The sequence below is a fragment of the Enterobacter cloacae complex sp. 2024EL-00214 genome (assembly GCF_043945575.1).
Lineage (GTDB): Bacteria > Pseudomonadota > Gammaproteobacteria > Enterobacterales > Enterobacteriaceae > Enterobacter > Enterobacter cloacae_P.
This window is the reverse complement of record NZ_JBIMRC010000004.1, coordinates 228,885-285,276: the sequence shown is the minus strand read 5'-3', so window position 1 is coordinate 285,276 and position 56,392 is coordinate 228,885. Positions and strand designations below refer to the sequence as shown.

Sequence of the window (56,392 nt, the reverse complement as noted above, 5' to 3'; positions counted from 1 at the left end):
CGGCCTGTTCATGGAAAAAATGGTCGGCTTCGTTAAGCTCTACTTCCCGGTGTTCTTGCTGGGCGCGGTCTTTGGCAAGCTGATTGAACTCTCCGGCTTTTCCCGTTCGATTGTCGCTGCGGCCATTCAGATACTGGGACGTCGCCACGCGATCCCGGTGATCGTGGTCGTGTGCGCGCTGCTCACCTATGGCGGTGTGTCGCTGTTCGTCGTTGCCTTTGCGGTTTACCCTTTCGCCGCAGAGTTGTTCCGCCAGAGTGGCATACCGAAACGACTGATCCCCGCCACCGTCGCGCTGGGCGCTTTCTCGTTTACGATGGACGCCCTGCCTGGCACACCGCAGATCCAGAATATTATTCCCACCAGCTTTTTCGGCACCAACGCCTGGGCCGCTCCGTGGCTTGGCGTTATCGGCTCGCTGTTTATTATCTGCTTTGGTCTGCTATGGCTGGAGCGCCAGCGTCGTAAGGCACTCAATAACAATGAGGGCTATGGTTCAGATCTGAAAAACGAACCTGAAACACCCGATAATATTAACCTTCCCCACCCACTTATTGCGATTGCCCCACTGCTGGTCGTCGGGATACTGAACCTGCTGTTTACCCGTTGGATCCCCGGCTGGTACGGCACGAGCCATGAACTGACGCTGCCGGGTCTGGCGAAGCCGATTGTGACCGAAGTCAGCAAAATCACCGCCATCTGGGCGGTGGAGGCCGCGCTGCTCTCCGGCATCCTGCTGGTGCTGATCTTCGGCTTTCGTAATATTCACGGACGCCTGGCCGAAGGCAGTCGGACGGCGGTCAGTGGCGCGATTCTGGCGGCCATGAATACGGCGTCTGAATATGGTTTCGGGGCCGTTATTGCCGCGCTGCCTGGTTTTCTGGTTCTGTCCAAAGGGCTGGCCGCGATCCCAAACCCGCTGTTAAACGAAGCGATCAGTGTAACCGTCCTCGCCGGGATCACCGGTTCCGCCTCCGGGGGGATGAGTATTGCGCTCGCGGCAATGTCTGACGCCTTTATTGCCGCCGCGCACGCCGCCAATATACCTCTTGAGGTGCTACACCGCGTGGCTTCGATGGCCAGCGGCGGTATGGATACACTGCCCCATAATGGTGCCGTGATTACGCTGCTCGCAATTACAGGTCTTAGCCATCGCCAGGCCTATGGCGGTATTTTTGCCATTACGATCATTAAAAGTCTGGCGGTGCTTTTTGTCATTGCCGTGTTCTATCTGACCGGCATTGTGTAAGGAGAATAAAATGAATTTGAACGGTAAAACGGCGCTTGTGACGGGTTCCACCAGCGGGATTGGTCTGGGGATCGCCCGCGTGCTGGCAAAGGCGGGCGCACAACTCATACTCAATGGCTTTGGTGACAGTGAGCATGCAAGAGCTGAAATCGCAACGTCAGGGGTCACACCAGGCTATCACGATGCGGATTTACGGGACGTGTTACAAATCGAGGCCATGATGCGCTATGCCGACGCTCACTTTGGCGGTGTGGATATTCTGATTAATAACGCCGGGATACAGCACGTCGCCCCTGTCGATGCCTTCCCGGTGGACAAATGGAATGACATTATTGCCATTAACCTCTCGTCCGTGTTTCACACCAGCCGGCTCGCGCTGCCCAGCATGCGCGAAAAAAACTGGGGGCGAATTATCAATATCGCCTCCGTTCACGGACTGGTCGCGTCAAAAGAGAAATCTGCCTACGTTGCCGCCAAGCATGGCGTAATTGGATTCACCAAATCCCTCGCGCTGGAAACCGCCCGCACCGGCATTACCTGCAATGCTATCTGCCCTGGCTGGGTTTTAACACCGCTGGTGCAACAGCAAATTGACCGCCGTATCGCGGACGGCATAGCTCCGGAAAACGCACGCGAGCAGTTGCTGGCGGAAAAACAGCCCTCAGGTGAGTTTGTTACGCCTGAACAGCTGGGTGAACTGGCGCTGTTTTTATGCAGCGAGAATGCCATTCACGTGCGCGGTGCAGCCTGGAATATGGATGGCGGCTGGGTCGCTCAGTAAAACATGCCCACCTGGCGGTTAGCAGGTGGAGCTGGTTTTATCGGATGCCAGATTCTTCGACACCGGAACGTACTCACCAATGGGGCGTTGCATTGCCCCAATAATGTCTTGACAGGATGTTGATTTTACCGTGAAAAATCATAGGCAGGAGTAAGTGCATATTTTGAAAGATGCTCAATCGCTGGCACACAAACGGCATCTCCCATTGCGAAATATCCCTTGTTAGCATTATCTGGTAACACAAAGCTATCACGTACCCCCTGTAGACGAGCATATTCTCTGGGAGTAAGCAATCGCCCGTTCCATCCGCCGTTCCCGGCTCGTATCAATATCTGTTTGCTGGAGCCCCCTCGGGGAGTTCTTAAACATCCAGCGATACCGTCAGTTCGCAGTTCAGCCATAGAGGCTCCTGCTCTCATTCTTCTGAATACAGTACCGTATGAGAAGAATTTGTTATCCATCATTGCCTGTAACTTTGTCTGATGAGCAGGGCTCATCTGAGCAAACAAATGATGTTTACGATCATCTGACCACCATAAGGAAGAATCATCCGGGATATCATGTTCAATGATATCACCCAGTGTTGTTGTCCTTGGCTCAGGAAGAGGAATATCAAATAATCCCCAATGTAAATCTTCATGAGAAGCGATGATCTTTTTCAGTCTGGCTGAGCGGAGCTTTGGCTGTTCATCAAACTTCTGCCACCAGGAATTGAAAAGGCCCCCAGCATTTTTTACATGCATAAATTTCGTTGCAATAGTGTCTATTACTGCAATCAAAAAAACACGAGGCCGACTCTGCGGAGTGAAAAGAACAGCGTCCAGTTCAATGATATCAACGACGAACCCAAGCTCTGACAATGCCTTGACTGTCTCAACAACATCTTTCCCGCCATGCGACGTCAAGAAGCCTGATACATTCTCTAGCATGACCATTTTGGGTAAATCGTTCGCAAGCTTTTTTTGCTCAAGAATCTTTAAAACAGCGTGAAGCGTTCCTGACTCTTCCCCTGCAAGCCCGGCTCTGGCTCCAGCCACGGATAAGTCGGTACAAGGGAATGAAACCGTATAAAGGAAAACGTCTTCTGGAAGAAGTTTTTCAGGTTCAGCCGCTACCTTCCAGATGTCTTCCAGATGGAAATGATCATCACCATAGTTTTCCACATAAGTGCTCATTTTATCGGCAGAAATATCGTTGGCCCATACACATTGCCAACCAGAGCCCTCAAGCCCTTCCCGCACTAATCCCACCCCAGCAAAAAACTCCGCAAATCTCATTTTTCAGCTAGCCACCAATCTGTTGAATTCGTCTAAAAGACTATCATTTCTACTGTATATTTCACCAGATCTAACTTCAAGGATTGTACGTCCATGCTCTTGCACGAAGCCATATGATATCGATTTTCTGAAACGTTGACGTCTGGAAGCACTACCTACAGTTCGGTCATAGTTCGCCCGATAATCTGGCAGCCAGGCGTCAAAAAAGGGTTCTTTAAGTGCGCTACCAGGAATAGCTTTGACGACAAGATCGCGATAATCGGTTGAATAGGAGCAAAAGAGATGATTGACTTCGCAATCCTCCAAAAGCTTGGCTTCACCCGTATTCAGGTGATACTGATATTCGTAAGCGCTCCTCAACGCGGACGACTTTACTTCCCAGCCCTGAAGGTCAGCTCCCGTAACACCATTACCACGTCGCCCTGTAAGAATTGAACCAAACAACTCCCATAAAACCGAGGGAACATGCCCTGCAACTTTTAGGTTATGTGACTTCAACAGATTGATTTTTTCTTCGTCATAGATATGACGAGAATAGAAAACAAAGGCATTATCCAACGTATTACTCATCGCATTCTCCCAGATTAGCCAGGAGACTTTCTGGTGAAACTTCCAGCGCAGCAGCCAGTTTGCATATGTTCAGAAGGCTGATGTTTCTCTGTCCGCGCTCAACAGAACTAACATATGTCCGATCAAGTTGAGCTCGCTCAGCCACCTGTTCCTGGCTTAACTGTAGCTCAATCCTTAACCTGTACATTTTCTTACCAAAGGCTTTTAAAATTAGCTCTTCTGACATTTACGTCTCCCATTTAACAGAGAGACATGATCAATATCCTGATGACTATGAGTCCACGGACTATAAGTCACATCACGCATAAATTATGGCGGAGGAAGGTCACTTTCCCATAAAAAAATCCGCAAGGGCCGCTTGCGGATCTCGGTTTAAAAACCGTGACGGTTATTCATCCTTCACCACTATCAGCGGTTCAATATCGCTCTCTTTCTTCACCACCAGCGTATCATCCCCGCGCAGGCAGGTGCCGCCGTAGTTACCGCCAACGGTAAAGGTACAGACCTGAATGTACTTACCGTCAACGTTCGGCAGGCACCACAGCTGCTGGTAGATGTTTTTGCGATCGACAAACTTGCCGCTGGATTTATCCAGCAGTTCATCCTGTGAGCTGATCAAATCAATATTGCTGCCGCAGCGTCCGGCAATCGGTTTGACGGCATAACCGGTCTGCTTCAGCAGGTCGTTAACGTCAAAATCAGTATCGAGCAGATAACGGTGGTTCGGGAAGAGTTGCCACAACACCGGCAAAATCGCCTTGTTGCCCGGGATCACCGTCCACAGCGGTTCGAATACCAGCACTTCCGGGCGCAGCAACACATCAATCAGACGAACGTCACCTTCGGGGTGTCCGGTGCGGATCGGTACGGCAGCGTACTCCGTTTCGCTTACCTCGCGGATCTGCTCGATCGCCGTCTCCCACGCCCAGGTTTTCCACACGCAGTTGACGTGGCGACCTTCATCATCGATCAACTGCCCGGCTGTATCCCAGCTTAGCGCGCTAAGCCCATGCAGAATTTTGGTTTCAAATCCGGCCTGCATCAGTGAACGCTGAATGAAGAGCGCGTGATAATCCTCTTCAACATCGTTGTCCTGCATGATGTGCACAAACGGACGCGCATGGCTGTGTTTCCACGCACCGGTAAGTTCTTCCAGCAAACCTTCCGCCGGGTTGTGCCCGGTACCGCGATAGCCGTGTTTCACCCACTCCTCAAGGATCAACCCACCCTCCGTATGGCAGGACGCGGAATCAGCGTTGTACTCATAGACCTTAATACCGCGCTCATCCATACAGAAATCCATACGACCGGTGATCATATGGTGGCGACGCCATTGCCAGGAGAGGCGCAGGCGAGGCCAGAGGATTTTGGGGATGTCGAAAAGTGCCAGTAAGTTATCGTCTTTCAGCACCTTATCGGTCGCGTGCAGGTACATCAGGTGCAGTTCGTTGGTCGCTTTGATCAGCTCCTGCTCAGCGCTTTCCGTAATGGTGAAATACTGGCACGGATCTTTATTGATAACATGACCGTTCGCGCGCACGTAAGCCTGCTGCAGTGCATCAGCTTCGTTGAGCCATTTCCCGTCGAACTGGCGTCTGTTTTTGAGCCGCGCACCGCTAATTTTCAGCAATTCACCGTCGATTTCCGGCTGCGGAATGCTGTGCTCAACGTCATCGGTCTGAAGCATCCAGCCAAGAATTTCGGTGTCGTTAAAGGTGTCATGGATTGTGTAACAGCCGTTCTCAACGCTCAGTTTCAGCTCACGCGTCCACTGCTGCCCCAGCGGGAGCGGTGAGTGAATAACGTTCTGCTCCGCAATACGTACTTTATCGCCCAACAGCTGGGTGATCACCGCCACGTGGCCGGTTTCGTGGAACTCGCCGCCCTTTTGCCAGATAAGCAGTGCTCCGGCGCGCGGTGCGCGTTTTGAGCCATTGGCAAATGCCTGTAACGGCAGGATGTTATCGTTCACCACTTCACGCAAAAAGCGCAGCGAGAAGATTTCCCACGCCATGCCGACGTCGGTAAAGACAAAACCATAGTTGAGGAACAGGAAACGGCGCGCAAACTCAACACACTGCCATTTATGGCCCATGTATTCGTTGCCGATATAGCTTCGGAAATCTGCATCTTCCGGGTAGCTACGCGGATCAAGGCTGCCGTAATCTGAAGAGTAAATCGCCACGCCACCCGGCGCATAGCCTAACAACGTCCCGAACGGTGCGTCACTGCTTAACTTTCCTTTACGCATGTATCCAACCTAAAAAGGCAGGCGGCAATTTTTTGAAAGGTTGTTGTCGTCTGCACGTTGCAATTAACCAGACAGAGGTGGCGTTATCATACACCGCCCCCTTCCATTACGCTCGCATCGTTAAACGGTTCATCTATCTCCTGCTACACTGCCTCAACACATCACTAAAAAGGCAGGCCAACATGTCAGACAACACTTACCAGCCACCGAAAGTGTGGGAGTGGAAAAAGAACAACGGCGGCGCATTCGCCAATATCAACCGTCCAGTCTCCGGCGCGACACACGAGAAAGTCCTGCCAGTCGGCACGCACCCGCTGCAGCTCTATTCACTGGGTACACCGAACGGCCAGAAAGTGACCATCATGCTTGAAGAGCTCCTGGCGCTGGGCGTGACGGGAGCGGAGTACGATGCATGGTTGATCCGCATCGGCGAGGGCGATCAGTTCTCCAGCGGTTTTGTGGACGTGAACCCGAACTCGAAAATACCGGCACTGCGTGACCACTCCACAACCCCGCCAACGCGCGTGTTTGAATCCGGCAGTATTCTGCTTTACCTGGCAGAAAAATTTGGTCATTTCCTGCCCAAAGATCCGGCTGGCCGTACTGAAACCCTGAACTGGCTGTTCTGGTTGCAGGGCGCTGCGCCTTTCCTCGGCGGCGGATTCGGCCACTTCTATAACTATGCGCCGGTGAAGATTGAGTACGCAATTGACCGCTTTACGATGGAAGCCAAACGCCTGTTCGACGTGCTGGATAAGCAACTGGCACGCAGTCGTTACGTGGCAGGTGAGGAATATACCATCGCCGATATGGCTATCTGGCCGTGGTTTGGCTGCGTGGCGCTTGGCAGTGTCTATAACGCCGCCGAGTTTCTGGATGCAGAGAAGTACACCAACGTACAGCGCTGGGCCAAAGACGTAGCGCACCGCCCTGCGGTGAAGCGCGGGCGCATCGTTAACCGCACCAACGGTGAGCTAAGCGAGCAGCTACATGAACGCCATGCGGCGAGCGACTTCGATACCCATACCGAAGACAAACGTCAGGCGTAATCCCCCACCGGGCGGTTCTCCGCCCGGTTAACCACCGAGCGTCGCAGAACGCTTTTGCGGCATAGCGATGGACGTTGAGGGCATGTTTGGCCTAATGGTCAGAACAGTAATGCTGGCAGTATCCTGAAGGCTTATCTCGACCTGAGTGAAGCCGGATATAACCCTTACAGCAGTTACAAAGGAACTGTCATGAAATTGATTAAAACTACGCTGATCATCAGCACATTAATTTTTTCTGCCTCAGGCATGGCGATTGATAAAACCGCAGGTGGCGCAATTGCAGGTGCGGCCATTGGCGCGGCAGTGGGCAAAGACGTGAAATCCACCGTTGGCGGTGCCGTCGTGGGTGCCGGTACTGGCGCAATGTTCAAGAGCGGCGACAAAGGTAAAGCGGCGCGTAAAGGTGGTGCCGTGGGTGCTGCCGTGGGTGCGGGTGCGGCAGCAATTACCGGTAAAAGCGTGCTGAAAGGCGCAGCTGTCGGAGCAGGTTCCGGTGCGCTGATTGGCGAAGCAACGCACTAATACATAGTGCCGGGCGGCACCGCGTTCGCCCGGCCTGTAAGCCGTATTTCACCTTCCCTCTATATTCCGCCCTTTCAGAACAGAAAATTAATGGTGATCGTCATACTGATGTTCAATCACCATACCTTCCGCCACGCTGGCAACATGACGCGCACGTGGGTGATAAACCGGTGCAGGTGCGACATAGGTGGTCTGCGACGGTGCAGGCGCAACGCTCACCGCCTGTGGAACCGTGGTGGATGACGGCACAATCACCACTTTATAACCGCTCGGAACATCCACGGTAACGCTCTGAGCCAGCGCAGAATTTGCCATAGCCAACCCTGCCAGGGCAGCAAGTAAAATAAAGAGACTTTTCATAAAATGTATTATTCCTGGGATAACTAAGAAATATCAGCATGCCAAAGAAATCTTAAGCCCAGATTAATATTCATTATTTGTAATGTGCAGAAAATGCCAAATTTATTGTTACATTATAATAAGGAAATAATCATTCAGACCGGATAAGGCACAATACAAAATTTCCTGTGTAAATCGGGCAATACAGTATAATTCTCAGTACAGGTTATTCAGTGCAAACGTCGGCCAATATTGGATCTCCCTGCCGATATTTCCCTTAACGCAAATTAGCCTATTTTTTCAACACAATATTTACAAGCTCGGGTAAACTGGCAAAAATCATTCTTTTTTCCGAAGAATCCTTACATGTCAGAACAGGCGCTAAAACAACAGATCCAGAATCTGAAAAAGCATAACGCCCGGCTTGTCAGGCTGGCGCGTGACGCCCGCAGTAAACTCAATGCCGCGCTTGACGGCACAGGTCTGTGTTTGTGGCAGCTCGATGTGCCGACGGGAAAACTGATTATTTATAACCGTCGCTGGGGATCAATGCTCGGCTATCAGCCAAAAGAGCTGAGCGCACAGTTTGAGGTCTGGCGCGAACATCTCCACCAGGACGATAAACAGCAGGTACTGGAAGCGTTCTATGACCACCTGCAGGGGAAAACCCCTTTCTACGAAGCGCTGCACCGCATGCAGAATAAAAACGGCACTATCACCTGGGTGCTGGATCGCGGGCGCGTCAGCGAATGGGACGCGCACGGCAACCCGCTTAAAGTCACTGGCACACACATCGACATGACTAAAGAGAAGCAGTACGAGGAACAGCTCGCGCAGCTTGCCAACCACGATCCGCTCACCGGCCTTGCCAACCGCCATGCCTTAGTCAAACATTTCGCAACGCTCAAAGAACACGGCCCGCTCTGCGTCGCGTTTATCGACCTGGATGATTTTAAAGCGGTTAATGATGCGTTCGGCCACCGCAGCGGCGATGAGCTGCTCATTCAGCTCAGCCAGCGCCTGCGCGCAGGCTGCCCGGAAGGGACGATTGTAGGACGCCTGGGCGGAGATGAATTTGTCTTACTGCTCCCCTTTCCCCTCGCCAGTTTGCTGATCAACAGCACGGCGCATAACTGCCTGCGCGCAGCACTGCAACTCTTCGAGCTGGATAACGGTCAGGCACAGGTCGGGGCATCAATTGGGATCGACGAAGTGCAGCCGCAGGATGATTTTGTGAACGCACTGCGGCGTGCGGATCAGTCGATGTACCAGATTAAACACACCGGTAAAAACGGTGTGGCGATTGGGACAACGCTGATTTCGGTTTCCCGTACGGGAACGGACAGGTGAAAAAAGGCCGCACAAGGCGGCCTTACGGGGAACAGAAAATCAGAAGGAAACCCAGTCGTCAGGGGTGCTTGCACGGGTATCGGCTGCGCGCGCAGGCGTTTTAAGCGGTGCGGCAGTGACCACGTTCTGGGGTTCCTGAGCCGAGAGGCGGAATTTTTGCACGGAGCGTTGCAGCTCTTCCGTCTGGCGTTCCAGCGCAGAAGCCGCAGCGGAAACTTGCTCCACCAGCGAGGCGTTTTGCTGGGTGACACCGTCCATCTGGCTGATGGCCACGCCGACCTGCGAAATGCCTTTGCTTTGCTCTTCCGACGCAGATGCAATCTGCTTCATGATAGTGGTGACTTCGGTCACAGCACGCAGAATGGCCTCCATCGTGGTACCCGTGTCGTTCACCAGCTTCGCCCCCTGCTCGACGCGGGAAACGGAATCAGCAATCAGCCCTTCGATCTCTTTTGCCGCGTTTGCACTGCGGCTTGCCAGGTTACGCACCTCGCCTGCCACTACGGCGAAACCACGCCCCTGTTCACCCGCTCGCGCTGCTTCTACCGCGGCGTTGAGGGCCAGAATATTGGTCTGGAAGGCGATGCTGTTAATCACGTTGGTAATTTCAGCAATTTTCCTGGAGCTATCGGAAATACCGCTCATGGTGGTCACCACATCATCCACCAGCGAGCCGCCACGGCTGGCCGTCGTGGAGGCGACATCCGCCAGCTGGCTGGCCTGACGCGCACTTTCCGCATTCAGCTTCACCGTGGCCGTCAGTTGCTCCATGCTGGCGGCGGTCTCTTCCAGCGCGGCGGCCTGCTCTTCGGTACGGGAGGAAAGATCGTTGTTACCGCTGGAGATCTCCGTCGCACCGCGCCAGATATTTTCACTGCCGGAACGGATGGTGCTGACCGCTTCACGCAGGCTGTCCTGCATGGCGCTGAGCAGAGGAACCAATTGTCCCACGCAGTTGCGGCCAAACGATTCAATCGGATGGCTGAGATCGCCCTGTGCAATCTGGCTGAACTGATGGCGGATGCGATTCAGCGGTTTCACCAGCATCGCAACCAGGTAGCGGTCGGTGAAGAGCAGGATCAACAGACCGATGATGGTGGCGGTGATGATAACCGTGCGGGTCACGTTGGTCAGGCTGTCCACCACCACGCGGGTGCTGTCGAGTCTGTCACCTGCGGCTTTGTTAAAGCTCTCTGCTGCTGCTCCGAATGCACGGCTCAGCGGCGGCGTGACGTTATTGGCCTGCTGACGATAGCCATCCAGCGACGCCTGCTGTGCCTGCTGCATCTGCGGTGTAATGCCCTGATCGAGCAACGCCTGCCAGGTACTGATCACCTGCGCGGAAACCTGTTCATCCATCGGGCCTGGTGAGATAGCCTTCATCTCTTCAAGCTTTTTACTCATGTTGTTCAGCGCCTGCTGAGCAGAAGCCAGGTCTGGCGTACCGCCAGCGGCTTTGGTTTCCATCGCACGGCTCAGGCGTGTGACGAAACGGAAGTACTGATCGTTACCCTGGCTGAGCACCGTCATCTGCTGAACCAACTGACGATCAACCTCATTGCCATCGGAAACCCGGGACAGAGACCAGGAGCTATACAGGCCGACGCCCGCCCACATTAAACAAAAGATCCCCAGTATCGTCAGCATGACGAAGCGGATCGTGAAATTACGAAGCATCTGCATAAGAACATTCCTTGCCGTGAGGGTTAATTCGCCCAGAGGCGAGTCTTACCCTCGTTATCGGCAGGAAGCGAAGAAAATATAACCTTTTGTGATAATTTTTGGCTTTGCGGAAAATCGTGGCAGCCAGGCACGCCATCGCTTATCGCCATGAAATGTGATTTGATAAGAACAGAATGAAAACGCTGTTTCGAAAATTCATCGACAAGAAAGGAGACATCATGTCCTGGCACCCTTACACCGGCCGCTATGAGAATATGCAATACCGCCACTGTGGAAAAAGTGGCCTGCGCCTGCCTGCGCTGTCGCTTGGTTTGTGGCATAGCTTTGGTCACGTCCAGCCTCTCGACGCCCAGCGTGCGCTGCTGCGTAAGGCCTTCGATCTCGGCATTACCCATTTCGACCTCGCCAATAACTACGGCCCACCGGCGGGTAGCGCAGAAGAGAATTTTGGCCGTCTGCTGCGGGAAGATTTTGCCGCATATCGCGACGAGCTGATTATCTCCACCAAAGCGGGCTACGATATGTGGCCAGGGCCGTACGGTTCAGGTGGTTCACGCAAATACCTGCTCGCCAGTCTCGACCAGAGCCTGAAGCGCATGGGCGTGGAGTATGTTGATATTTTCTATTCCCACCGCGTGGATGAAAACACGCCGATGGAAGAGACTGCCGCTGCGCTGGCGCACGCCGTGCAGAGCGGAAAAGCGCTGTATGTGGGTATTTCCTCCTACTCCACGGAACGCACGCAAACAATGGCTGAGCTGCTGCGGGAGTGGAAGATTCCGCTGCTTATCCACCAACCGTCCTACAACCTGCTAAACCGCTGGGTAGACAAAACCGGACTGCTGGATGCGCTGGAAGCAAACGGTACGGGCTGCATTGCGTTTACCCCACTGGCTCAGGGATTGCTTACCGGAAAATATCTGAACGGTATTCCTGAAGGTTCGCGTATGCAGCGCGAAGGTAAGAAGGTACGCGGCCTGACGGAAAAAATGCTGACTGAAGATAACCTCACTAGCCTGCGTCTGCTGAATGAGATGGCGCATGCCCGTGGGCAGACAATGGCGCAGATGGCGCTGAGCTGGCTGCTGAAAGATGAGCGCGTGACGTCAGTGCTGATTGGTGCGAGTCGGCCGGAACAGCTGGAAGAGAATGTTCAGGCGCTGGATAACCTGCGCTTTACCGAAGATGAGCTGGAACGGATTGATCGGCATGTTGCGGATGGCGAATTGAATTTGTGGCAGGCGTCGTCGGATAAATAAGGTGCGGCCTTTCACCCTCTCCCCTGTGGGGAGAGGAATAAGGTGTGTGTATTTACTTCTTACTGATCTTATCCAGATACCCCATCGCAAACGCCGACAGCACAAATGTCAGATGGATAATCACATACCACATCAGCTTATTATCCGGGACATTCTTCGCATCCATAAACACGCGCAACAAGTGGATAGAAGAGATTGCCACAATCGAAGCCGCCACTTTATTTTTCAGTGACGAAGCATCCATTTTACCCAGCCAGCTGAGCTTCTCTTTGTGCTCAGAGATATCGAGCTGGGAGACGAAGTTCTCATAGCCAGAGAACATCACCATTACCAGTAATCCCCCCACCAGCGTCATGTCCACCAGCGACAACAGCACCAGGATCAAATCCGCTTCGGCAATGGAAAAGATGTCAGGCAAGACGTGAAAAATTTCCTGGAAGAACTTAATGCACAGTGCGACCAGTGCCAGGGAAAGGCCAAAATAGACGGGAGCCAATAGCCAGCGTGAGGCGTACATTGCATTTTCAAAAAAGCGTTCCATAGTGTCCTGTCTGCAAACGAAACCAGCGCGCAGTATATCTCAACGACGCTCACTGTTTGCAACAACTAACCAACAAAACACCTACACATCGTCAGGGTTTACCTCTGGACGTGCGTACTCCGGCCAGACCAGCACCACCAGCTCCGGGTAGGCTTCCAGACTGAACTCACGAAAACATTGACGCAGGTTTAATACGTCTAAATCAGAATACGAAACTTTCTCACCATTCAGACAGCGCTTCTTGATATTGTCATAATATTTATAGACAGCAGAATTCAGGTCGCTGCAGCGGCGTTGCGCCTCAAACAGACCCGGCGTGTCATTAATTTCCGACATCTTCATTCGCTTTATTGTCGCGTGCAGAAAATCGATATATTCATGGTTCACCCGCCAGTACCAAACCGGCGTCACCGAGTTCATCAAAACGGAGAAATGGTCTTCACCTTCCTCTTTTGTCATCAGTTCAGGTTGCGGGGGCTCACTGGCGTCTTTCGACACTTTTGTTTTATTGAACTCTTGCATCAATAAAAGAACGCCAGCGGTCAATAATAGTAATGTAATGACCGTAAAAAAAATACTGTTCATGGGTAGGCTCCATTTTTTTTGATTTTAAAATTGCCTCATGTTATTGTCAACGAATCTCACGCCTTTACCAACCCCACCCCGTTGAAATTAAAGGAAATTAAAAAATGCTTCCCGACAATCTCGTTCCGGCTAAGTACCGCATTGCGCCTGTGGAACAGCAACCGACGGAAGCAGAAAAAGAGGTTAATTTCACTAAGGGAAAAAGAAAGCTCTCTGATTTTGAGCCCGACATATTAATTGGTGTCTCCCGTACCGGGAAATCCCGTAATATGTTGCTGGAAGAGCATGATCGCCATATAAAAGACCGTTTATTTCGCGCTGTAAAAATTGAAGCCTTTGTACACCTGCTGGATGACCTGCAGGCCGAAGGTGAAATAGATGCCCAGAAACTAAGTCAAATAATGGCTGAAAAAACCAAAGAAATAAATGAAGCGGGCAATGAAATTTGGCTTAATCTAATTACTCGCGAAAAAAACAGCCCCATTTTTTATGACCTCGGGGAAGATTAACGTGAAAGAAGTTAACGATAACAACGTATATTTGACTTTAGATGACAAAAAAAGTGATGAGTTTATCTTAGAGCAAAATCTCGATGCGTTGAGAAACACAAAAAACGCCGAGATGACGCGTATTACGCAAGACCTGATATCCATTCCTGCGACGCTGGTACGCCTGAAGTGGCAGAACCGCCGTGAAATTTATTCTTTACAGGTTAAGGAAGAGATTTACGGTGCAGTGATTAATGCCATTATCGAACAACGTCCGGAGCTGAAGGAGAAGCTCCTGGGGCGGCTGGAGGCCAATTATCAGTATCTGCTCGCCAGAGAAACCGCCACCCTGCGCCTGACGCGCAAACTGTCCGACGGCGAGTATCGTACGTCAAATGTCACCTGTGTCGCGCTCAATGAAGATGCGCATGCCGGGGAAGAAACAAAAAACTAATTCAGTACGTGCAAAAAAAAAGCTGACTTTCGCCAGCTCTTCATTTTATTTCGCGGCCGCTCTCTCTTCACCGACCAGACCAATCTTCAGATACCCCGCCTGATGCAGCGTGTCCATTACCTTCATCATGGTTTCGTAATCGACGGTTTTATCCGCGCGGAAGAAAACGGTGGTGTCTTTCTTACCACCGGTAAGCTGCTCCAGTGCCGGAATGACCGATTCATCCGTCACCGGGTCGTTACCCAGGAACATGGATTTATCCGCTTTCACCGACAGATAGACAGGCTTTTCCGGGCGCGGCTGCGGCTGGCTGGAGGAGGCGGGAAGATTCACCTTCACATCCACCGTCGCCAGCGGCGCAGCAACCATGAAGATAATCAACAGAACCAGCATGACGTCGATAAACGGCGTCACGTTGATTTCATGCATTTCACCGTTATCGTCCAGATCTTCATTAAGACGCATTGCCATAGTGGATTAACCTGCGCGCAGTTTGGACGCAGCGTGTACCGGTTTAGCAGCGCTGGCATTCAGGTCAAGATCACGGCTTTGCAGCAGCAAAACCTGCGCGGCGACGTCACCGAGAGTCGCCTTGTAGCTACCAATCATACGCGCGAAGATGTTATAGATAACCACTGCCGGAATTGCCGCAACCAGACCGATAGCCGTCGCCAGTAGCGCTTCGGCGATACCCGGTGCCACCACGGCCAGGTTTGTCGTTTGAGTCTGCGCAATGCCGATAAAGCTGTTCATGATGCCCCAGACCGTACCAAACAAGCCGATAAACGGAGAAATCGCACCGATAGTTGCCAGATAACCATTACCACGGCCCATGTGACGACCCACGGCTGCAACGCGACGTTCCAGACGGAAACCAGTACGATCTTTAATACCTTCGTTATCTTCACTGCCTGCGGAAAGTTCCAGCTCGTTCTGCGCTTCGTTAACTAACAGAGTGGTCAGGCTTTTCGGGTGGAAGGATGAGGTTATATCAGAAGCCTGATCCAGAGAGCGGGCTTCGGCCAGCTGCTGTTGCTCGCGCTTGAGGCGACGCTTCTGCGCGAGAAGCTCGGCACTCTTGCTGAAGAAAATAGCCCAGGTGACAACGGACGCCAGAATCAGGCCGATCATCACAATCTTAACCACGATGTCAGCATGCTGATACATGCCCCAGACGGAGAGATCCGCCTGCATCAAATTATTACCCACTCTGTATCTCCAGGACGCAAATCACAAAATCTGAGCGTAATGATATCAAAACACCATCGAATTGATAGTGGTTCTCATTAGTATTTACATGCTGCCGCCATTTACGCTCACTTTCATTGCGCTTACGCAGTAAAAATTGCTTATGCGTATTATTCATAAAATTTTCTGCTTATTCGATAAGCATCCGGGTGCACAATGTTACAATCGTGGTAATCTGGACGTCCAGACGTATAAAAACAGGGTTAGCGAACATGACAAAGAAGCATCTTGATACCACGCTGGTACAGGCCGGGCGCAGTAAAAAATACACACTGGGATCGGTCAACAGCGTGATTCAACGCGCCTCCTCGCTGGTGTTTGATACCGTTGAGGACAAGAAAATTGCCACGCGTAACCGCGCCAGCGGTGGGCTGTTTTATGGCCGTCGTGGCACGCTAACCCATTTTTCATTGCAGGAAGCCATGTGCGAGCTGGAAGGTGGCGCGGGCTGCGCCTTGTTCCCGTGCGGTGCAGCAGCGGTGGCCAATACCATTCTGGCGTTTGTCGAACAGGGTGACCATATCCTGATGACCAACACCGCCTATGAGCCAAGTCAGGATTTCTGTACCAAAATCCTCAGCAAGCTCGGCGTGACGACCAGCTGGTTTGATCCGCTGATTGGTGAGGGTATCGCAGAACTTATTCAGCCAAACACGCGCATCGTATTCCTGGAATCCCCGGGTTCTATCACGATGGAAGTGCATGACGTTCCTGCCATCGTGAAAGCCGTGCGCAGCAAGGCACCGGAAGCAATCATCATGATCGACAACACCTGGGCGGCGGGCGTGCTGTTTAAAGCGCTGGAATTCGACATTGATATCTCTATTCAGGCGGCAACGAAATACCTGATTGGTCACTCCGACGGCATGATTGGCACGGCAGTGTCCAACGCCCGCTGCTGGGATCAACTGCGCGAAAATGCCTATCTGATGGGTCAGATGGTCGATGCCGATACCGCCTACATGACCAGCCGCGGTATTCGTACTTTGGGTGTGCGTTTGCGTCAGCACCATGAAAGCAGCCTGAAGGTGGCCGAGTGGCTGGCACAGCATCCTCAGGTTGAACGGGTCAACCATCCGGCGCTCCCGGGCAGCAAAGGCCATGAATTCTGGCAACGTGACTTTACAGGTAGCAGCGGGCTGTTCTCATTTGTTCTTAAAAAAAGGCTGAATAATGACGAGCTGGCCCAGTATCTGGATAATTTTACCCTCTTCAGCATGGCCTACTCGTGGGGCGGGTTTGAATCCCTGATCTTGCCTAACCAGCCAGAACAGATCGCAGCCCTGCGTCCGGGTGGCGAAGTGGATTTCAGCGGAACACTGATCCGTCTGCATATTGGTTTAGAAAATGTGGACGATTTAATTGCGGATTTGTCGGCAGGATTTGAGCGTATCGTGTAAAGTGCTGGCTGAAAATGTACTCCTGGACGCTTTTGTGGACACTGCAAGCAGAAAAGTCTGCATGAGTTGCGCCCACGATCAAACCCAGCGAGTATAATTGGGAGTACAATCACGTCATATCTGCTGTCCCACAGGAAAGTCCATGGCTGTTATTCAAGATATTATCGCAGCGCTCTGGCAACACGATTTTGCCGCGCTGGCAGACCCTCACGTCATAGGTATCGTCTATTTCGTGATGTTTGCGACCCTGTTCCTGGAAAATGGATTGCTGCCAGCCTCGTTTTTACCCGGCGATAGCCTGCTTTTGCTCGCCGGAGCGTTAATCGGCAAAGGTGTCATGGACTTCACGTCGACGATGGTGATCCTTACCTCTGCAGCCAGTCTGGGCTGCTGGCTGAGCTATTTGCAGGGCCGCTGGCTCGGAAACACGCGCGTCGTGAAAAGCTGGCTGGCGCAGTTGCCGCATAAATATCATCAACGTGCGACCTGCATGTTTGACCGGCATGGCCTGCTGGCACTGCTGGTCGGGCGTTTTCTGGCATTTGTTCGCACCCTGCTGCCAACAATGGCGGGCATCTCCGGCCTGTCTAATCGCCGCTTCCAGTTCTTCAACTGGCTGAGCGCCCTGCTGTGGGTTGGCGTCGTGACCTCACTCGGCTTCGCGCTGAATATGATCCCGTTTGTGAAACATCATGAAGACCAGGTCATGACCTTCCTGATGATTCTGCCGATGTTCCTGCTGGTTGCAGGGCTGGTCGGAACGCTGATTGTGGTGATTAAGAAGAAATACTGCAGCGCCTGATGTAAAAAAGCCGGGGGGTGCTGCACTTACCCGGCCTACACTCTCCCCTTAAGCCCCCTGTATGGTTCTGATGCGCGTGGCATCTTCCCCCGGCGTAACGCCGAAGTAGCGCTTAAACTCCCGACTAAACTGCGACGCACTTTCATAGCCCACCCGCATTGCCGCGGCACTGGCCTTCATGCCATCGTGGATCATCAGCATGCGTGCCTTATGCAGCCGGTAGGTTTTGAGATATTGCAGCGGCGAGGTGCTGGTCACTGATTTAAAATTATGGTGAAACGCCGAAACGCTCATGTTGGCCTCTGCCGCCAGCTGGTCAACGCTCAGGTTTTCCGTGTACTGGCTTTCAATGCGCTTGAGGACGCGGCTGATCAGGCTGAAATGCGTCTGGCGGCTCACCAGCGCCAGTAACGCACCGCCCCCCGGCCCCAGCAGTACATGGTAGAGAATTTCGCGAACGATCTGCTTGCCAAGAATGCGGGCATCCAGCGGCCTGTCCATCACGTCCAGCAGACGCTCAATGGCGCAGAGGATCTCTTCCGATAACGTTGCCGAGTTAATCCCGCTCGCCGCCATCGATGGCTGGAAAAGCTCATCTTCGCCAATCTCCATCAGCAGTTCCTGCAGCTGGAGAATATCAACATTAACGCGAATACCCGCCAGTGGAACCGCCTCTGTCGCGAAAGTTTCACATTCAAAGGGTAAAGGTACTGTCAGCAGCAGGTATTCGTTGGTGTCATAACGGAATACACGCTCATTGATATAGCCAATTTTATGGCCCGAAAAGAGAAAAACGATGCCCGGCTGGTACATCACCGGCGTGCGTGTCCCGGGCTTCGTCCCGTAGAGCAGGCGAATATCTGGCAGCAGATTATCTGGCATCTTTTCTTTATCTATCAGCCTCTTAATCTGAGAAGTTAGCTGAAGACAGATCGCTTCACGGTTCATGTTGAGTTACTCCGGGTACGGTTTCCGACCCTGACAGTGTGCGCAGTTTTCCCCATTTTCTCCAGTGCTCTGTAGAAATGGGCAAGACATCGGCAGGAATGTGCATTGAGAGGATAGCCCCGGCCAGCCACAATGTGCAGCATCAGGTAGCCATCTCGCCACCACGGTTTTTCACCCACTATAGGGAACGAACAATGAACAACTTTATTCTCCACACCCCAACCCGCATCCTGTTTGGTAAAGGCGCTATCGCCGACCTGCGTGCGCAGATCCCGGCTGACGCCCGCGTGCTGATCACCTACGGTGGCGGCAGCGTGAAAAAAACCGGTGTGCTGGATCAGGTGTACAGCGCCCTGCAAGGTCTGGACGTCCGTGAGTTCGGTGGTATTGAGCCGAACCCGTCTTATGAAACGCTGATGAACGCAGTAAAAATCGCCCGCGAAGAGAAAATCACCTTCCTGCTGGCAGTTGGTGGCGGTTCTGTTCTGGACGGGACGAAATTCATCGCCGCTGCGGCACATTATGCCGACGGTATCGACCCGTGGCATATCCTCGAAACCCGCGGCAGCGACATCAAAAGCGCAATCCCGATGGGCTCTGTTCTGACCCTGCCAGCCACTGGCTCAGAATCCAACAAAGGTGCGGTTATCTCCCGTAAAACCACGGGTGACAAACAGGCCTTCATGAACGAACACGTTCAGCCAGTGTTCGCTATTCTGGATCCGGTTTACACCTATACCCTGCCTGCACGCCAGGTGGCTAACGGTGTGGTCGACGCCTTTGTTCACACCGTTGAGCAGTACGTGACCTGGCCGGTAAATGCCAAAATTCAGGATCGTTTCGCAGAAGGTATTCTGCTGACGCTGGTCGAAGAAGGCCCGAAAGCGCTGAAAGAGCCAGAAAACTATGACGTGCGTGCCAACGTAATGTGGGCGGCAACTCAGGCCCTTAACGGCCTGATCGGTTCAGGTGTGCCACAGGACTGGGCAACCCATATGCTGGGCCATGAACTGACGGCCATGCACGGTCTGGATCACGCCCAGACGCTGGCGGTGGTTCTGCCTGCATTGTGGAATGAAAAACGTGACACCAAACGCGCCAAACTGCTGCAGTACGCTGAGCGTGTGTGGAATATCACCGAAGGTTCTGACGATGCGCGCATTGATGCTGCTATCGAAGCAACCCGTAACTTCTTTGAAGCGCTGGGCGTCCCAACGCGCCTCTCCGGTTATGGCCTGGATGGCAGTTCCATCCCTGCTCTGCTGGCAAAACTCGAAGAACACGGCATGACTCATCTGGGCGAGCACGGCGACATTACACTGGACGTGAGCCGTCGCATCTACGAAGCGGCACGCTAAGCGTTTTTGTCATCCCGCCTTTCGTTTTTTGACATTTCGTCCAGACTTAATGCACATACACCATCGGGGGTTCGCCCCCCGATGGATGGCAAATGAAGGAGGAATAATGGCAAACCAAACCGTAATCAGGCTTCAGGATGGCAACGTAATGCCCCAACTGGGGCTCGGCGTATGGAAAGCCGGTAACGACGAGGTCGTCTCCGCCATTCATAAAGCACTGGAAGTCGGCTATCGGTCAATTGATACCGCCGCCGCGTACAAAAATGAGGACGGCGTGGGTAAAGCACTGGCCAGTGCTGGCATGCCCCGCGATGACCTTTTCATTACCACCAAACTGTGGAATGACGATCAGAAACGCCCCCGCGAAGCCTTGCAGGAGAGCCTGGATAAGCTTCAGCTCGATTTCATCGATCTCTACCTCATACATTGGCCGGTTCCGGCCATCGATCATTATGTGGAAGCCTGGGAAGGGATGATTGAGCTACAGCGGCTTGGGCTGGTGAAAAGCATCGGCGTCTGCAATTTCCAGATCCACCACCTGCAACGTCTGATTGACGAAACAGGTGTTGCGCCGGTTATCAACCAGATAGAGCTACACCCGCTGATGCAGCAGCGTCAGTTGCATGCCTGGAATGCGACCCACAAGATCCAGACCGAATCCTGGAGTCCTCTTGCACAGGGTGGCGAAGGCGTTTTCGATCAGAAAATTATTCGCGAGCTGGCGGATAAGTACGGCAAAAGTCCGGCGCAGATTGTCATTCGCTGGCATCTGGACAACGGCCTGGTGGTGATCCCGAAATCGGTCACGCCCGCGCGCATCGCCGAGAACTTCGACGTCTGGGATTTCCGCCTGGACAAAGACGAGCTGGGCGAAATTGCGAAGCTGGATCAGGGTAAGCGGCTAGGACCCGATCCGGATCAGTTTGGTGGGTAAATAGAAAACCCCGGCTTGCCGGGGTTTTCTATTACGCTTTACGCTTCACTGGCTTCTTCGCACTGGAATTGCCGTTCGAACGCTGATGCACAATCGGCGTGTGCTTGGTCAGCGCCGGACGCGTATTGCGGTTCTGACGGCGCGCTTCGCGCATTTCGTCCAGCGTCGGAGCTGGCACCAGACAGTCGCGACGCGAACCAATCAGGTGTTTTTTACCCATCTCTTCCAGTGCCTGGCGGATCATCGGCCAGTTAGCCGGATCGTGGTAACGCAGCAGCGCTTTATGCAGACGACGCTGCTTATCCCCTTTCGGCACCACCACGTCTTCACTCTTGTAACCAATCTTACTCAGCGGGTTCTTGCCGGTGTAATACATGGTCGTCGAGTTTGCCAGCGGTGACGGATAGAAGTTCTGCACCTGATCCAGACGGAAGCGACGCTGTTTCAGCCACAGCGCCAGGTTCACCATATCTTCATCACGCGTACCCGGGTGCGCAGAGATGAAGTACGGGATCAGATACTGCTCTTTACCCGCCTGCTTCGAGTAGGTATCGAACAGCTCTTTAAAGCGATCGTAACTCCCCATGCCCGGCTTCATCATTTTGGACAGTGGGCCTTCCTCGGTGTGCTCCGGGGCAATCTTCAGATAACCACCGACGTGGTGCGTTGCCAGCTCTTTGATGTAGCGCGGATCTTCCACGGCAATATCGTAACGCACGCCAGAGGCAATCAGGATCTTCTTGATGCCCTTCAGGTCACGTGCGCGGCGATAGAGGTTGATCGTTGGCTCGTGGTTGGTGTCCATATGCTCACAAATGCTCGGATAGACACAGGAGAGACGACGACAGGTTTGCTCCGCACGCGGCGACTTACAGCGCAGCATGTACATGTTGGCGGTTGGACCGCCAAGATCGGAGATCACGCCGGTAAAGCCAGGGACCGTGTCGCGAATCGCTTCGATCTCGTTGACGATAGAATCTTCAGAGCGGCTCTGAATAATACGGCCTTCGTGCTCGGTAATAGAGCAGAACGAGCAACCGCCGAAGCAGCCGCGCATAATATTGATAGAGAAGCGGATCATCTCATAGGCCGGAATACGGCTTTTACCGTATGCCGGATGGGGTACACGCTTATACGGCAGCGCAAAGACGCTGTCCATCTCTTCGGTTGAGAGTGGGATCGCCGGCGGGTTAACCCAGATATAACGTTCACCGTGTTTTTGCATCAGCGCGCGTGCGCATCCCGGGTTGGTTTCGTGATGCAGAATACGGGAGGCATGAGCGTAAAGTACCTTGTCGCTTTTGACCTTCTCGAAGGACGGCAGCAGCACATAGGTTTTTTCCCACGGTTTAGGACGCGGAGGCTGAACGACAATAGTTTTCGCTTCGGTTTTCTTCGGCTCAACCGGTTTGTTATCTGCACACGGCAGATCTTCGCCGTATGGATGCGGGATCGGGTCAATTTTGCCCGGCATATCAATGATGCGGGAATCCACCCCGCTCCAGCCCGGCAGTGCCTCTTTGACCATAATCGCGGTGTTACGCACGTCGCGGATGTTGCCTACAGGCTCACCCTGCGCCAGACGGTGCGCAACTTCCACCAGCGGACGTTCGCCGTTGCCAAAGATCAGCATGTCGGCTTTGGAATCTACCAGCACCGAACGGCGCACGGTGTCAGACCAGTAATCATAGTGTGCGGTACGGCGCAGGCTCGCCTCAATGCCCCCGAGAATGACGGGCACATCTTTCCAGGCTTCTTTACAGCGCTGAGTGTAGACCAGCGTGGCACGGTCAGGACGTTTACCCGCCACGTTATCGGCGGTGTAGGCGTCGTCATGGCGCAGCTTACGGTCAGCGGTGTAACGGTTGATCATCGAGTCCATGTTGCCAGCGGTGACACCGAAGAACAGGTTTGGCTTACCCAGACGCATAAAGTCGTCTTTGCTGTTCCAGTCAGGCTGAGAAATGATCCCGACACGGAAGCCCTGTGCTTCGAGCATACGGCCACAAATCGCCATGCCAAAGCTTGGGTGGTCAACGTAGGCATCGCCCGTGACCAGAATGATATCGCAGCTATCCCAGCCCAGTAGGTCCATCTCTTCACGGGACATCGGCAGGAACGGAGCCGGCCCAAAACAAGCAGCCCAGTACTGGGGCCAGGAGAAGAGGTCACGATCCGGCTGGATCAGGGAAATTGCGCTCATAATGCTTCCGAAGAAAAAATAAACAAAAGGAGCGGGATTATACGCTGTTACTCCGCCATAAATGAAGAAAAGGATGCACACATAAAACATAAAATCATGGAAGTTGTTAAAATACCGCGCATTGGCAATTTTGGATCATAATATCCACTATATTCTTCCGGTAACCAGCCACCGGAATGTGTTCTGGCACGGAGTTTATTTGTGAAGTTCAATGACTCGTTAAATGTTTCCCAACTGCGGGTGGTGCTCCATCTTTGCGGTTTTTTGGTGCTTCTCTACAGCCTTTCCATGCTGCCTCCAATGGTTATCGCCCTGATAAACAAAGAGCGTAACTTTTTCACGTTTTTAAGCACCTTTTTAACGTTCTTCACTCTCGGCGGCATCGCATGGCGGGCCACACGACACGCCGGAATACAGCTGCGCACCCGCGATGGCTTTGTGATTATTGTTCTGTTCTGGCTCCTGTTTTCATTTATCAGCGCCATGCCAATGTGGCTGGATGATGGGCTGCATCTCTCGTTTGCCGACGCTCTTTTTGAAGGGGTTTCAGGTATCACCACCACGGGCGCAACGGTGATTGGTGACGTCAGTGCCCTGCCGAAATCGTATCTTTACTACCGCGCGCAGCTTAATTTTATTGGTGGCTTAGGGGTTATCGTTCTGGCCGTGGCGGTACTGCCCTTACTGGGGATCGGTGGCATGAAACTGTATCAGTCAGAAATGCCAGGCCCGTTTAAAGAGGAGCGACTCACACCGAGGCTTGCCGATACCGCCCGTACGCTGTGGGTCACCTATCTCATTCTTGGCATTGCCTGTACGCTGGCCTACTGGCTGGCAGGCATGCCCTTCTTCGATGCGCTCTGTCACGGGCTTTCAACCGTCTCTCTGGGCGGTTTTTCGACCCGCAGCGAGAGCATCGGTTTTTATGACAGCAATGCGATTGAAGTTGTCGCTGGCCTGTTTTCACTGCTCTCCGCATTCAACTTTACCCTGTGGTATGTCGTGATTACCAGGCGCACATTCAAACCGATTCGCCGCAGCCCTGAGGTTAAATTCTTTCTGGCTGCCGCTACGGTTATCATCGCGATCACGGCCTGGCAGGTCTGGCATGCGGGGATGTACAACGCCACCGATAGCCTGGTTCACGCCTTCTTTCTGGCCAGCTCAATGATGACGGATAACGGCCTGTCCACGGCCGATTATGCAAAATGGCCCGCTCACACCATCTTCCTGTTGTTGAGTGCCAGCTTTTTTGGCGGCTGCGTTGGTTCAACCTGCGGCGGGATCAAAGCCCTGCGCTTCCTCATCATGTTCAAACAGAGTGTTCAGGAGCTGAACCAGCTGGCACATCCCAGAGCATTGTTGAGCATCAAAGTGGGCAAAAGCGTGGTGAATGAACGCGTTCTGCGCTCGGTGTGGAGCTTCTTCTTTCTCTACGTGATGATCACGGGTCTTTTCGTCTGGATGCTGAACCTGATGGGGTACGATCTGTTTACCTCATTTGCAACCGTGGCGGCCTGCATCAACAATATGGGGCTGGGATTCGGGGAAACGGCATCGACGTTCGGCACGCTAAAAGAAGAGGCCAAGTTGCTGATGTGCGCGGCAATGATTCTGGGTCGACTGGAAATTTACCCGGTACTGATCCTTTGCTCACGTTTCTTCTGGCGGGCATAAGCCATTCCCGGCAAGCCGGGAATGTCACAGGTTACGGCGCGGGGTTCACCAGCATTTGTCCTACGGACCCCCTGTCCATCATCTCCAGCGTCTGGCTGTGGAACAGGAACGGGAAGTGCGGCCACGAAGGCTGGCCATAGTAGACGAGCAGCTCGACCTGTCCATCCACCCAGACGGTATCTTTCCAGCCACGGTCTTCCGGGAAGGGCATCGCACCGTTAACGTTGCGAATAAGGAAGCTTACCCCTTCAATGTGGAACGACTGCGGCATGTCCGAGCGTACCGTCCAGCGCTCCCAGGTTCCCTGCTGTGCGGTGATATCAATGCGCTTGACGTCCCACAACGCACCGTTAATGCCCGGATCATCACCCAGGTGGATCTCACGGCTACGTACCGGCGAACCGCTCATGATCTCCTGCGGCAGCAAGCGCATTGGCAGGCTATCGGTCACCAGTGGCAACAGGCCCGTTGGTCGCAGGGTCAGCACCAGCGTGGAGACCAGAATGCTCGACGGCTCAAAGAAACCACGAATACGGTCAACGATGCTCGCCGCTTCACCGCAGGTGATCGACACTTCATCCCCGTTGGTCATATCAATGAGAATTTCACGGCGTTCACCTGGCGCGAGCGCAAGCTGTTTGACGGAAACCGGCGCAGGTAAAAAGCCCTGATCACCTGCAACCACGTGCAGTGCCCGGCCATCGCTCATCTGCAGCTGATAGCGACGCGAGTTAGAGGCGTTAAGCAGACGCAGGCGCACCCAGCCGCGCGAGACGTCGACATACGGGCTTTGCGCGCCGTTAACCAGCAGCGTGTCGCCGACAAAGCCACCGCTGCCCGGCTCACTGTATTCCGGCGTACCGAAGTTATCCAGACGTTTGTCCTGGATAATGACCGGGAAGTCATCCACACCATAGTGGTTCGGGAGCGGCAGGGATTTGCTGACGTCGTCTTCCACCAGCCACATCCCGGCCAGGCCGTTGTAAACCTGCTGAGCGGTGCGGTTAGGCGTGTTGGCGTGGTACCACAGGGTGGACGCGCCCTGACGAATAGGCAGCACGGGGGCCCAGTCGGCGTTTGGCGACATCATGCGAGCAGCACCACCAATCAACGGCCCTGGTACCTGCAACCCGCTGATGGTCATGGCGACATTTTCGGACGTACGGTTACTGTAGATCAGCTTAACGTCATCGCCATTCCACACGCGAATGGTTGGCCCAAGATAGCGCCCGTTAATCCCCCAGACAGACGCTCGCGTTCCCTGAGTAAACGACCAGTGGCCGCGCTGTAGCGTCAGGAAAAGCGGCTGCCCGCGACGGGATTCAATTAACGGCGGAATGGGCAGCGGCTGTTGCTGCCCGGCGGCGTTGGCTGTCAGCGGTATTGCGCCTGCACAAAGGGCGATCCCCGAAGCCTGAATAAACTGACGCCGACTGAGTGACATATAAGCTCCATCTGAAACGACTAACAACGCGGGAATTCGTTTTCCCTTTTAACGCCGGTTTATACCTTACCGGCGGCTTCTCTCTCTGCGACTTCTTTGTCGAGCAATGCAATATGTTGAGCCATCAGTTCACGGCAGTGTGCTGCCAGCTCGCGTACCTGATCTTTACCGTATTTACTGGTATCCACCGGCGGCAGCATTTCGACAATCACCAGCCCGTTATTCAGGCGGTTAAGATTAATCTTATTAGAAGTATTAGAAACACACACTGGAATAATTGGAACGCCTGCCGCAATTGCTGCATGAAACGCACCCGTTTTGAATGGCAGCAAGCCACGGCCACGGCTACGCGTCCCTTCCGGGAACATCCAGATAGAGATTTTGCGCTTTTTAAAGTGATTCACCACTTCCGCAATGGTGCTGTGTGCTTTTGCACGGTTGTTGCGGTCGATAAGCAGGTTACCGGTAAGCCAGTACAGCTGGCCAAAAAACGGGATCCACAGCAGGCTCTTTTTCCCCACGGTCACCGTCGGTGGCAGAACGATGTTTGCGGCTGTCACCATATCGTAGTTGTTCTGATGGTTAGCGATATAGATGGCGTTACCAAACTGCTCTGCGCCTTCAGGAATACGTTTTTCAACCTTCAGGCCAAATAACGGTGCAAGACGGCCAAACATGTGGCCAAAAGTGGCGACATGCTTCGGATTACGCGGGCTGAACAGGCAATAAATGCAGCCGAAAACACAGACCAGAATGCAATAGATAACGGTAAGAATAAGACGAACAATGTATAGCATAGCGACCTCTGAAGCCCCAACAGCTGACAATTATACTTCACCTGTGGCCAGGTAAGGACTTTATTACGAGCGCGTATTGTTAATCGCAACGCATGAATTAACAACGTTTTTGCGGGAAATTTTACTGAAATACCCCCTCCGGGAAAGAGGGGGTCAGAGCCAGATTACTCTTCGCTGTCGCCCGCGTAGCTTCGCGCAGGAGAGTCAATCTCCACGCGGTCGATGCGCTGCAGGCCGCGCATCAGTGAGCCACGGCGACCGCGCTCACCCACCACTTTCTGCAACTCTTCCGGACGAAGTTTGATTTTACGCTTGCCCACGTGGATGGTCAGCGTACTCTGCGGCGGCAGAATAAAGAGGTGCGCCAGGCCATCTTCGCCTTTTGCCGCTTCCGCCGACGGGATATTGATGATCTTGTTGCCCTTCCCTTTCGACAGTTCTGGCAGGTCGCTGACCGGGAACATCAGCATTCGCCCGGCGGTGGTGATCGCCAGCAGCATGTCGCTCTCGTTCTCAATCACCAGCGGCGTCATGACGTGCGCGTTATCCGGCAGGCTAATCAGCGCCTTACCGGCACGGTTGCGCGACACGAGATCGTTAAAGGTACAGATAAAGCCATAACCCGCGTCGGAGGCCAGCAGCAGTTTCTGCTCATCGGCTTCCATCAGCATATGGTCAACCGTCGCCCCCGGCGGCAGCGTCAGCTTGCCGGTCAGCGGTTCACCCTGTCCACGCGCGGAAGGCAGCGTGATGGGGTCAATGGCGTAGCTGCGGCCCGTGGAATCGATAAATGCCACCGGCTGGTTGCTTTTCCCTTTCACTGCCGCTTTGAAGCTGTCGCCCGCTTTGTAGCTCAGCCCAGGCGCGTCGATATCATGCCCTTTGGCACTGCGCACCCAGCCGCTCTGGGACAGCACAATCGTCACCGGCTCTGACGGCTGCATGTCGTGCTCGTTCATCGCCTTCGCTTCTTCGCGCTCGTGCAGCGGAGAACGACGGTCATCGCCAAAGGCATCGGCATCGGCCTGCAGCTCTTTCTTCAGCAGGTTGTTCATCTTGCGTTCGGACGCCAGGATCGCCTGCAACTGATCGCGCTCTTTTTCCAGGTCGTTCTGCTCACCGCGGATCTTCATCTCTTCCAGTTTGGCGAGATGGCGCAGTTTCAGCTCGAGGATCGCTTCGGCCTGGGTTTCACTAATGCCAAAACGCGACATCAGCGCGGGTTTCGGTTCGTCCTCGGTACGGATGATCTCGATCACTTCATCAATATTGAGGAACGCCACCAGCAAACCTTCAAGGATATGCAGGCGCTTAAGCACTTTTTCCAGACGATGGTTCAGACGACGGCGCACCGTATCGCGGCGGAAGGTCAGCCACTCGGAGAGGATCTCCAGCAAGTTTTTCACCGCCGGGCGACCGTCCAGACCAATCATGTTCAGGTTGATGCGGTAGCTTTTTTCCAGATCGGTCGTCGCGAACAGGTGGTTCATCACCTGCTCCATGTCGACGCGGTTGGAGCGCGGCACGATCACCAGACGGGTCGGGTTCTCGTGGTCAGATTCATCGCGCAGGTCGTCCACCATCGGCAGCTTTTTATTGCGCATCTGAGCCGCGATTTGCTCCAGCACTTTCGCACCGGAAACCTGATGCGGCAGCGCGGTGATCACCACCGCACCGTCCTCTTTGGTCCACACCGCGCGCATACGCACGGAGCCACGACCGTTCTGGTAGATTTTGCGGATTTCCGCGCGCGAAGTGATGATTTCGGCTTCGGTTGGGTAGTCCGGCCCCTGAACGATATCCAGCAGCTCATCCAGCGAGGTTTTCGGCTGTTCAATCAGGGTGATGGCGGCTTTCGCCACTTCACGCAGGTTGTGCGGCGGGATGTCCGTCGCCATACCAACCGCAATACCGGTGGTCCCGTTCAGCAGGATGTTCGGCAGACGCGCAGGCAGCATTTTCGGCTCCTGCATCGTACCGTCGAAGTTTGGCACCCAGTCGACGGTTCCCTGACCCAGCTCACCCAGCAGCACTTCAGCATATTTAGACAGACGGGATTCGGTATAACGCATCGCCGCGAAGGATTTCGGATCATCCGGCGCACCCCAGTTCCCCTGCCCGTCGACCAGCGGGTAACGGTAAGAGAACGGCTGAGCCATCAGTACCATCGCTTCGTAGCAAGCGCTATCACCGTGCGGATGGTATTTACCCAGCACGTCACCGACGGTACGGGCGGATTTCTTGAACTTGGCGCTGGCGCTCAGCCCCAGCTCAGACATCGCATAGACGATGCGACGCTGGACGGGCTTCAGGCCATCACCGATAAACGGCAACGCCCTGTCCATGATGACGTACATGGAGTAGTTCAGGTAGGCGTTTTCCGTGAATTCATGTAGCGCGAGGCGCTCTGCCATATCGCTCATTACGTGTGATTCCTCAACTCAGAAACCGATGGGTTTCAGGCAATATTGCCGCAGATACTACCCTATCTGCCGTGTTGAGTCACAAAGAAAAAGGGCCGCTTAAGCGGCCCTTTCTGGTGCATAGCAGATACGCATTACCGATATTTAATTTATTAGCGTTTCTTTTTACGTTTAAATAATCAGCAGCGTTTACTGCTTAATGTGATAAATAGCAGGTTAATTATTTGGCCTTATCGTTACGCTTTTCCATGATGAAAAACCTCATTCAGGGAAAATAGATGAGCCATCTTATTTATTTAACGCTTGAGGGTGAGATTCAGGGAAAAATTTCTGCTGGCTGTGGTTCGCAAGCCTCCATCGGCAACCGCTATCAACTGGGGCGTGAAGACGAAATTCAGGTCTTCAGCCTGACGCAGGTGGAAAGCGGCTCGCCGGGTGGCATTCACCACCATGGGCTGAATTTTTGCAAACTCCTGGATAAAAGCTCTCCGTTACTTTGCAATGCCATTAATAATAATGAACGCCTGAAGATGACGTTTGATATTTACCGAACAAATAGATATGGGCGACTGGAGAAATATTATCTTATCGAACTTCGTGGCGCGACGATGCAGTCCATTCATCAGCAATACAGGGGAGATAATTTACATTACGAATATATTTCGGTGAATTACGATTATATCCTGTGTCGCCATCTGATAGCCGGTACCGAGTTTGACTACCTGCTGACGCCGGAAAATTACGGCCGTCTTTTTCCGGTAGTGCAGAAAATGCGGCTTCCGCCAGAGCCACCGGAGCGTAAGGTGACGCTGGTGCTGGGCGTGTTCTTCGACGGCACGGGCAATAACGCGGTAAACACGCAAAGCATGCTCGAGACGCTTCAGGCGCAGCACTATGATATCGATAACCTGGACGCGGAAAGCATTCTTGCCAGAAATGCGTCAGAGAAGATGGGGGTTAACGGCATTGGGGCAGGCAGCTATCTGGGGTACTACACGAATATCTACTGGCTGAATGAGTTGTATGAGCAAAAATTTCCACCAGAAGGCTGCTACATTCAGGGTTTTGTCTATGTTGAAGGAATAGGCACTCGGGCAGGTGAACCCGATGACCCGATAGGACTGGGGCTGGGAACCGCAGAGACGGGGATTATTGCTAAAACCGACGACGCGGTTAAGCAACTGGCTAAAGTGATAGATGCCACCTTAACGTTGCTGAAAGGGAAGTTTGTCGTCGAGAATCTGCTGTTTGATATCTTTGGCTTCAGCCGGGGCGCAGCCGCAGCCCGTCACTTTGCTAATCGTGTACAGACTGAAGACATGGCAATTACTAAGGCCATATTGAAAGGAATGGCCGAGTACAGCTATCGTGGAAAACCTGCAGGTCATACCCGTTTTCTCGGCATTATGGACACCGTGGCCGCAGTCGGCACGGTAGCGAACGGTCTGGATCCACACAGCGCCGATACAGGCAGCGTCAATATCGCTCTGCGTCCCGGCGTGGCGCAGAAGGTGTTTCACATCACCGCCGGACATGAATGCCGCTATAACTTCGCCCTCAACAGCGTCGTTCCCGCCTGGCCGGAGCTGGAACTTCCCGGCGCGCATTCTGATATCGGCGGTGGCTATCTGCCGCAGCTTCGCGAGGATCTCTTTCTGACCCGCCCGCAGGTTGAAACGCTGCCATACAATCACCCCAGGGCACAGTCCCGCGTCTACCATCAAGCCATAGCGCAGCTAGAGAGGCTGGAGCACTCACCGGCCATCATGCCCATAGCACATTCTCATACCATCACGCCCGAAGTCTGGGAAGACGATTTTGCCCCTGCCGACCGCTACAGCCAGCCGCAAAAGCGCACTTATGCAGCCCTGACGCTACGCCATCGCATTGTGAGATATGACTGGTCGAAGGTGGTCTTGCGGGTCATGGTCGATGCGGCGACAGAAGCGGGTGCAGCGTTTAAGGATGTAGAGACGATGAGTAAACATCGCATCCCTGATGAATTAAAACCGTTTTGTGTACATGCCCGGGAGATGGGGAAAGCGGTTCGTCGGCATGCAACGGCATCCGGTTTTACACCTGAAGAGGTGGACATAATAGCGAGAAACTATATCCACTGCTCTGCACACTGGAACGCAGTGGAACTTAAGCAGACCGGGGAATTACAGGGTGGCGTATCGGCCTCCGAAACGGTCGGCTTTGTGAACAGGCCAGACACAAACTGGAAGAGAACGATTTACAATATGGATGGAAAAAAACGATGAAAATACACAACATAGTTGCACTTGCCCTACTCCTGACGACGGCTGCTTGCAGCCCACAAAAAAAATACCCTTTGCAGTCAAAGCAGGCCGCCAGCGGCGACTGGACGCTTCCCTATGGGGAATGGAGCTTTACCTTTGTCACCCCCAGAGATTTGATGGCTGATACCAGTCATGTGCGGATAATCGATACGGATGGTTATCTTTATACCTTCTACATGCTTGATCCAACGTTCCAGAGCCCGGATTCCATCAACAATTGGGCTTCAGACATTCGTGGCCCCAGCGTCAATTTCAACAAAGTCAAAAAACCGCCGCAATACATCGTCTTCTGCTGGGATTCTTATGCCGATCAAAAAACCTATGAAACCCGCGCCGTATTCGGGCCGGAAACCTGGCAAAGAATGAAAACGCCTGCCGACCATACTCGTCCCTCCGGTGCCCCTGTCTGGTACAGCAGAATGGTGTTTGGCCTGTCCCCCGGTGGCAAAGTCAAAGTCTGGTTTTCAGACGTCGCCGGACGCCCCAGCCTCCCGGTTAAACCCAGAAGCCTGATCACCCTATCCGGCAACGATCTCACCCTCTGCAAAGCCTTCAATACCCCTGTCGAAAACTATGTACAGTCTATTGAAGAGATCAGCAAAGGCAGAACCTACCCCTACGGGAACTGGGATTAACAGGGATGAAATAATGAAGATAAATAAACACGTTATTCTCGCAGTGATGTTCGCCATCACCGGCTGCACGACGCAAAAATCATACCCTTTGCAGTCAAAGCAGGCCGCCAGCGGCGACTGGACGCTTCCCTATGGGGAATGGAGCTTTACCTTTGTTACCCCCAGGGATTTGCTGGCTGATATCAATCACGCGCGGGTAATCGATACGGACGGTTATCTCTATACCTTTAACACGCTTGATCCAACGTCCCAGAGCCATGAATCGATCGATAAATGGGCTTCGGCCGTGCATGGTCCCGGCACCTATGTATTCAACAAAGTCAAAAAACCGCCGCAGTACATCGTCTTCTGCTGGGATTCCTATGCCGATCAAAAAACCTATGAAACCCGCGCCGTATTCGGGCCGGAAACCTGGCAAAGAATGAAAACGCCTGCCGACCATACTCGTCCCTCCGGTGCCCCTGTCTGGTACAGCAGAATGGTGTTTGGCCTGTCCCCCGGTGGCAAAGTCAAAGTCTGGTTTTCAGACGTCGCCGGACGCCCCAGCCTCCCGGTTAAACCCAGAAGCCTGATCACCCTATCCGGCAACGATCTGGATCTCTGCAAAGCCTTCAATACCCCTGTCGAAGATTACATTCAGTCCATTGAAGAGATCAGCAAAGGCAGAACCTACCCCTACGGGAACTGGGATTAACAGGGATGAAATAATGAAGATAAATAAACACGTTATTCTCGCAGTGATGTTCGCCATCACCGGCTGCACGACGCAAAAATCATACCCTTTGCAGTCAAAGCAGGCCGCCAGCGGCGACTGGACGCTTCCCTATGGGGAATGGGATTTTTCCTTTATCACCCCCAAGGATTTGCTGGCTGATGTCAATCACGCGCGGGTCATCGATACGGATGGCTATCTCTATACTTTTAACACGCTTGATCAGACGTCTCCCGATCCTGGTTCCGTTGATAAATGGACAGATGTTACCTTTGGCGGCAGAGCCCATTTCAACAAAGTCAAAAAACCGCCGCAGTACATCGTCTTCTGCTGGGATTCCTATGCCGATCAAAAAACCTATGAAACCAGTGCCATATTCGGGCCGGAAACCTGGCAAAGAATGAAAACGCCTGCCGACCATACTCGTCCCTCCGGTGCTCCTGTCTGGTACAACAGAATGGTCTTTGGCCTGTCCCCCGGTGGCAAAGTCAAAATCTGGTTTTCAGATGTTGCCGGACGCCCCAGTATTCCGATTAAACCCAGAAAACTGGTTACCCGATCCGGCAAAGATCTCACCCTCTGCAAAGCCTTCAATACCCCTGTCGAAGATTACATTCAGTCCATTGAAGAGATCAGCAAAGGCAGAACCTACCCCTACGGGAACTGGGATTAACAGACAAAAAAATGCCGCACGTTGACCGGGCGGCATTATTTCAAGTCAGTCAGGCGTTACTGGTTAAGCCTGATAACCTGCTTCACGTCGATTTCAAACTCGTTCCACCCTTTATCAACCTTACCCTGGATTTCAACTTTATCCTGCGGGGTAACGGTCACGCCGTTCCAGCGCTTGTGGTCAATCTCCACATTTACCGTACCGGTCTCATCGCGGAACATATAGCGGTCATCGGACAGGCGCTCGGTGATGTTCCCGCGCAGTTTCACCCAGCTGTCGTCCTGCATCTCTTTCACTTTTACGGCTGTAGTGAGATTGGCGTTATTATCGACAAACCCGCCCTGTTGGGTTTGGGTTTGCGTCTGGGCAGGTGTGGCTGAGGGGCCGTTAAATCCACCCTGAGCAGCAAAAACGGGGGCTGTGGTCATCATCATGATGGCGGTAATCGCAGCGAATTTTTTCATCTTAATCTCTCCCTTTAATATCGTTTCGCAGTGCATTAAACCGGGTAATACTTAACAACTTCTTAAGGGAAAAATTTATTTATTATTGCTGTACAGCAAGCTACTGCAGAGGGTTTACTGACGTTATCAAGGAGGGCGTTATGCGCATTTTACTGGTAGAAGACGACAAGTTAATTGGCGATGGCATCAAAGCGGGCCTAAGCAAAATGGGGTTTAGCGTGGACTGGTTTACCGACGGGAAAACCGGGCAAACCGCGCTGTATACCGCCCCCTATGATGCCGTGGTGCTTGACCTGACGCTACCGGAAATTGACGGTCTGGAGATCCTGCGCGCCTGGCGCGAAAGCGGACGCAGTGAGCCAATACTGGTGCTGACCGCGCGGGATGCACTTAACCAGCGCGTCGAAGGTTTGCGTCTGGGGGCGGATGATTACCTGTGTAAGCCATTCGCCCTGATTGAAGTGGCGGCTCGCCTTGAAGCACTGGTGCGCCGTAGCCACGGCCAGACGCGCAATGAACTTCGTCACGGCAAGGTGACGCTCGATCCGGCAAGCCTCGTTGCGAAACTTGAAGGTGAAACGCTGGCTCTCAAACCCAAAGAGTTTGCCCTGCTGGAGTTGCTGATGCGCAATGCAGGCCGCGTGCTGCCGCGCAAGCTGATCGAGGAAAAACTCTACACCTGGGATGATGACGTCTCCAGTAATACCGTGGAAGTCCATGTGCATCATCTGCGCCGTAAGCTTGGCAGTGAATTTATCCGCACCGTTCACGGCATCGGTTATACCCTGGGTGACGCATGAAACTGACCCAACGCCTGAGCCTGAAGCTGCGCCTGACGCTGCTTTTTTTGGTGTTGTCCCTGGCCGCGTGGTTCGCCGCAAGCATCGTTGCCTGGCACCAGACCACCCGCAAGCTCGATAAGCTGTTTGATACCCAGCAGATGTTGTTTGCCAAACGGCTGCTGGCGATGGATCTGAACGAGATCCAGGCTCCCAAACGGATGTCCGACATCCCCAAAAAAGTGAAACATGGTCGTCTGGACGATGACGCGCTGGCCTTCGCCATCTACACCCCCGACGGAAAAATGGTGTTAAACGACGGTGAAAACGGGCGCGACATTCTGTATCACTATCGCCGTGACGGTTTTGACAACGGGCAGCTTAAAGACGACAAGGATGAATGGCGTTTTTTATGGCTTACCTCACCTGACGGGAAATATCGCGTGGTGGTCGGCCAGGAGTGGGAATACCGCCAGGAGATGGCGCTGGATATCGTCAGCTCACAGCTCACGCCGTGGCTGGTGGCACTGCCCGTGATGTTGCTGTTGCTTATCGTCCTGCTCAACCGGGAGCTGCAGCCGCTGAAAAAGCTGGCGAAGACCCTGCGCTCGCGCTCACCGGATGCCACCGACACGCTCTCAACGCAAGGTGTTCCCGCAGAAGTACACCCCCTGCTTGACTCGCTGAACCATCTGTTTACGCGCACCCAGGAGATGATGACCCGTGAACGGCAATTCACTTCGGATGCCGCCCACGAACTGCGCAGCCCGCTGGCTGCGTTGAAGGTGCAAACCGACGTGGCGCAACTGTCGCGGGATGATCCGCAGGCGCAGGAAAAAGCGCTGACCCAACTGCACGCCGGTATCGACCGGGCATCCCGGCTGGTGGATCAGCTCCTGACGCTCTCACGCCTGGACTCGCTGGATAATCTGGACGACGTCGAACCGATTGTGATGGCCGATTTACTGCAGTCGGCGGTGATGGATATCTGGTACCCGGCGCAGCAGGCAGGCATTGATATCCGCCTGAATATCAACGCCCCGCAGGTTAAACATACGGGTCAACAGCTGCTATTGAGCCTGCTGGTCCGTAACCTGCTGGATAACGCCGTGCGTTACAGCCCGCGCGGTAGCGTGGTCAATGTGACGCTGGACACCCACAGCTTTACCGTGTGTGACAACGGCCCGGGGATTTCTCCCACGGTACTGGCACGTCTCGGCGAGCGCTTTTATCGCCCGCCAGGACAGGAGGCGACCGGAAGCGGGCTGGGGCTCTCTATTGTCAGGCGTATTGCTGCCCTGCACGGTATGCGCGTATCGCTGGAAAATGCCGATGGCGGTGGATTCAACGTGAAAATTAGCTGGTAATCCATTATTGCGTTTAAAGCAAAAGACTTTACACATTTTGCTCATTCTACCACGTTACCATCGCGCGTAGACTTATCGTCAAACGCTGTACACTGAGGACGAAAAATGAGCAACATTCTGATTATCAATGGCGCGAAAGAATTCGCGCACTCGAAAGGCCAACTGAATGACACCCTGACCGAGGTCGCGGACGGCTTCCTGCGCGACGCCGGGCATGATGTTAAGGTTGTGCGCGCCGACAGCGATTACGACATTAACGCGGAAGTGCAGAACTTCCTGTGGGCTGACGTGGTTATCTGGCAGATGCCAGGCTGGTGGATGGGTGCACCGTGGACGGTGAAAAAATACATGGACGATGTGTTCACCGAGGGCCACGGCTCGCTGTATGCCAGCGACGGCCGCACACGATCTGACGTCACCAAAAAATACGGTTCTGGTGGCCTGATCCAGGGCAAAAAATACATGCTGTCTCTGACCTGGAATGCCCCAATGGAAGCGTTCACGGAGAAAGAGCAGTTCTTTGAAGGCGTGGGCGTAGACGGCGCGTATCTGCCATTCCACAAGGCCAACCAGTTCCTGGGGATGGACTCGCTGCCAACCTTTATCGTCAACGACGTAATTAAAATGCCGGATGTCCCGCGCTATATAGCAGAATATCGCAAGCATCTTGCGGAAATTTTTGCTTAACTGGTAGCCTGGAATTAAAGGAGTAGTTAACCATGCTTACTGTTATCGCAGAAATTCGTACTCGTCCAGGTCAACATCACCGCCAGGCGGTGCTGGATCAGTTCGTGAAGATCATCCCGACCGTACTGAAAGAAGAAGGCTGCCACGGCTATGCGCCGATGGTCGACGCCACCACCAATGCAAGCTTCCAGGCCACCGCGCCGGACTCGATCATGATGATTGAACACTGGGAAACCGTGGCGCATCTTGAGGCGCATCTGCAGACCGCGCACATGAAAGCGTGGAGCGAAGCAGTGAAAGGTGACGTGCTGGACACCCATATCCGCATCCTGGAGCAAGGGGTTTAGTTTTGTGGTCACTGCCGGGTAAGCGCCAGCACCGCCCGGCATCTCATCAAGCGCGCTTTTTCCCCGGATTTAACCCACGATGAAATTCGTTGATACGCTTCATCGACTTAATGGTGCGCTGCGGCTCCGTAGAGGCGACGGACAAAATCATCATCTCCAGACACAGCAACACCGTGCCGTGTAACGGGATCTTACCCTTCTCCCCCCCTCGCGGGACGTGGATCACCACGCTGGCCTCTTTGCTGAAACGAGAATCGAGAGCGTTGGTCAGTAAAATGGCGGGAATGCCCAGCCGCTTTGCTTCGCGCAGGGTCGTCTGCCCTTCCCGATGGGCAGATTTTTGCGCCATCATTACCAGCACATCACCACGCTGGAGGGCAATCAGCTGTTCGGCAAGACCAATCCCGGTGCGGTTGAGCGGCGTCGCGGGCAAACCAATGCGGCTGAACAGCCGGGCAGTATACTCGGCCAGAATACCGGATGCGCCAATACCAAAAATGGCGACCTGCTTCGCCTGTGCCAGCAGCGACACCGCCTGGGCCATCGCATAGCGGTTGTGCGGTTCGGACAACACCTCGCAGGTGTGCTGATGCCCCTCCAGCACGAAATCAATGCTCGCATTGACGTCGCTGGCGAGCGTATTCACCGTGGTGGACATCTTTTCGCTGGAGGTAACGACCGGGCCGAACCACTGCTCCAGCGTCTGTTTCAGATCGCGTAGCCCGGCAAAGCCCAGCGCCTGAATCGCGCGCACAACCGTGGCATCGGAGGTTTTCAGCAGGGCGGCAATCTCCATTGCCGTCTGCTCCATCACCGCTTCCCGGTTCTCATTGATATAACGCGCCACCTGCAGCAGACGCGGCGTCAGCTGGTGCCCTCGCGAGCGGAAGCGGTCGCCGTAGACATCCACCCGCGCTTTGTCTTTACGGATCACTGTGACACCTCCGGCAGCGGACGCCCGGCAATGTGCGACTGCACCTGCGCGGCCATCAGTCCTAAGGAGGCGAACGAGTTCGAAATGGCCTCTTCACGGGAGATCAGCACGTAATGCCCGGTTCGGCAGGCTTTGAGGAACTGACACCAGCCCGGCATCACCGAATCCATCGCCGCCAGCTCGTCCTGCGGTTTGCCACCGGTATCCCCGCGCCAGGTGGCAAAGACAACATCGGCATCCAGCTCCGGCAGACGCTCGGCGCTGACGTCGATACGTCCGCCGTCGGGGATGTTTTCAATCAGCGGTGGGAAGGTGAACCCCGCGTCGCGCAGCACGCGTCCCAGCGAGTGGTAGCTGTGCATGGCGGTGATTTTGCCCTGATTCGCCTGAATCACCGACACGGGTATTTTTCGGGTGTCGATAGTCGCCCTGAGCGCCTTGATTTGTTCCTGATAGCGCCGCTCCAGGATCGCCAGCCGCGCCTGTGTACCGGTGAGCTGTGCCAGCTTGCGGTAGATCTCCGGCGCGCCGCCGTCAAGGTGATCAATACTCACCGTCGGGGCGATTTTCTCCAGTTGTCCGACGGGGGTATTACGGGTCGGCTCGGTAATGATCAGATCCGGCTTCGCGGCCGCAATGGCTTCAATATCGATATCCGCAGTGCCAATAAATTTAATGTCGGAATTATCGAAATCAACGCCCGTCAGCATTCCGCTGGAGCGCAGAAAATGGCTGCCGTCCGGTCGGGTACGTCCGTGGCTGGCGACGGGGGGTACCCCAAGCTCAATCAGGGGAATGGTGATATCCAGGTCATGTAGCGAGACGATCCGTTTCGGATGAACCGGCACAACGACCTTGCGCCCCAGATCGTCGGTAAACGTCTGCGTCGGCTCCGCCGCATTTACCGCAAACCCCGCCAGCAACAGTATCGAAAAAAGTACACGCATCATATTCCCCTAAAATCTGTCCCGACGCTGCCAGAGCAGCAGCAGGAAAAATGGTCCGCCAGTCAATGAAATCACAATCCCCGCGGGCAGTTGCAGCGGTAAAAATGCCAGACGCCCGATGTTATCGGCCAGCAGCACCAGCAGCGCACCCAGCACTGCACTTCCCGCCAGTAGCGCGGTTTGTCCGCCACGTAGCAGCAGGCGCGCCATATGCGGCGCAATAAGCCCGACAAAACCAATGCTACCCACGCAGGAGACGCAGGCCGCCGTCAGTATCACCGGGGCAAACACGCGCAGCAGCGCTAACCGTGAAGTACGCACGCCAAGCCCGGTTGCGGTCTGATTGCCAAGCAACGCCACATCAGCAGCGCGGGCGGTAAACAGCAGCAGAGCACACGCGGGTAATGCCCAAACCACCGTAATACTGACCAGCGTCCAGTTTGCTGCATGCAGACTCCCTGCCAGCCATAGCATCGCCGTCTGCACGTCGCGCACGTCGGCGGTAGTCATAAAGACCCCCATTGCCGCAGCAAATGCCCATGAAACGCCGATACCGATCAGGATAAATCGCGGGCGCGAGATGTCGCGCGCCAGTGCCACCACCAGCAGCGCAGTCAGCAGCCCACCGGTCATACCAACCAGCGGACGCCAGAACAGGCTCAACGCCGGAAACTGAAAAATCAGCAGCAGTACCGCCGCACTACAGCCCTCTTTCACGCCGATAAGACCTGGGTCAGCCAGGCCATTGCGGGTGATAGACTGCATGGCCGCCCCCGCCATACCCAGCATTGCCCCACATAACACCGCCATCAGCAGACGCGGCAGTCGGATATCCATCACGATGTAGCGCGCATCCGCTTCCAGGCTTTGCGGTGAAAACAGCGCGCGCCCGATGGCAGAAGCGGGAATGGCAAGCGAACCGTGCGTCAGGCCAAAACTCAGCAACAACACGCTTACCAGCGTGAACAGCGCCAGACACCGTAGCGCCTTCGGGCGAATCAGCGTTGAGAAAGGGCCGATGCGGAACGCGCGTAATCCTGCCCGGTTCATTTGAACATCCTCGAAGCCATAAAGATAAAGACGGGAGCACCGACCAGAGCGGTCATGACGCCGGTTGCCAGCTCATACGGCGTGAACAAAGTGCGGGCAGCGATATCTGCCAGCAGCAAAACCAGCGCTCCACACAGGGCCGACAGGGGCACCATTACGCGTAAATCCACCGACACCAGTCGGCGGATCAACTGCGGTACTACAAGGCCGATAAAGCCAATCGGCCCGGCAATGGAGACGGCAGCCCCGCAGAGCAGTGCAATTGCCAGCAGAGCGAAAAGGCGGGTCTTCAACAACGATACGCCAAGCCCCTGCGCCATCCTGTCGCCTAACGCCAGCATGTTGAGTGATGGTGACAACCAGAGAGCCAACCCAAAACCGGCGGTGGCAGCCCAGGTTGCACTGAGGATCGTCTCTGCCTTTATTCCGGCAACATCGCCCGCCAGCCAGGTACGCATGGCAAGCAGCGTCTGTTCATCCAGAATCAGAACCGTGGCGGTAATCGACGAGGCAAATGCCGACATCGCCACGCCGCACAGCGTGACTTTCATCGGCGTGAGCCCGGTACGCCCGGCGGAGGAGAACACCAGTACCAACAGAAACAGCGTGGCGGCCCCGGCAGCGGCAATCAACGGGCGACCAGACGGTAACGCCAGCCCGAGCGCGCTGGTCAGCACCACTGCCAGCGCCGCGCCCGCATTCAGCCCCAGAATATGCGGCTCACCCAGCGGGTTGCGGATCACGGATTGCAGTAATACACCCGCCACGCCAAGCGCTGCCCCCGTCGTCAGGGCGGCCCAAAGCCGTATCAGACGCAGCCTGATGATGACGTTATGGTCGAAATTACGCGGGTCGAAATCGAGAAATGCCTGTACCACTGTCTGTGGAGTAATAAAGCGCGCGCCAATACCCAGATGCGCAATCGCCCCCATCAGCAGCAACAGAGCGAAAAGTACAAAAACCAGAGAGATGCGCATCATGGTTTGTCGGCAACCTGGCGAAACGGCATAAAGAACGGTTTGCCGGTCAACGGATTAAGCGACATATGTACGTCGACGTCGAATACGGTTTTGATTAGCTCCGGTGTGCAAACATCCCCCTCGTGAAGCACGCCCTGCACTTTTCCCTGGCGTAAAAAGACCAGTGAATCACCGTAGTTCACGGCGAAGTTGAGATCGTGCAGTACCACCACGACGGTGCGCCCATGCTGGCGGGTCAGGGTGTGCAGCAGCTCGAGAATTTCTACCTGATAGCGGAGATCGAGAAACGTCGTTGGCTCATCCAGCAGGATGTACGGCGTTTGCTGCGCCAGCGCCATCGCTATCCAGCAGCGTTGACGCTGGCCGCCCGACAGGCTTTCAACAGGCAAATGAGCAAACGCCGCTGTACCGGTCAGGCGCAGCGCCTCTTCAACGGCCAGCTCATCTTCATCGCTCCACTGGCGCATAAAATTCTGCCAAGGAAAGCGCCCGCGTGATACCAGCTCAAAAACGGTTAAGCCCTCCGGCAACAGCGGAGACTGAGGCAGGATGCCAAGCTGGCGGGCAACGTCTTTGGTCGGTTGTCCATGAATCGCTTTACCATCCAGCAGCGCGGTACCGCCAAGCGGTTGCAGCAGACGAGCGATAGTGCTCAGCAGCGTGGATTTTCCACAGCCGTTTGCCCCTACCAGCACGGTTATTTTCTGCTGAGGGATCGCAAGGGAGATATCATCGACGATGATTTTTTTCTGATAGCCCGCAGAGAGGTTCTCCAGAACCAGTCCCGGTTTTTTCGTGTTGTGAGCCACGTGAACGCCAACTTAATAAGAAAACCAACAAATAAAAATAAAACTCATTCTCTTTTGAGAGTTTGCCGCTGCGCCATGTAGTAGTCAAGAGAAGAAACACCCTTGCAACACCAGGGATAATTACGCGGCACTACAAAAACAAAATTGTTTTTAATTTATTTATTTTCATATTGTTACCCATTTACCAACCTGCCCACTCTGCACGTTTTTCAGCTGTAGCCGATTTTTGCTTTTTTCCATTTACTACTACATCCATGCATGATTGAATGATTCTCAATTACATGTTCGACGCCAGCGATGGATAACGAACAGACCGTAAGGGCAATGACTCACACATTCTTCCGCGAGCTTTTCATCGCAGGATATTTCGGGAAAACAGATGTAATGGCTAAGTTCACACCTTCACTCTCTGGGGTAAAAGGGCGCGCGCTCTTTTCACTTTTGTTCATGGTACCTCTGGTACACGCAACAGAAACCGCAACGGCTCAGGAGGGTGAAACGCTCACCGTCACTGCCGATCCCAATGCCACAGCCGATGCCACCAACGGCTATCAGTCGCTGAATACCTCCACCGCTACACTGACCACTATGCCGATGCTGGACATCCCGCAGGTGGTGAATACCGTCAGTGATAAAGTGCTGGAAGATCAACATGCCACCACGCTCGACGAGGCACTGTATAACGTCAGTAATGTGGTGCAAACCAACACGCTGGGTGGTACGCAGGATGCGTTCGTGCGTCGTGGTTTTGGCGCTAACCGTGACGGTTCGATCATGACTAACGGCCTGCGCACCGTGTTGCCGCGCAGCTTTAACGCCGCAACCGAACGTGTGGAAGTGCTGAAAGGCCCGGCCTCCACGCTGTATGGCATTCTCGACCCGGGTGGTCTGATTAACGTGGTCACCAAACGCCCGGAAAAAACCTTCGGTGGCTCCATCTCTGCCACCTCCACCAGTTTTGGCGGCGGAACAGGACAATTTGACGTCACAGGCCCGGTTGAGGGCACGCGTCTGGCATATCGCCTGACGGGTGAGTATCAGGACGAAGATTACTGGCGTAATTACGGTACCAATCGCAGTACCTTTATCGCCCCATCGCTGACCTGGTTCGGCGATGACGCCACCGTGACCGTGCTCTACTCGCATCGCGACTATAAGACACCGTTCGATCGCGGAACGATCTTCGATCTCAACACCAAACAGCCAGTGAAGGTTGACCGTAAAACGCGCTTTGATGAGCCGTTCAACATCACCGATGGTCAGTCCGATCTGGCGCAACTCAATGCGGAATATCGTCTCAACAGCCAGTGGACCGCGAAGTTCGACTATAGCTTCAGCCAGGATAAGTACAGCGACAACCAGGCACGCGTAATGGCCTACGATGCTAAAACCGGCAACCTGACGCGCCGCGTGGACGCCACGCAGGGTTCAACCCAGCGGATGCACACCACCCGCGCGGATCTGCAGGGGAACGTAGATATCGCAGGGTTCTATAACGAGATCCTCACTGGCGTGTCGTATGAGAATTACGATCTACTGCGCACGGATATGATCCGCTGTAAGAACGTTAAAGATTTCAATATCTATCACCCGACTTACGGCAACCTGAGCAAATGCACCACCGTCTCGGCATCCGACAGTGACCAGACAATTAAGCAGGAGAGCTACTCCGCCTACGCCCAGGATGCGCTGTACCTGACGGATAAATGGATCGCTGTCGCCGGGATGCGCTATCAGTATTACACCCAGTATGCGGGGAAAGGCCGTCCGTTCAACGTCAACACCGACAGTCGCGACGATCAATGGACGCCGAAGCTGGGGGTAGTCTATAAGCTCACACCGTTCGTCTCGCTGTTTGCCAACTATTCCCAGACGTTTATGCCGCAGTCGTCCATTGCGAGTTACATTGGCGACCTGCCACCAGAAACGTCCAATGCCTACGAAGTGGGTGCCAAGTTTGACCTGTTCAGTGGCATTACCGCCAATATTGCGCTGTTTGATATTCACAAGCGTAACGTGCTCTACACCGAAAGCGTGGGGGATGAAACCGTCGCCAAAACCGCAGGCCGCGTACGTTCACAAGGCGTAGAAGTGGATCTGGCGGGTTCGCTGACCGAGAACACCAATATTATCGCCAGCTATGGTTATACCGACGCAAAAGTGCTGGAAGATCCGGACTATGCGGGCAAGCCACTGCCAAACGTGCCACGCCATACCGGGTCACTGTTCCTGACTTACGATATTCATAATGTGATCGGCGGAAATACCCTGACGATCGGCGGCGGTGGACACGGCGTAAGCCGTCGCTCAGCCACCAACGGTGCGGATTACTACCTGCCAGGTTACGTCGTGGCGGATGCGTTCGCGGCGTATAAGATGAAACTGCAGTATCCGGTGACGTTGCAGGTCAACGTGAAGAACCTGTTTGACAAGACATACTACACCTCATCTATCGCGACCAATAACCTGGGCAACCAGATTGGTGACCCACGCGAAGTGCAGTTTACGGTGAAGATGGAGTTTTGATGTAAAAAAGCCCGGTGGCGCTCACGCTTACCGGGCCTACGATCCCTCCCCTCTCCCTGTGAAAGAGGGTTAGGATGAGGATATCAGGCCTCAATATCCGCCATATCGCCTTTCTCCTGCAGCCAGTTACGTCGGTCTTCTGAACGTTTCTTGGCAAGCAGCATATCCATCATGGCATTGGTTTGCTGTTCGTCTTCGTCGCTGATAGTCAACTGCACCAGACGGCGGGTATTCGGATCCAGCGTGGTTTCGCGCAGCTGCATCGGGTTCATCTCACCCAGCCCTTTAAAGCGCTGAACGTTCGGTTTGCCCTTCTTACGCTTGAGCTGCTCCAGCACACCGGCTTTCTCTTCTTCCGTCAGCGCGTAGTAAACCTCTTTGCCGAGGTCGATACGGTACAGCGGTGGCAGCGCCACGTGGACGTGACCGTTTTTCACCAGCGTACGGAAATGCTTCACAAACAGCGCGCACAGCAGCGTGGCGATGTGCAGACCATCGGAGTCCGCATCCGCGAGGATACAGATCTTGCCATAGCGCAGCTGGCTCAGATCGTCGCTGTCCGGATCGATGCCGATCGCCACGGAGATGTCGTGTACTTCCTGCGAGGCCAGCACTTCATCCGAAGAGACTTCCCAGGTATTCAGGATCTTACCCTTGAGCGGCATGATCGCCTGATATTCACGATCGCGCGCCTGCTTGGCCGATCCCCCTGCCGAGTCCCCTTCCACGAGGAACAGCTCGGTGCGATTAAGATCCTGTGCAGTACAGTCCGCCAGCTTGCCCGGCAGCGCAGGGCCGCTGGTCAGCTTTTTACGTACGACCTTTTTCGCCGCACGCAGACGACGCTGGGCGCTGGAAATCGCCATTTCGGCCAGCATTTCCGCAGCCTGAACGTTCTGGTTCAGCCACAGGGTGAAGGCATCTTTCACCACGCCGGAAACGAACGCCGCACACTGACGTGATGACAGGCGTTCTTTGGTCTGCCCGGCAAACTGCGGATCCTGCATCTTCACGGACAGCACGTAGGCACAACGATCCCAGATGTCTTCCGCCGACAGCTTCACACCACGCGGCAGAATGTTGCGGTATTCGCAGAATTCGCGCATCGCATCCAGCAGCCCCTGACGCAGACCGTTGACGTGCGTACCGCCAAGCATGGTCGGGATCAGGTTGACGTAGCTTTCCGTCAGCAACTCACCGCCTTCCGGCAGCCACAGTAGCGCCCAGTCCACCGCTTCGGTATCACCCGAAAAATTACCGACAAACGGTTTTTCCGGCAACGTCGGCAGGCCGTTTACCGCTTCGCACAAATAGTCGTTAAGACCATCTTCGTAGCGCCAGCTCTGCTCGGTGTTGTTGACGTTATCTTTAAAGGTAATTTCCACGCCCGGGCAAAGTACCGCTTTAGCTTTCAGCAGGTGCGTCAGGCGAGAAACAGAAAAACGTGGGCTGTCGAAGAAGCTTTCGTCAGGCCAGAAGTGAACGCTGGTACCGGTGTTACGTTTTCCGCATGTACCGACGACCTGAAGCTCCTGCACCTTGTCGCCGTTTTCAAACGCGATGTTGTAAACCTGGCCGTCACGGCGAACGTTCACTTCCACGCGTTTAGACAGGGCGTTTACGACGGAAATCCCCACGCCATGCAAGCCACCGGAGAACTGGTAGTTCTTATTGGAGAACTTACCGCCCGCATGCAGACGACAGAGGATCAGCTCAACGGCCGGAACCCCCTCTTCCGGGTGGATATCCACCGGCATACCGCGACCGTCGTCAATGACTTCCAGCGACTGATCGGCATGCAGGATAACGTCAACGCGTTTGGCATGGCCTGCCAGCGCTTCGTCCACACTGTTATCAATAACTTCCTGGCCCAGGTGGTTTGGGCGCGTCGTATCGGTGTACATCCCCGGGCGGCGGCGAACCGGCTCAAGCCCGGTGAGTACCTCAATGGCATCAGCGTTATAGGTTTGCGTCATGATTTAAACTAGCAATTCGCATTGATTGTCAGAGGCTGTGCAGTCCAAGAAAATCGACAATCTGGGTGAAATGATCCTCAAAGCCCGTGAAAGCATGGTTTCCGCCCTCTTCTATAGTCTGGCGGCAGGATGCGTAATACGCCACTGCCTGGCGGTAATCCAGCACTTCATCACCCGTCTGTTGCAGCAGCCAGATGAGATCGGGCGCTTCAAGCGGGTCTACCTGCATAACTTTGAGATCGTAAATATGGCGAGACTCTAGCACATATTGTTGGCCGGTGTAGGGGTTCTCGTTCTGTCCAAGAAAGTCCCTCAGCAGCTCAAATGGCCGTACCGCCGGGTTAACCACGACAGCGGGCAGCATAAAGCATTGCGACAGCCAGGTGGCGTAATAGCCGCCCAGCGATGAGCCAACCACGCCGAAGGATTCACCGCCGTGTTCCAGAACAATAGATTCAAGCATCTCCGCCACATCTGCCGGGTAGGGCGGCAGCTGCGGAACGATCATCTCAACGTGCGGATGATGCTCGCTCAGCCACTGGCGAAGCTGTGTCGCTTTTGCGGAACGCGGTGAGCTGTTGAACCCATGAAGATAGAGAAGCGTAGACATCAATAGCCTTCTGAAGCGGTATCCGGGCGGAATTTTGCACCTGACAAACGGCACACTTCCGTGGTCAGCGAACCATCGGCGTGCAGTTCCAGCCAGCGCCAGCCCGGTGCGATAGTATCCAGGGTAAAGTTGGCGCAGTGTGGCTTAAACTGAACGCAGGTCGACGGGGTTGCAAGCAGGCGGCGACCGTTCCAGTCGAGATCCTGCTCCTGGTGAATATGTCCGCACAGCAGGTTTTTCACCCGCGGGAACTTCACCAGAACGCTGTCCAGTGCCGCAGAGTTGCGCAGACTGTGTTGATCAAGCCAGCTACAGCCCGCTGGCAGTGGGTGATGATGAAGCAACAGCAGCGTATGACGCGACGGCTCAGCGGCCAGTTTGTTTTCCAGCCAGTCGAGCTGAAACTCGCTTAACTCACCATGTGGGACACCAAATACCTGGCTGTCGAGCAGTAATATCTGCCACTGGTCACCCGCAAACACACACTTCGCCGGAGAAATTCCCGCCTCATGGAGTGAATTGTACATAGCAGGCTGGAAATCATGGTTGCCCGGCAGCCAGACGCAAGGCACGCTGAAGCTCGCGATCCCCTCAGCAAAATGCTGATAGGCCGCGGAGGATTGATCCTGCGCCAGATCGCCCGTTGCGACAATCAAATCGCATGCGCGGTTTTCGGCATGAATCGCGCTAAGTACAGCCTGATAACTCTCCCAGGTGTTCACGCCCAGCAGAGTCTCATGCTTTTCGGCAAAAAGGTGAGTATCGGTGATTTGTAATATCCTGACTGGTGCCCCACCAGCAACAGTCAGGTTCAACAGGCTTTCCAAATGGTGTCCTTAGGTAGGTTTATGACGCTAACAAACCGGAATCGCCATTGCTCCATGTGCTAAACAATATCTTAGCCAGTCGGCTAAAAACTGGTTAATTTGATGCTTTTCGTCGCGTTGATGCAACTTTTTATTCGGGTAATCATATCGCGCTTTGAAGCGAAAGATCTGCTGGCTTGAACACACTTCAGCGACCATCGCGTCGTGATAGAGACGTACCGTCATCGACGGCAGACTCCAGTAGCTAATGCTGGGAGCCGTTTGCTCAATCTCCACCAGCGTAGTGTAGCGCGTTGATTCTGTTATCGTTAACCGATACTGCGCGTTGCTCACCTGATAGCTCACCGTTTCGCCGGGTGCGTCGTTTTTCGGCAACAGGCGGCGCAATTGTGCGAAATTGGTTTCGCACAGGCGCATCATTTCTGGGAAGTCAGGTGTATAGCGCTTCATTTTTTCCACTCGTTTCGTAATGTCTGATAATGCAGTTGCAGCCATTGCAGAGCGATGACAGAGGCTGCGTTGTCGATTTTCCCCTCTTCAACCCACTGGTAAGCCTGCTCCCGGCTCACCACATGAACCCGAATATCTTCGTGTTCTTCAGCCAGACCGTGGATCCCATCCGCCGTCGTGGCGTCCACTTCGCCCACCATAATGGACAAGCGCTCACTGGTACCGCCCGGGCTTGCCAGATAGCTCAGCACCGGTTTCGTACGACCGACAACCAGCCCCGCCTCTTCCAGCGCCTCGCGGCGGGCAACGTCTTCGACCGATTCCCCCTCTTCGATCATCCCGGCCACCATCTCCAGCAGCCACGGACTTTCGCTTACGTCATAAGCGGCAATTCGAATTTGCTCAATAAGGACAACTTCATCGCGCACTGGGTCAAAGGGTAGCAAGACTGCCGCATGCCCGCGCTCAAAAATTTCGCGCCGAATTTCGCCGCTCATCCCACCATTGAACAGGCGATGCCTGAAACGGTAAAGATCCATCGAAAAAAAACCGCGATAAAGCGTTTCTCGTGCAATAATTTCTACATCGTTTTTGGCGAATGTCACTGGCAACTTGTCTGTTTTTTGCATGAGTCGAGTCCTGGTAGCAATGGTGATGAAATTATGAATTTCAAGGCTGTTTGGCTGCCGTTTGTAAGGCTATATGGTAGATTGGTGCAAATTACCGCCAGATGGCACGTAACGCCAACCTTTTGGTGTGGAAGATTCTGTTAGAATCGGCAATTATTTTTAATTAGATCAGCGCTAATACTGCTTCACAACAAGGAATGCAAATGAAGAAATTGCTCCCCATCCTTATCGGCCTGGGCCTGACGGGCTTCAGTGCAATGAGCCAGGCAGATAACCTGTTACAGGTCTACCAGCAGGCACGTCTGGGCAACCCTGATTTACGTAAATCGGCGGCCGATCGTGATGCTGCGTTTGAAAAGATTAACGAAGCGCGTAGCCCATTGCTGCCGCAGTTAGGCTTAGGTGCAGATTATACCTACAGCAACGGTTTCCGCGATAGCAACGGCATTAACTCCAATGCCACCAGTGCATCACTGCAACTGACGCAGACGCTGTTTGATATGTCTAAATGGCGCGCACTGACGCTGCAGGAAAAGAGCGCAGGTATCCAGGATGTGACCTATCAGACCAACCAGCAAACGCTGATCCTGAACACCGCGACCGCCTACTTCAACGTGCTGAGCGCGATTGACTCGCTCTCCTATACCGAAGCGCAGAAACAGGCCATTTACCGCCAGTTAGATCAAACCACTCAGCGTTTCAACGTCGGCCTGGTGGCGATTACTGACGTCCAGAACGCCCGTTCACAGTACGACAGCGTACTGGCCAACGAAGTGACCGCGCGTAACAACCTCGACAACGCGCTGGAATCACTGCGTCAGGTCACCGGTAACTACTACCCTGAGCTGGCTTCTCTGAACGTCGACAGCTTCAAAACCGATAAGCCGCAGGCGGTAAACGCCCTGCTGAAAGAAGCGGAAAACCGTAACCTGACGCTGTTACAGGCGCGTCTGAGCCAGGATCTGGCTCGCGAGCAGATCCGTCAGGCGCAGGATGGCCACCTGCCAACCCTGAGCCTGAGCGCCTCTACCGGCGTTTCTGATACCACCTACAGCGGTTCAAAAACCAATACGGCCCAGTATGACGACAGCAACATCGGTCAGAACAAAGTGGGTCTGAACTTCTCCCTGCCGCTGTACCAGGGCGGTATGGTGAACTCCCAGGTAAAACAGGCGCAGTACAACTTTGTTGGCGCGAGCGAGCAGCTGGAAAGCGCACACCGCAACGTGGTGCAGACCGTACGCTCGTCCTTCAACAACGTGAACGCCTCTATCAGTAGCATCAACGCTTATAAACAGGCCGTTGTCTCTGCCCAAAGCTCTCTGGATGCGATGGAAGCAGGCTACTCGGTCGGTACGCGTACCATCGTTGACGTTCTGGATGCGACCACCACGCTGTACAACGCCAAGCAGCAACTCTCCAGCGCACGTTACCAGTACCTGATTAACCAGCTGAATATCAAACAAGCGCTGGGTACGCTGAACGAGCAGGATCTGCAGTCGCTGAACAGCGCACTGGGCAAGCCGATTTCGACTTCGCCTGAAAACGTTGCACCGGAGAACCCGCAGCAGGTTGCCGCCGTTGATAACTTCAACGGTAACAGCAACACCCCTGCTGCACAGCCAGCGGCAACGCGTTCCACGACGCCTGCCAGCAACGGTAATAATCCGTTCCGTCACTAAGCATTGCCTGATGGCGTTGCGCTTATCATGCCTGATTCACCGCAGGCCGGGTAAGCGCAGCGCCACCTGATGTAAAATCACACTCAAACGTAAGCCAACGTAAAGATCCCCCTGATTCAGCCCCTCTTCGCTTCATTTTCAACCACTCATCCTCTATCCTGAGCGTTATTACCACTGGGTCCAGGAAGACAAAGATGAAACGGACAAAATCCATTAATCACGCTTCGTTCCGCAAAAGCTGGAATGCGCGTCACCTTACACCTGTCGCACTGGCGATCACTGCCGTCTTTATGCTGGCGGGCTGTGAGAAAAGCGACGAAAATGTATCGCTGTATCAAAACGCGGACGACTGCTCTACCGCTACCGGTAAAACCGCAGAATGTACTACGGCTTATAACAATGCCCTGAAAGAAGCAGAACGTACCGCACCGAAATATGCCTCACGCGAAGACTGCGTAGCGGAATTCGGTGAAGGCCAGTGCCAGCAAGCACCGGCTAAAGCGGGTACCGCGCCAGAAAACCAGGCGCAGGCACAGTCCAGCGGCAGTTTCTGGATGCCGCTGATGGCAGGCTACATGATGGGTCGCCTGATGGGTGGCGGTGCAGGCTTCCAGCAGCAGCCGCTGTTTAGCTCGAAAAACCCGGCCAGCCCGGCTTACGGTCAATACACCGATGCCAGCGGCAAAGGCTACGGCGCAGCAACGCCAGGCCGTACCATGACCGTCCCTAAAACGGCAATGGCACCAAAACCGGCGACCACCAGCACCATAACCCGTGGCGGGTTCGGTGAATCTGTCGCGAAACAAACCACCATGCAGCGTAGCGCGACGGGTTCCTCTACCCGCTCAATGGGTGGTTGATCATGGAACGAGTCAGTATCACCGAGCGCCCGGACTGGCGTGAAAAAGCCACCGAATACGGTTTTAACTTCCACACCATGTACGGCGAACCGTACTGGTGTGAAGATGCTTACTACAAGCTCACGCTTGCTCAGGTTGAGAAACTGGAAGAGGTAACGGCAGAACTGCACCAGATGTGCCTGAAGGTGGTGGAAAAAGTCATCGACAGCGACGCACTGATGGCGAAGTTCCGCATTCCAAAACACACCTGGAGCTTTGTGCGCCAGTCGTGGAAAACCAGCCAGCCATCGCTTTACTCGCGTCTGGATCTGGCGTGGGACGGCGTGGGTGAACCTAAGCTCTTAGAAAACAACGCCGATACGCCAACCTCGTTGTACGAAGCGGCGTTCTTCCAGTGGATCTGGCTGGAAGACCAGGTCAATGCCGGGAACCTGCCGGAAGGCAGCGACCAGTTCAACAGCCTGCAGGAAAAGCTGATTGAGCGTTTCGCTGAGCTGCGTGAACAGCACGGTTTTAACCTGCTGCATCTTGCCTGCTGCCGCGACACGGAAGAAGACCGTGGAACGGTTCAGTATTTGCAGGACTGCGCAGCCGAAGCGGAAGTGGCGACCGAGTTCCTTTATATCGAAGATATCGGTCTGGGTGAGAAAGGCCAGTTCACCGATCTGCAGGATCAGGTGATCAGCAACCTGTTCAAACTCTACCCGTGGGAATACATGCTGCGCGAAATGTTCTCCACCAAGCTGGAAGATGCGGGCGTGCGCTGGCTGGAACCTGCCTGGAAGAGCATTATCTCCAACAAAGCTCTGCTGCCGATGCTGTGGGAGATGTTCCCGAACCACCCGAATCTGCTGCCTGCATACTTTGCGGAAGACGACCATCCGCAAATGGAGAAATACGTTATTAAGCCGATTTTCTCCCGTGAAGGGGCGAACGTGTCGATTATCGAAAACGGCAAAACGCTGGAAGCGGCCGAAGGGCCTTACGGCGAAGAAGGGATGATCGTCCAGGAATTTTATCAACTGCCGAAGTTTGGCGACAGCTACACGCTGATTGGTAGCTGGCTTATCAACGATCAACCCGCCGGGATTGGTATTCGTGAAGACAGAGCGCTGATCACCCAGGATCTGTCACGATTCTATCCACATATTTTCGTAGAGTAGAGTGCAGCCCGATGCTCTCACCCCGCCCCTCTTCCACAGGAAGAGGGAGCAAGCACGACAAACGGTAACCTCTGGTTGCCGTTTTGCTTTGATTACCCTATCTGCACCGACAGCATACTCAAACTGCCCATTTCAATGCCATCAACCGGAAGGGTAATCGGTTCCTGGCCGTCCCACGCGCCTAAGACATACAGCAGAGGCAGGAAGTGATCCGGCGTTGGGTTGGAGAGCGACCCCCCTTCACTTTCCATGTAGTTCACCAGCGGGTGCTGTTCAACCGGGCCTTGCCAGGTCAGATTGGCTTTTACATAGTCGTTAAAGGATGTCGCCCACGGGTACGGTGTGTTTTCGCCGTGCCAGCGTGCCGTGCGCAGGTTATGCACCACGTTACCGCTTGCGACCAGCATAATACCTTCATCACGAAGGCGGGCCAGTTTACGCCCCATCTCCATGTGCCAGGCTGCCGGTTTGGTGCTGTCGATGCTCAGCTGCACCATCGGGATATCAGCATCCGGGTACATTTTAATCAGCACACCCCACGAGCCGTGGTCAAAACCCCACGCTTCTTTATCCAGTGTGACCGGAACAGGTGCCAGCAGATCCACCAGCTGTTGCGCCAGCTCCGGAGAGCCAGGAGCAGGGTAATGCGTGTCGTACAGTGCCTGCGGGAAACCACCGAAATCATGAATGGTTTTCGGGGCTTCCATCGCGGTGACGCCAGTACCACGCGTGAACCAGTGTGCAGAAACCACCACAATCGCTTTCGGGCGCGGCAACGTCTCACCCAGATGACGCCAGGCGCGGGTATAAACGTTATCTTCCAGAACGTTCATTGGGCTGCCGTGGCCTAAAAACAGTGCAGGCATACGTGAAGAAGTCATGGCGATATCCTTACAGAAGGTGTCAATTTAATGGTGCTACATTACGCGTAATCTGGCGAGGATGAACGCAGATAACCGTGATGATCATCATCAGGAAATTTGAATGTAAGGAATGTGTAAAGCATAACAACCTCACTCGCTTTGGCCGCAATGAATCATTAATATAAATGAGAATGATTATCATAAGGAAAAATGCATGTCAGTCCCCTTGATCCTGACCCTATTTGCAGGTGCCGCGACCTTCCTTGGTGCATTCCTCGGTGTACTCGGCCAGAAGCCGTCTAACCGTGTGCTGGCTTTCTCGCTCGGCTTTGCCGCCGGGATCATGCTGCTTATCTCTTTGATGGAAATGCTGCCTGCCGCATTGGGCACAGAAGGGATGTCGCCTGTTCTGGGTTACGGCATGTTTGTGTTTGGACTGCTGGGCTACTTTGCTCTCGACCGAATGCTGCCCCACGCACACCCACAGGATTTGATGCAGAAAAACATCACGCCGTTACCGGGCAGTATTAAGCGAACCGCTATTCTGCTGACGCTTGGCATCAGCCTGCATAATTTCCCGGAGGGCGTTGCCACCTACGTGACCGCCAGTAATAACCTTGAGCTGGGTTTTGGTATCGCGCTGGCAGTAGCCTTACACAATATTCCTGAAGGACTGGCCGTTGCCGGACCGGTATATGCAGCCACAGGGTCGAAACGCACTGCAGTATTCTGGGCGGGGATCTCAGGACTGGCCGAAATTCTTGGTGGTGTCCTGGCCTGGCTGATCCTCGGTAGTCTGGTTTCGCCTGTCGTGATGGCCGCTATTATGGCCGCGGTGGCAGGTATCATGGTCGCACTGTCCGTGGATGAGTTAATGCCGCTGGCAAAAGAGATCGATCCGAATAACAACCCGAGCTACGGCGTTCTGTGCGGGATGTCGGTGATGGGGTTGAGTCTGGTATTGCTACAGACAGCGGGCATCGGATAAAAGAACGCCGGGATATCCCGGCGCTTTACTGTCAGCTGGCTTTGCGCTCGTGCGCCTGGCGGTACTCCACCAGATCTTCAATTGTCACCACCGGCATATTGTGCAGGCGGGCAAAAGTGATGCACTCTGGCGCACGTGCCATCGTACCGTCATCGTTGGTCAGCTCACACAGCACACCTGCTGGTTTGAAGCCTGCCAGCGTGACCAGGTCGATGGTCGCTTCGGTGTGGCCGCCGCGAGTCAGTACACCACCCGCTTGCGCGCGCAGCGGGAAGACATGGCCAGGGCGGTGCAGGTCGGATGGTTTCGCACCATCGGCAATCGCTGCACGCACGGTGGTCAGACGGTCAGCCGCAGACACACCGGTCGTCACGCCATGCGCAGCTTCGATGGTCACGGTAAAACCTGTACCAAAGGCGCTGGTGTTGTTTTCAACCATCATTGGCAGGTCGAGCTGCTTGCGACGGTCTTCGTTAATACACAGGCATACGATGCCGCTGCCATGACGAATGGTCAGCGCCATCTGCTCAACGGTCATGTTTTCGGCGGCGAAAATCATGTCGCCTTCGTTTTCACGGTTTTCATCGTCAAGCACCATTACACCGCGGCCTTCGCGCAGTGCATCCAGTGCATGTTCAATACGTTGAGTTGACGTGCCAAAAGAGGAAAGTAGCGTCTGATTCATGGTAAAAAAAACCTCATTAAATTTATGGTTACCAGAATCAGGGCAGTCTTAGGAGCGCCGTATAAGCGGCAAAAAAATAACGTGAGCGGGCCCATGCCCGACTGGATCGTTACTCTCTCCCATCCGGACTCTAACCGTCGGCCCCGGAATTACACCGGATCTGCTGACCTTTGAGTTTTCACCCAAAGCGCTCGCGGGCTTTCAGCAAGACGCTGATTTACCGCCGGTGGGGAATTTCGCCCCGCCCTGAGAATAAGCGAGATAACTATAACGCTATTGATTACCCTGGGCAATGCATAAGCATCAAACAATTTTGTTTAACCCACGCCATGACGCGCTACAATGGGCACTAACACCTTTTGATCAAGGGAAGCCACAATGATTGACCCAAAAAAAATTGAGCAAATTGCGCGTCAGGTTCATGAATCCATGCCGAAAGGCATTCGTGAATTTGGTGATGACGTTGAGAAGAAAATCCGCCAGACGCTGCAGGCACAGCTGGTTCGCCTTGATTTAGTCAGCCGTGAAGAATTTGATGTGCAAACGCAGGTTCTGCTGCGCACCCGCGAAAAACTGGCGCTGCTGGAACAGCGTCTGACCGAGCTGGAAAACCGCAATGCACCGGAAGACGTGAAACCGGCACCAGCGATCCCGCCGGTGGATGACCAGGAGTAAGGTAAATGCAAAACGGTAACCGAGGTTGCCGTTTTTAGTGTTTGCTCCCTCTCCCACTGGGAGAGGGTTGGGGTGAGGGCATCAGCCCGCACAGATTACTGACTGTCTTTCTGGATCTTCTTAATGATGTTGGTGGTAG

56 protein-coding genes and 1 riboswitch (2 of these 57 only partly in view) are annotated in these 56,392 nt (G+C 54.1%); of the genes, 27 read left to right on the top strand and 29 right to left on the bottom strand.

The window, feature by feature from the left end; translation table 11 throughout:
* Positions 1-1,249, top strand: the 3' portion of a protein-coding gene (locus tag ACHHZ6_RS07020; RefSeq protein WP_182918943.1) for a GntP family permease. It extends 143 nt beyond the left edge of the window; 1,249 of the gene's 1,392 nt are visible here — the last part of the coding sequence; its start codon lies off the left edge, out of view; the stop codon is at positions 1,247-1,249.
* A 10-nt stretch (positions 1,250-1,259) separates the two neighbouring features.
* A complete protein-coding gene (locus tag ACHHZ6_RS07015) occupies positions 1,260-2,030 on the top strand; it encodes a 3-hydroxybutyrate dehydrogenase (protein ID WP_395121985.1) in 771 nt (256 codons plus the stop codon).
* A gap of 125 nt (positions 2,031-2,155) precedes the next feature.
* Here the strand turns inward: ACHHZ6_RS07015 and ACHHZ6_RS07010 are convergent, their stop codons facing one another.
* From ACHHZ6_RS07010 to gss, 4 genes are all read right to left on the bottom strand, one after another.
* Positions 2,156-3,307, bottom strand: coding sequence for a DNA cytosine methyltransferase (locus tag ACHHZ6_RS07010; RefSeq protein WP_182272616.1), 1,152 nt, complete (start codon positions 3,305-3,307; stop codon positions 2,156-2,158).
* Positions 3,308-3,310: 3 nt separating this feature from the next.
* Positions 3,311-3,877: a hypothetical protein gene (locus ACHHZ6_RS07005; protein WP_395121983.1), complete on the bottom strand. Its 567-nt coding sequence runs from the start codon at positions 3,875-3,877 to the stop codon at positions 3,311-3,313.
* The gene (locus ACHHZ6_RS07000) at positions 3,870-4,103 is read right to left on the bottom strand and encodes a helix-turn-helix domain-containing protein (RefSeq protein WP_182272618.1); all 234 of its coding nucleotides are present in this window, start codon (positions 4,101-4,103) and stop codon (positions 3,870-3,872) included. The genes ACHHZ6_RS07005 and ACHHZ6_RS07000 overlap by 8 nt, the downstream gene beginning before the upstream one ends.
* A gap of 162 nt (positions 4,104-4,265) precedes the next feature.
* On the bottom strand, positions 4,266-6,128 hold the full coding sequence (gss, locus tag ACHHZ6_RS06995) for a bifunctional glutathionylspermidine amidase/synthase (RefSeq protein WP_182918947.1): 1,863 nt from the start codon (positions 6,126-6,128) through the stop codon (positions 4,266-4,268).
* A 182-nt stretch (positions 6,129-6,310) separates the two neighbouring features.
* Between gss and yghU the strand changes: the two genes are divergently transcribed.
* Both yghU and ACHHZ6_RS06985 read left to right on the top strand, forming a co-directional pair.
* Positions 6,311-7,177, top strand: coding sequence for a glutathione-dependent disulfide-bond oxidoreductase (gene yghU / locus ACHHZ6_RS06990; RefSeq protein WP_182272620.1), 867 nt, complete (start codon positions 6,311-6,313; stop codon positions 7,175-7,177).
* Positions 7,178-7,366: 189 nt separating this feature from the next.
* Positions 7,367-7,699: a glycine zipper family protein gene (locus tag ACHHZ6_RS06985; protein WP_182272621.1), complete on the top strand. Its 333-nt coding sequence runs from the start codon at positions 7,367-7,369 to the stop codon at positions 7,697-7,699.
* Between the two features lie 87 nt (positions 7,700-7,786).
* On the opposite strand, the gene ACHHZ6_RS06980 is transcribed toward ACHHZ6_RS06985, so the two are convergent.
* Positions 7,787-8,059 carry a hypothetical protein gene (locus ACHHZ6_RS06980; protein WP_182272622.1) on the bottom strand — a complete coding sequence of 91 codons (273 nt, stop codon included), beginning with the start codon at positions 8,057-8,059 and terminating at the stop codon, positions 7,787-7,789.
* A 345-nt stretch (positions 8,060-8,404) separates the two neighbouring features.
* Between ACHHZ6_RS06980 and ACHHZ6_RS06975 the strand changes: the two genes are divergently transcribed.
* Positions 8,405-9,388 carry a sensor domain-containing diguanylate cyclase gene (locus ACHHZ6_RS06975; RefSeq protein WP_182918948.1) on the top strand — a complete coding sequence of 328 codons (984 nt, stop codon included), beginning with the start codon at positions 8,405-8,407 and terminating at the stop codon, positions 9,386-9,388.
* A 39-nt stretch (positions 9,389-9,427) separates the two neighbouring features.
* Here ACHHZ6_RS06975 and ACHHZ6_RS06970 read toward each other — a convergent pair whose 3' ends face one another.
* A complete protein-coding gene (locus ACHHZ6_RS06970) occupies positions 9,428-11,071 on the bottom strand; it encodes a methyl-accepting chemotaxis protein (protein ID WP_395121980.1) in 1,644 nt (547 codons plus the stop codon).
* Between the two features lie 218 nt (positions 11,072-11,289).
* Between ACHHZ6_RS06970 and ACHHZ6_RS06965 the strand changes: the two genes are divergently transcribed.
* On the top strand, positions 11,290-12,330 hold the full coding sequence (locus ACHHZ6_RS06965; RefSeq protein ID WP_395121978.1) for an aldo/keto reductase: 1,041 nt from the start codon (positions 11,290-11,292) through the stop codon (positions 12,328-12,330).
* A 52-nt stretch (positions 12,331-12,382) separates the two neighbouring features.
* Here ACHHZ6_RS06965 and ACHHZ6_RS06960 read toward each other — a convergent pair whose 3' ends face one another.
* Entirely contained in the window at positions 12,383-12,871 is a 489-nt protein-coding gene (locus ACHHZ6_RS06960; protein ID WP_182272626.1) for a TIGR00645 family protein, read from the bottom strand.
* Between the two features lie 81 nt (positions 12,872-12,952).
* Entirely contained in the window at positions 12,953-13,456 is a 504-nt protein-coding gene (locus tag ACHHZ6_RS06955; RefSeq protein WP_182272627.1) for an ESA_00282 family adhesion-associated protein, read from the bottom strand.
* Positions 13,457-13,560: 104 nt separating this feature from the next.
* Between ACHHZ6_RS06955 and ACHHZ6_RS06950 the strand changes: the two genes are divergently transcribed.
* Together ACHHZ6_RS06950 and ACHHZ6_RS06945 are read left to right on the top strand one after the other, a co-directional pair.
* Positions 13,561-13,965, top strand: a complete 405-nt coding sequence (locus ACHHZ6_RS06950) for a hypothetical protein (RefSeq protein WP_182272628.1) — start codon at positions 13,561-13,563, stop codon at positions 13,963-13,965.
* A 1-nt stretch (position 13,966) separates the two neighbouring features.
* Entirely contained in the window at positions 13,967-14,398 is a 432-nt protein-coding gene (locus ACHHZ6_RS06945) for a cytoplasmic protein (protein WP_182918951.1), read from the top strand.
* A 45-nt stretch (positions 14,399-14,443) separates the two neighbouring features.
* On the opposite strand, the gene exbD is transcribed toward ACHHZ6_RS06945, so the two are convergent.
* Together exbD and exbB are read right to left on the bottom strand one after the other, a co-directional pair.
* Complete coding sequence (gene exbD / locus ACHHZ6_RS06940) at positions 14,444-14,869, bottom strand: TonB system transport protein ExbD (protein WP_182272630.1); 426 nt, start codon at positions 14,867-14,869, stop codon at positions 14,444-14,446.
* A gap of 6 nt (positions 14,870-14,875) precedes the next feature.
* Entirely contained in the window at positions 14,876-15,607 is a 732-nt protein-coding gene (gene exbB / locus ACHHZ6_RS06935; protein ID WP_182272631.1) for a tol-pal system-associated acyl-CoA thioesterase, read from the bottom strand.
* Positions 15,608-15,858: 251 nt separating this feature from the next.
* On the opposite strand from exbB, the gene metC reads away from it, so the two are divergent.
* Entirely contained in the window at positions 15,859-17,046 is a 1,188-nt protein-coding gene (gene metC, locus ACHHZ6_RS06930; protein ID WP_182272632.1) for a cystathionine beta-lyase, read from the top strand.
* Between the two features lie 142 nt (positions 17,047-17,188).
* Complete coding sequence (gene yghB, locus ACHHZ6_RS06925) at positions 17,189-17,848, top strand: DedA family general envelope maintenance protein YghB (RefSeq protein WP_182272633.1); 660 nt, start codon at positions 17,189-17,191, stop codon at positions 17,846-17,848.
* A gap of 48 nt (positions 17,849-17,896) precedes the next feature.
* Here the strand turns inward: yghB and ACHHZ6_RS06920 are convergent, their stop codons facing one another.
* Complete coding sequence (locus tag ACHHZ6_RS06920; protein WP_182272634.1) at positions 17,897-18,796, bottom strand: AraC family transcriptional regulator; 900 nt, start codon at positions 18,794-18,796, stop codon at positions 17,897-17,899.
* A 194-nt stretch (positions 18,797-18,990) separates the two neighbouring features.
* Here ACHHZ6_RS06920 and yqhD point away from each other — a divergent pair, with 194 nt between their 5' ends.
* On the top strand, positions 18,991-20,154 hold the full coding sequence (gene yqhD / locus ACHHZ6_RS06915) for an alcohol dehydrogenase (protein ID WP_182272635.1): 1,164 nt from the start codon (positions 18,991-18,993) through the stop codon (positions 20,152-20,154).
* A gap of 106 nt (positions 20,155-20,260) precedes the next feature.
* Entirely contained in the window at positions 20,261-21,088 is an 828-nt protein-coding gene (dkgA, locus tag ACHHZ6_RS06910; RefSeq protein WP_182272636.1) for a 2,5-didehydrogluconate reductase DkgA, read from the top strand.
* A gap of 31 nt (positions 21,089-21,119) precedes the next feature.
* Here dkgA and ACHHZ6_RS06905 read toward each other — a convergent pair whose 3' ends face one another.
* Positions 21,120-23,381, bottom strand: coding sequence for a YgiQ family radical SAM protein (locus ACHHZ6_RS06905; protein ID WP_182272637.1), 2,262 nt, complete (start codon positions 23,379-23,381; stop codon positions 21,120-21,122).
* A 111-nt stretch (positions 23,382-23,492) separates the two neighbouring features.
* Here ACHHZ6_RS06905 and ACHHZ6_RS06900 point away from each other — a divergent pair, with 111 nt between their 5' ends.
* A complete protein-coding gene (locus ACHHZ6_RS06900) occupies positions 23,493-24,968 on the top strand; it encodes a TrkH family potassium uptake protein (protein ID WP_182272638.1) in 1,476 nt (491 codons plus the stop codon).
* Positions 24,969-24,999: 31 nt separating this feature from the next.
* Here ACHHZ6_RS06900 and ftsP read toward each other — a convergent pair whose 3' ends face one another.
* The 3 genes from ftsP to parC form a co-directional block, all read right to left on the bottom strand.
* Positions 25,000-26,412, bottom strand: a complete 1,413-nt coding sequence (gene ftsP, locus ACHHZ6_RS06895; protein WP_182272639.1) for a cell division protein FtsP — start codon at positions 26,410-26,412, stop codon at positions 25,000-25,002.
* A gap of 59 nt (positions 26,413-26,471) precedes the next feature.
* Complete coding sequence (gene plsC, locus ACHHZ6_RS06890; RefSeq protein ID WP_182272640.1) at positions 26,472-27,209, bottom strand: 1-acylglycerol-3-phosphate O-acyltransferase; 738 nt, start codon at positions 27,207-27,209, stop codon at positions 26,472-26,474.
* 164 nt (positions 27,210-27,373) lie between these two features.
* Positions 27,374-29,632, bottom strand: a complete 2,259-nt coding sequence (gene parC / locus ACHHZ6_RS06885; RefSeq protein WP_395121972.1) for a DNA topoisomerase IV subunit A — start codon at positions 29,630-29,632, stop codon at positions 27,374-27,376.
* 278 nt (positions 29,633-29,910) lie between these two features.
* Between parC and tssD the strand changes: the two genes are divergently transcribed.
* From tssD to ACHHZ6_RS06865, 4 genes are read left to right on the top strand one after another with little or no spacing between them, the layout of a single operon-like run.
* Positions 29,911-31,896: a type VI secretion system tube protein TssD gene (gene tssD, locus ACHHZ6_RS06880; protein WP_395121970.1), complete on the top strand. Its 1,986-nt coding sequence runs from the start codon at positions 29,911-29,913 to the stop codon at positions 31,894-31,896.
* Positions 31,893-32,570, top strand: a complete 678-nt coding sequence (locus ACHHZ6_RS06875) for a DUF2931 family protein (RefSeq protein WP_182918953.1) — start codon at positions 31,893-31,895, stop codon at positions 32,568-32,570. The genes tssD and ACHHZ6_RS06875 overlap by 4 nt, the downstream gene beginning before the upstream one ends.
* 13 nt (positions 32,571-32,583) lie before the next feature.
* The gene (locus ACHHZ6_RS06870; RefSeq protein WP_182918954.1) at positions 32,584-33,264 is read left to right on the top strand and encodes a DUF2931 family protein; all 681 of its coding nucleotides are present in this window, start codon (positions 32,584-32,586) and stop codon (positions 33,262-33,264) included.
* Positions 33,265-33,277: 13 nt separating this feature from the next.
* Positions 33,278-33,955 (top strand): DUF2931 family protein, encoded by a 678-nt coding sequence (locus ACHHZ6_RS06865; RefSeq protein WP_182918955.1) that lies wholly within the window; start codon positions 33,278-33,280, stop codon positions 33,953-33,955.
* A 56-nt stretch (positions 33,956-34,011) separates the two neighbouring features.
* On the opposite strand, the gene ACHHZ6_RS06860 is transcribed toward ACHHZ6_RS06865, so the two are convergent.
* Positions 34,012-34,419 carry a YgiW/YdeI family stress tolerance OB fold protein gene (locus ACHHZ6_RS06860; RefSeq protein ID WP_182272643.1) on the bottom strand — a complete coding sequence of 136 codons (408 nt, stop codon included), beginning with the start codon at positions 34,417-34,419 and terminating at the stop codon, positions 34,012-34,014.
* Positions 34,420-34,559: 140 nt separating this feature from the next.
* On the opposite strand from ACHHZ6_RS06860, the gene qseB reads away from it, so the two are divergent.
* The 4 genes from qseB (at position 34,560) to ACHHZ6_RS06840 (ending at position 37,599) form a co-directional block, all read left to right on the top strand.
* Positions 34,560-35,219: a quorum sensing response regulator transcription factor QseB gene (gene qseB, locus ACHHZ6_RS06855; RefSeq protein ID WP_182272644.1), complete on the top strand. Its 660-nt coding sequence runs from the start codon at positions 34,560-34,562 to the stop codon at positions 35,217-35,219.
* The gene (gene qseC, locus ACHHZ6_RS06850) at positions 35,216-36,565 is read left to right on the top strand and encodes a quorum sensing histidine kinase QseC (RefSeq protein WP_196390498.1); all 1,350 of its coding nucleotides are present in this window, start codon (positions 35,216-35,218) and stop codon (positions 36,563-36,565) included. The genes qseB and qseC overlap by 4 nt, the downstream gene beginning before the upstream one ends.
* Before the next feature lie 105 nt (positions 36,566-36,670).
* Complete coding sequence (locus tag ACHHZ6_RS06845) at positions 36,671-37,252, top strand: NAD(P)H-dependent oxidoreductase (protein WP_182272646.1); 582 nt, start codon at positions 36,671-36,673, stop codon at positions 37,250-37,252.
* A 32-nt stretch (positions 37,253-37,284) separates the two neighbouring features.
* Entirely contained in the window at positions 37,285-37,599 is a 315-nt protein-coding gene (locus ACHHZ6_RS06840; protein WP_182272647.1) for a putative quinol monooxygenase, read from the top strand.
* Positions 37,600-37,645: 46 nt separating this feature from the next.
* Here ACHHZ6_RS06840 and ACHHZ6_RS06835 read toward each other — a convergent pair whose 3' ends face one another.
* From ACHHZ6_RS06835 to ACHHZ6_RS06815, 5 genes are read right to left on the bottom strand one after another with little or no spacing between them, the layout of a single operon-like run.
* Entirely contained in the window at positions 37,646-38,533 is an 888-nt protein-coding gene (locus tag ACHHZ6_RS06835) for a MurR/RpiR family transcriptional regulator (RefSeq protein ID WP_395121967.1), read from the bottom strand.
* Positions 38,530-39,480, bottom strand: coding sequence for an iron-siderophore ABC transporter substrate-binding protein (locus ACHHZ6_RS06830; protein ID WP_395122018.1), 951 nt, complete (start codon positions 39,478-39,480; stop codon positions 38,530-38,532). The genes ACHHZ6_RS06835 and ACHHZ6_RS06830 overlap by 4 nt, the downstream gene beginning before the upstream one ends.
* 9 nt (positions 39,481-39,489) lie before the next feature.
* A complete protein-coding gene (locus ACHHZ6_RS06825) occupies positions 39,490-40,530 on the bottom strand; it encodes an iron ABC transporter permease (protein WP_182272649.1) in 1,041 nt (346 codons plus the stop codon).
* The gene (locus ACHHZ6_RS06820; protein ID WP_395121965.1) at positions 40,527-41,510 is read right to left on the bottom strand and encodes a FecCD family ABC transporter permease; all 984 of its coding nucleotides are present in this window, start codon (positions 41,508-41,510) and stop codon (positions 40,527-40,529) included. Before ACHHZ6_RS06820 ends, ACHHZ6_RS06825 begins: the two co-directional genes overlap by 4 nt.
* A complete protein-coding gene (locus ACHHZ6_RS06815) occupies positions 41,507-42,319 on the bottom strand; it encodes an ABC transporter ATP-binding protein (RefSeq protein WP_182918960.1) in 813 nt (270 codons plus the stop codon). Before ACHHZ6_RS06815 ends, ACHHZ6_RS06820 begins: the two co-directional genes overlap by 4 nt.
* A gap of 384 nt (positions 42,320-42,703) precedes the next feature.
* Here ACHHZ6_RS06815 and ACHHZ6_RS06810 point away from each other — a divergent pair, with 384 nt between their 5' ends.
* On the top strand, positions 42,704-44,845 hold the full coding sequence (locus ACHHZ6_RS06810; protein WP_395121963.1) for a TonB-dependent siderophore receptor: 2,142 nt from the start codon (positions 42,704-42,706) through the stop codon (positions 44,843-44,845).
* 83 nt (positions 44,846-44,928) lie between these two features.
* Here the strand turns inward: ACHHZ6_RS06810 and parE are convergent, their stop codons facing one another.
* Genes parE through nudF form a run of 5 tightly spaced genes read right to left on the bottom strand, consistent with a single transcriptional unit; the run spans position 44,929 to position 49,337 of the window.
* A complete protein-coding gene (parE, locus tag ACHHZ6_RS06805; RefSeq protein WP_182272653.1) occupies positions 44,929-46,821 on the bottom strand; it encodes a DNA topoisomerase IV subunit B in 1,893 nt (630 codons plus the stop codon).
* A 28-nt stretch (positions 46,822-46,849) separates the two neighbouring features.
* Positions 46,850-47,431: an esterase YqiA gene (yqiA, locus tag ACHHZ6_RS06800; RefSeq protein ID WP_182272654.1), complete on the bottom strand. Its 582-nt coding sequence runs from the start codon at positions 47,429-47,431 to the stop codon at positions 46,850-46,852.
* Positions 47,431-48,258 (bottom strand): 3',5'-cyclic-AMP phosphodiesterase, encoded by an 828-nt coding sequence (gene cpdA / locus ACHHZ6_RS06795; protein WP_182272655.1) that lies wholly within the window; start codon positions 48,256-48,258, stop codon positions 47,431-47,433. Before cpdA ends, yqiA begins: the two co-directional genes overlap by 1 nt.
* Before the next feature lie 27 nt (positions 48,259-48,285).
* Positions 48,286-48,708 carry a DUF1249 family protein gene (locus ACHHZ6_RS06790; RefSeq protein ID WP_014833293.1) on the bottom strand — a complete coding sequence of 141 codons (423 nt, stop codon included), beginning with the start codon at positions 48,706-48,708 and terminating at the stop codon, positions 48,286-48,288.
* On the bottom strand, positions 48,705-49,337 hold the full coding sequence (nudF, locus tag ACHHZ6_RS06785) for an ADP-ribose diphosphatase (RefSeq protein ID WP_182272656.1): 633 nt from the start codon (positions 49,335-49,337) through the stop codon (positions 48,705-48,707). Before nudF ends, ACHHZ6_RS06790 begins: the two co-directional genes overlap by 4 nt.
* 203 nt (positions 49,338-49,540) lie before the next feature.
* On the opposite strand from nudF, the gene tolC reads away from it, so the two are divergent.
* The 3 genes from tolC (at position 49,541) to ACHHZ6_RS06770 (ending at position 53,042) form a co-directional block, all read left to right on the top strand.
* Positions 49,541-51,019, top strand: coding sequence for an outer membrane channel protein TolC (gene tolC, locus ACHHZ6_RS06780; RefSeq protein ID WP_182272657.1), 1,479 nt, complete (start codon positions 49,541-49,543; stop codon positions 51,017-51,019).
* A gap of 194 nt (positions 51,020-51,213) precedes the next feature.
* Entirely contained in the window at positions 51,214-51,879 is a 666-nt protein-coding gene (locus ACHHZ6_RS06775) for a DUF1190 family protein (protein ID WP_182918962.1), read from the top strand.
* Positions 51,880-51,881: 2 nt separating this feature from the next.
* A complete protein-coding gene (locus tag ACHHZ6_RS06770) occupies positions 51,882-53,042 on the top strand; it encodes a glutathionylspermidine synthase family protein (protein ID WP_196390504.1) in 1,161 nt (386 codons plus the stop codon).
* 92 nt (positions 53,043-53,134) lie between these two features.
* On the opposite strand, the gene ygiD is transcribed toward ACHHZ6_RS06770, so the two are convergent.
* A complete protein-coding gene (ygiD, locus tag ACHHZ6_RS06765) occupies positions 53,135-53,923 on the bottom strand; it encodes a 4,5-DOPA dioxygenase extradiol (protein ID WP_395121960.1) in 789 nt (262 codons plus the stop codon).
* 196 nt (positions 53,924-54,119) lie between these two features.
* Between ygiD and zupT the strand changes: the two genes are divergently transcribed.
* Entirely contained in the window at positions 54,120-54,893 is a 774-nt protein-coding gene (zupT, locus tag ACHHZ6_RS06760) for a zinc transporter ZupT (protein WP_182272661.1), read from the top strand.
* A 31-nt stretch (positions 54,894-54,924) separates the two neighbouring features.
* Here the strand turns inward: zupT and ribB are convergent, their stop codons facing one another.
* A complete protein-coding gene (gene ribB / locus ACHHZ6_RS06755; protein ID WP_182918965.1) occupies positions 54,925-55,578 on the bottom strand; it encodes a 3,4-dihydroxy-2-butanone-4-phosphate synthase in 654 nt (217 codons plus the stop codon).
* A gap of 107 nt (positions 55,579-55,685) precedes the next feature.
* Positions 55,686-55,836, bottom strand: a riboswitch (FMN riboswitch).
* A gap of 120 nt (positions 55,837-55,956) precedes the next feature.
* Between ribB and ubiK the strand changes: the two genes are divergently transcribed.
* On the top strand, positions 55,957-56,253 hold the full coding sequence (ubiK, locus tag ACHHZ6_RS06750) for a ubiquinone biosynthesis accessory factor UbiK (RefSeq protein WP_182272663.1): 297 nt from the start codon (positions 55,957-55,959) through the stop codon (positions 56,251-56,253).
* A gap of 95 nt (positions 56,254-56,348) precedes the next feature.
* On the opposite strand, the gene hldE is transcribed toward ubiK, so the two are convergent.
* Positions 56,349-56,392, bottom strand: the end of a protein-coding gene (gene hldE / locus ACHHZ6_RS06745; protein WP_182272664.1) for a bifunctional D-glycero-beta-D-manno-heptose-7-phosphate kinase/D-glycero-beta-D-manno-heptose 1-phosphate adenylyltransferase HldE. It continues 1,387 nt past the right edge of the window; 44 of the gene's 1,431 nt are visible here — the last part of the coding sequence; the start codon falls outside the window, past its right edge — the gene reads right to left on this strand; it ends in the stop codon at positions 56,349-56,351.

Bases quoted from the DNA above. Each gene is read 5' to 3' on its own strand.
- parC (WP_395121972.1), bottom strand. From the start codon at position 29,632: ATGAGCGATATGGCAGAGCGCCTCGCGCTACATGAATTCACGGAAAAC.
- ACHHZ6_RS06830 (WP_395122018.1), bottom strand. From the start codon at position 39,480: ATGCGTGTACTTTTTTCGATACTGTTGCTGGCGGGGTTTGCGGTAAAT.
- tssD (WP_395121970.1), top strand. From the start codon at position 29,911: ATGAGCCATCTTATTTATTTAACGCTTGAGGGTGAGATTCAGGGAAAA.
- metC (WP_182272632.1), top strand. From the start codon at position 15,859: ATGACAAAGAAGCATCTTGATACCACGCTGGTACAGGCCGGGCGCAGT.
- ACHHZ6_RS07000 (WP_182272618.1), bottom strand. From the start codon at position 4,103: ATGTCAGAAGAGCTAATTTTAAAAGCCTTTGGTAAGAAAATGTACAGG.
- ACHHZ6_RS06865 (WP_182918955.1), top strand. From the start codon at position 33,278: ATGAAGATAAATAAACACGTTATTCTCGCAGTGATGTTCGCCATCACC.
- ubiK (WP_182272663.1), top strand. From the start codon at position 55,957: ATGATTGACCCAAAAAAAATTGAGCAAATTGCGCGTCAGGTTCATGAA.
- ftsP (WP_182272639.1), bottom strand. From the start codon at position 26,412: ATGTCACTCAGTCGGCGTCAGTTTATTCAGGCTTCGGGGATCGCCCTT.
- ACHHZ6_RS07010 (WP_182272616.1), bottom strand. From the start codon at position 3,307: ATGAGATTTGCGGAGTTTTTTGCTGGGGTGGGATTAGTGCGGGAAGGG.
- yghB (WP_182272633.1), top strand. From the start codon at position 17,189: ATGGCTGTTATTCAAGATATTATCGCAGCGCTCTGGCAACACGATTTT.
- ACHHZ6_RS06955 (WP_182272627.1), bottom strand. From the start codon at position 13,456: ATGAACAGTATTTTTTTTACGGTCATTACATTACTATTATTGACCGCT.
- ACHHZ6_RS06905 (WP_182272637.1), bottom strand. From the start codon at position 23,381: ATGTTTTATGTGTGCATCCTTTTCTTCATTTATGGCGGAGTAACAGCG.
- qseC (WP_196390498.1), top strand. From the start codon at position 35,216: ATGAAACTGACCCAACGCCTGAGCCTGAAGCTGCGCCTGACGCTGCTT.
- ACHHZ6_RS06965 (WP_395121978.1), top strand. From the start codon at position 11,290: ATGTCCTGGCACCCTTACACCGGCCGCTATGAGAATATGCAATACCGC.
- exbD (WP_182272630.1), bottom strand. From the start codon at position 14,869: ATGGCAATGCGTCTTAATGAAGATCTGGACGATAACGGTGAAATGCAT.
- ACHHZ6_RS06825 (WP_182272649.1), bottom strand. From the start codon at position 40,530: ATGAACCGGGCAGGATTACGCGCGTTCCGCATCGGCCCTTTCTCAACG.
- yghU (WP_182272620.1), top strand. From the start codon at position 6,311: ATGTCAGACAACACTTACCAGCCACCGAAAGTGTGGGAGTGGAAAAAG.
- ACHHZ6_RS06775 (WP_182918962.1), top strand. From the start codon at position 51,214: ATGAAACGGACAAAATCCATTAATCACGCTTCGTTCCGCAAAAGCTGG.
- ACHHZ6_RS06970 (WP_395121980.1), bottom strand. From the start codon at position 11,071: ATGCAGATGCTTCGTAATTTCACGATCCGCTTCGTCATGCTGACGATA.
- ACHHZ6_RS06770 (WP_196390504.1), top strand. From the start codon at position 51,882: ATGGAACGAGTCAGTATCACCGAGCGCCCGGACTGGCGTGAAAAAGCC.
- ACHHZ6_RS06810 (WP_395121963.1), top strand. From the start codon at position 42,704: ATGGCTAAGTTCACACCTTCACTCTCTGGGGTAAAAGGGCGCGCGCTC.
- ACHHZ6_RS06960 (WP_182272626.1), bottom strand. From the start codon at position 12,871: ATGGAACGCTTTTTTGAAAATGCAATGTACGCCTCACGCTGGCTATTG.
- gss (WP_182918947.1), bottom strand. From the start codon at position 6,128: ATGCGTAAAGGAAAGTTAAGCAGTGACGCACCGTTCGGGACGTTGTTA.
- ACHHZ6_RS07015 (WP_395121985.1), top strand. From the start codon at position 1,260: ATGAATTTGAACGGTAAAACGGCGCTTGTGACGGGTTCCACCAGCGGG.
- ACHHZ6_RS06820 (WP_395121965.1), bottom strand. From the start codon at position 41,510: ATGATGCGCATCTCTCTGGTTTTTGTACTTTTCGCTCTGTTGCTGCTG.
- ACHHZ6_RS06870 (WP_182918954.1), top strand. From the start codon at position 32,584: ATGAAGATAAATAAACACGTTATTCTCGCAGTGATGTTCGCCATCACC.
- plsC (WP_182272640.1), bottom strand. From the start codon at position 27,209: ATGCTATACATTGTTCGTCTTATTCTTACCGTTATCTATTGCATTCTG.
- tolC (WP_182272657.1), top strand. From the start codon at position 49,541: ATGAAGAAATTGCTCCCCATCCTTATCGGCCTGGGCCTGACGGGCTTC.
- ribB (WP_182918965.1), bottom strand. From the start codon at position 55,578: ATGAATCAGACGCTACTTTCCTCTTTTGGCACGTCAACTCAACGTATT.
- ACHHZ6_RS06975 (WP_182918948.1), top strand. From the start codon at position 8,405: ATGTCAGAACAGGCGCTAAAACAACAGATCCAGAATCTGAAAAAGCAT.
- ACHHZ6_RS06860 (WP_182272643.1), bottom strand. From the start codon at position 34,419: ATGAAAAAATTCGCTGCGATTACCGCCATCATGATGATGACCACAGCC.
- yqhD (WP_182272635.1), top strand. From the start codon at position 18,991: ATGAACAACTTTATTCTCCACACCCCAACCCGCATCCTGTTTGGTAAA.
- ygiD (WP_395121960.1), bottom strand. From the start codon at position 53,923: ATGACTTCTTCACGTATGCCTGCACTGTTTTTAGGCCACGGCAGCCCA.
- ACHHZ6_RS06875 (WP_182918953.1), top strand. From the start codon at position 31,893: ATGAAAATACACAACATAGTTGCACTTGCCCTACTCCTGACGACGGCT.
- ACHHZ6_RS06985 (WP_182272621.1), top strand. From the start codon at position 7,367: ATGAAATTGATTAAAACTACGCTGATCATCAGCACATTAATTTTTTCT.
- ACHHZ6_RS06920 (WP_182272634.1), bottom strand. From the start codon at position 18,796: ATGAACCGTGAAGCGATCTGTCTTCAGCTAACTTCTCAGATTAAGAGG.
- ACHHZ6_RS06790 (WP_014833293.1), bottom strand. From the start codon at position 48,708: ATGAAGCGCTATACACCTGACTTCCCAGAAATGATGCGCCTGTGCGAA.
- ACHHZ6_RS06950 (WP_182272628.1), top strand. From the start codon at position 13,561: ATGCTTCCCGACAATCTCGTTCCGGCTAAGTACCGCATTGCGCCTGTG.
- parE (WP_182272653.1), bottom strand. From the start codon at position 46,821: ATGACGCAAACCTATAACGCTGATGCCATTGAGGTACTCACCGGGCTT.
- dkgA (WP_182272636.1), top strand. From the start codon at position 20,261: ATGGCAAACCAAACCGTAATCAGGCTTCAGGATGGCAACGTAATGCCC.
- ACHHZ6_RS06840 (WP_182272647.1), top strand. From the start codon at position 37,285: ATGCTTACTGTTATCGCAGAAATTCGTACTCGTCCAGGTCAACATCAC.
- yqiA (WP_182272654.1), bottom strand. From the start codon at position 47,431: ATGTCTACGCTTCTCTATCTTCATGGGTTCAACAGCTCACCGCGTTCC.
- ACHHZ6_RS07005 (WP_395121983.1), bottom strand. From the start codon at position 3,877: ATGAGTAATACGTTGGATAATGCCTTTGTTTTCTATTCTCGTCATATC.
- zupT (WP_182272661.1), top strand. From the start codon at position 54,120: ATGTCAGTCCCCTTGATCCTGACCCTATTTGCAGGTGCCGCGACCTTC.
- ACHHZ6_RS06845 (WP_182272646.1), top strand. From the start codon at position 36,671: ATGAGCAACATTCTGATTATCAATGGCGCGAAAGAATTCGCGCACTCG.
- ACHHZ6_RS06980 (WP_182272622.1), bottom strand. From the start codon at position 8,059: ATGAAAAGTCTCTTTATTTTACTTGCTGCCCTGGCAGGGTTGGCTATG.
- nudF (WP_182272656.1), bottom strand. From the start codon at position 49,337: ATGCAAAAAACAGACAAGTTGCCAGTGACATTCGCCAAAAACGATGTA.
- qseB (WP_182272644.1), top strand. From the start codon at position 34,560: ATGCGCATTTTACTGGTAGAAGACGACAAGTTAATTGGCGATGGCATC.